The following is a 57,236-nucleotide window of genomic DNA, read 5'->3' on the forward strand; positions in this document are numbered from 1 at the left end:
TCCAACGCGACGCCACTCGACCCTGGGTTATCTCAGCCCCATGGACTTCGAGCGGCAGGCGCAGGTAGCTTAACCTCGTGTCTACCAGACCGGCAGCAGCTCACATCGTCGTAATACAGGATGTTGCCGTTCAGCCGGGTTTCACAAAAACTTCCGCGACAGAACGCATGACGTGGTAAAACCACCGTGATGTCCTCGCCCGCCATCTTGGCGATAATCCGATCAACGACCGGTCCCGATGGTGATCGGTAGGAACGCGTTCGGCACAGGTTCCGCTGGTTCCCAGTTTTGCCTCCCGCGCAAAACATCGCGGGAGTGCCAGGTCAAACATCCGAGTCGTCCCGATAGGCACGATCTGCTTATGCGGAACCTTACTGCGAATATAATCAAGGACGGAGCGTAAGGCATTCGCGAGGAGGCGCTCGGTCTCGACGTCGCTATGATGCACGACCGTTTCGTACATTGCCGGAAGTGCTGTGGCCTAACTCGGACTGACAACTATCGCATCGAGATCGCGTTGTGTTGCCGCCTCTTCAATCCCAGCTTCGTAAATCCTTGCGCCGTCCCCAGACATTGCGGTGTAATCGATGTACTTCGGAAGTGGGCTACATTTAGATATCGTAGGTTGCCGTACTATCAAGTTGGAATGAAAGGCTGCGTCTTCGATTTCGGGCATCAGATGATCGGTGTGGGAGTCTCGCCCATACCGGCATGTCGTAGCCGGGATTAGCATCTGCCTTACCACTCAAACAAGGAGTGAAATCACCCAAATTACCACCTGCGCGCGACTGCTTGGCACGGCAAAACGACGTCGTGGATTGAAGTCGTCGTTAACGCGCATACCCCGTTTATACGACACTCCTTTTACGAAAACACCGCGCGGTCATTCAGGAGTTGGATGGTACGACGAAAGACATTGCGCTGGGATCTTGTCGAAACGGGTGGCATCGGGCTGCGCCGAAGGTCCCTTACGAGACGTTAGCGCAGCCGAAGCGGTCGTATCGATCCGAGAATGTTGGGGTGCCGACGTCGCCGGCACCCGGCAAGGATTCGTCCACGTTACGAGGGGAGATAAGCGCAAGGTGGTTCGCCTGCCCGCCGGACAGGCGGGAAAGGTCAGAACACGTAGCTGATGTTCAGTAAATAATTGCGCCCGGTCTCGACATAGCCCCCCTTGCGGTCGTTTGAGAGATACGCCTTGCGCTGGCTGGTCGTCGCCCACAGAATGTGTTCGTTGAACAGGTTCTCCACCGACGCACCGATCGTCAGCCCCGTTGCCATGGCATAGTTGAGGATCAGGTTTGCCTTCGTAACCGGCTGAATATAGGTGTCGGGCCGGCTGGAACGCAGGTCGTACAGCCGATCGCCGGTGTAGTTGTAGTTCACCTCGCCGTAAAAGCCGCCATGCTGATAGAAGAGCGCACCGTTGTACATCACGCGCGGGGCGTGCGGCATGCGCTGTTCACGGTCCTGCCCGTTGACGAACACTTGCGCCTGCGCACGCTGTACGGTCACATTGCCCTGCATGCCCAGCCCCGACAACCAGTTCGGCAGTCCGTGCAGACTGTAGCGGCCGAACAGTTCGATACCATAGACCTTGCCCGTCGCATCGGTCGACAGCCGCTCTACCTCGATCCCGCCCTGATCCTCAGGCTGCGCGGTACCCCAGATGTTCAGATCACCGCCGGCGTTGGTCGATCCGGTGGAGAAGAGCACATGGTTCAGCCGTTTATAGAACGGGCTGATCGAGTAAAAGTCGGTCCCCTCGCCGCGCACCTCCAGCGAGGCATCGGCGTTCCATGATTCCTGCGCGTCCAGATCGGGGTTGGGAACGAACACCCCGGTGACTTCGCCCGCGTCGTTGCGGCTGACCCGCGTCGGCCCGAGCAGCAGGTCGAACGCTGGCCGCGAATAGCTTTTGCGGACCGAGGCGCGCACAACCATCCGATCGTTCGGGCGATAGTTGGCTACGACGCCCGGCAGCCATTGGTCATAGCTGCGGTTGGTGGTGACGAACGCCGCGCTCTCCGCATCGCCACGTTCCTGTGTCTGGAAATAGGTGCCCTTGAAGCTGTTGAATTCATAACGGACCCCCGGCACGATCTCCAACTCGCCGAAACGCAGCGTCGCCATCACATAGCCGCCGATACGGTTTTCGGTGCCGTCGAGGCGGTTTTCCTGCAATTTCGTGGGATCGATCCCAGCCAGCTTGGGCGACGACAGGCGCTTGACCTGATCCTCGACGAAATCGGTGTCGACGAGACGGATCGGCACCTGCGCACCGCCGCGCATGAACCCGCCCAGCATTGTACCGGGAACGGCGGACAATGCCGGTCCGGTCGCGGCGTAGCGTGGTGAATTGCTGCCGTCGGCCGCCGGAAAGGTATACTCCAGTGCTCCGTCATCACCCAGCGCGTTCGAATAGCGCTTGGCGTCCTCGACCTTGGTTCCGGCCATGATCGCCACTAGGCCGTGATCGCCATGCTGCCACGTCGCGTCGAACGCGCCTTCAAGGCGGCGTTCCCAAGCATTCTCGAACTGCTGAGTCACATACCACTGCCGGAGCGCCGACAAATCGGTCAGATATGCACGTGCAGCATCATTGACGACGACCTGCGGCCGCGTCCGCTCGCCGATCGACGTAACCATGCGGTAGTTGGCAGTGCCGCTGTTGGTCGCGGTGCCGATATAGGGACGGGCGGCGAAGCCCGACTGGATGCGCAGCGGATAATCCTGCTCACCGCGCGAATAGGCCCCGTGATAGTCGAACGTCAGCGCGCCGCTACGCGACTGGCCGCCGACCTTGGTCGAAAACAGTTTCTGGTTGGAATGTTCGGTACGGAAATAATGCGTCGCGCTCAAGCCATAGTCGGCCCGGAAACCCGACGCGTCGTAGTTGCCGCGATTGGGATTCGGGTTGATCTGGTCAGGCGCGAGTTCGGTCTGGCGCAGCGCAGTCTGGTCCATCCAGCTCTTCAGGCGATACTCGCCATAGGTCGTGCGCGAATACAGGTCGAGATCGTCGCCCTTCCAGTCGAGGTTCAGCGTCGCGCCGCGCCGTTCGATGCGATTGCGGAACGCCTGCCACTGCACGCCGCGCGGCGTAACGTTGTCGAGGTTGTCGCGGATCATGCCGGAAATGTTGACGTTATATTTCTCCCAGTCGTGCTGCATCGCCGTGGATTCGCCCAGCGTATGCTTCAGCCCGTAATAGGCAGAGAGATAGAAGCCGACATCACCGAAGCGCTGCGCGGTTTCGGCCTGCACGGTGCCACCCCACGGATTCTGGTCACGCGCCACCGCGCGACCCGCGATGATCCCCTGCGCGCGGATCTGGACATGATTGTCGGGCAGCGTGAAGGCGGAGGCGGTGCGCAGGTCGATGATGCCGGCGATCGCGTCCCCGTCGTAGCGCGCGGTCGGTGCCTTGTCGACGCGCACCGCCGCCAGTGCGAACGGCGACAGCAGGTTCATCGAGATCGCACGGGTCCGCGCGTCGGTTTGCGCCAGACGCACGCCGTCGAGCATATAGGCGTTGTAGGCGGTATCGAGCCCGCGGATCGACAGATACTGCGCCTCGCCGGTGCCCGCCGCGTTGCGTGACTGGTCGACCGACGAACTGACGCCGGGCAGGCGGGTCAGCAGGTCGGCCAGGTTCTGCTGCGGCTGTGCGCGCAGTTCCTCGCCTGACACCACGGTCGCGAGCGACTGGCTGCGTAGTTGTTCGTCCTGCGCCTTTTCGACGGCAGCCCGGCGTCCGGTGACGACCACGTCGGGTCCGCTCTGCGGATCGTCGATTGCCGGTACCTCGGTCGCCGGCACCGGCGTCTCGATCGGTGCGGCAACCGCGGGCGAGTGCAGCAAGATGGTGGCGGCAGTACCGCACAACAGGCGCAACGATAGCGCCCGCTTCGACGAAGCAGTCATGAATTTCCCCCGGGGATGTACGTTGACGGGATGCCCTCCCGACATCTCCGATGGCGGCAGCTATGTTGGCGACGTGACAGGTTGATGACCAATTGTGGTCATTCCGAGGAAAACGATCAAAACTATGATGATATTATGATATGTCTTTTACGTATTGCTATTTTGAGAACTTTTTGATGATTTGACGTCTTTTCTACTGCCGTGGAAATAATTGGGCATTCCCGTGGCAAACAGGTGTTTGATCCCATGGTTTGATGATGCGATCCTTTCGTTGCAATGGAAGGAAGCCGCATCGGACGAGTTCGTCATGGGTGTGCCACGATCACGCATGCCGTCCGCGCCAGATGCGCTTCGACATGATCTGTGAGGCAAACGACATCGAGCGCCGGCTCACCAAACCCAACCATCCGTGGACCAACGGGCAGGTCGAGCGGATGAACCGGACCATCAAGGCGGCGACCGTCAAACGCTTCCACTACGAGAGCCACCACCCGCTAAGAACGCACCTCGCCGACTTCATTTCTACATACAATTCTGCCCGCCGGCTCATGACGCTCAGCGGCTTACCCTTACAAATACATCGAAGGTCTGGACGACAGAGTCGGACCGGTTCATCGTCAACCCGATCGACCAAACACCGGGACTAAACACCTAGGGTCGAACTCGACCGAGCTGAATCGAGGGGGACCCACACGGGCTTGATTTGGTGATTCAAGATGCCGGTCGGGTTGGAGGCCAACGGCCATCGGCAACCGAACTACACCGGCCGCGACGACGCCTGGCGCGCTGCTCGTTCGGGGGATTGCCGTCCCATCCGCCTTTCGAAGAGGCCGCCGCCCTCGGTGACCGATGTCGACAGCGACGCTGGACAGTCTCTCGCACCGCGCGCTCCATTTGTCGGTTGGGAGGCAATACCCGTTCTTTCCCGTCGCCCTTGCGCTTCGGCTGCGCTAGGGGCTTCGGCGTGGCGACGCAGGTGATTCAACAACGGTTCTCCGCGCAAAGCCCGCCGCCGCTGTCGCGACGTTTGACGACGCTGGTGCTCGTCGTCGCGATCCATGTGCTGATCCTGTGGCTGTTGCTGCGTATCGCCCCAACGATGATGTCGCCGCCGCCGGGTGAAAAATCGCCGCTGGTCGTCGACATGCTGCCCGCCGACCAGGTCGCGCCCGCCGCCGCCCCGGCCAAACAGGTCCAGCGCAAGGCCGCTGCCGGCAGCGCCGCGACCGCCCCGCCCACCGCGACGGTGACGCCGCCGCCCGAGATTCCGCCGCCCCCGCCGGTCCCCGCAGACCGTTCGTCCGACGTCTGGTCGAAAGTCATTCCGATGACCGGCCGCGAATTCGCACGGGCCGCCATCACCCCCGGCACCCGCAGCGCCGAGGGGGTCGGCACCGGCAGTGCGACCGGTGACAGTGGCGACGGCGATGCGGAGGCCGATAGCGGCGGCGGCAGCGGTGGCGGCGAACGCCTTTACGCCGCTGACTGGTATCGCCGCCCGACCCATACCGAGCTGGCAACCTATCTGCCCCGCCGCGCGCAACCGGGCTGGGGCGAGGTCGCGTGCCGGACCATTCCCAACAATCAGGTCACCGATTGCCGCGAAATCGGCCAGTCGGCGCGGGGATCGGGCCTCGCCGGCGCGGTGCGACAGGCGGCGTGGCAGTTCCGCATCCTGCCGCCGCGCGTCGGCGGCCGGCCGCTGATCGGCAGCTGGGTCCGCATCCGGATCACCTATACCGACGCTGGCGCGGCGGTGGAGTAAGGCCGCCATCGTCGTTCCGGCGCAGGCCGGAAGGACGGTGTGGACGAGTGGCGGCGTGCGATCCTTGCCCTCCCCGCCCCCAGCGGCTAGTCGGCAGGCGTTTACCTCCCTTCGTAGTCAGGTCGCTTCGCATGTCCGCAATGTTCCGCATCACCCTCCCCGACGGTGCCGTCCGTGAGGTGACGCCGGGCACTACGCCGGCCGACATCGCCGCCGCGATCTCGCCGGGTCTGCGCAAGGCGGCGATCGCCGCGCGGGTCGACGGGCAGGTGCGCGACCTGAACCGGCCGTTCGACGGCGATGCGTCGCTGGCGCTGGTGACGACGAAAGACGAGGCCGATGCGCTCGAACTGCATCGCCACGACTTCGCGCACGTCCTCGCCGAAGCGGTGCAGACGCTCTACCCGGGCACGCAGATCACCTTCGGTCCGGCGACCGACGACGGCTTCTATTACGACTTCGCGCCCGCGCCGGGCCGTGGGCCTTTCACCGACGAGGACCTGCCGTTTATCGAGGCGGAGATGCGCAAGATCATCGCGAAGGGCGAGAAGTTCGAGCGCGAGGTCGTGACCCGCCAGCAGCTGATCGACCGCTGGACGCAGCAGGGCGAGACCTTCAAGGCCGAATGGGCCGCCGAACTGCCCGAGGGCGAGGAACTGACCATCTATCGGCAGGGCCAGTGGCTCGACATGTGCCGCGGGCCGCACCTCGAATCGACGGCGAAGCTCGATCCGCAAGCGTTCAAACTGACCCGCGTGTCGGGTGCCTATTGGCGCGGCGACCAGAAGAACGCGATGCTCAGCCGCATCTACGGCACCGGCTGGCTGTCGAAGAAGCAGCTCGACGCGCATCTGACCCGGCTGGAAGAGGCCGCCAAGCGCGACCATCGCAAGCTGGGCGCGGAAATGGACCTGTTCCACCTCCAGTCCGAAGCGCAGGGTTCGGTCTTCTGGCACCCCAAGGGGTATATGATGTGGCGCCAACTGGAGGCGTATATGCGCCGCCGGCTCGACGCGACCGATTATCAGGAAGTGAAGACGCCGCAGCTAATGGACGCGCGGCAGTGGGAACAGTCGGGCCATTGGGGCAAGTATCGCGAGAATATGTTCGTGGTGCCCGACGAAATCCCGAACACCGAGGATGAGGGCGCGATCGTCAGCGCCGATGCCGACCTGATGGCGTTGAAGCCGATGAATTGCCCGGCACACGTCCTGATCTTTCGTCAGGGGATCAAGTCGTACCGCGACCTGCCGATCCGCATGGCCGAATTCGGCTGCTGCCACCGCAACGAACCGCATGGCGCGCTGCACGGCATCATGCGCGTCCGCCAGTTCACGCAGGACGACGCGCATATCTTCTGCCGCGAGGATCAGCTGGTGCAGGAGGTTCGCGACTTCTGCGAACTGCTCGACTCGGTCTATCGCGATCTGGGCTTCACCGACTATGCGGTGAAGCTGGCGCTGCGCCCCGACAAGCGCTTTGGCAGCGACGAAATGTGGGACACGGCCGAGGCGGAGCTGCGCGAGGCGGTGCTGTCGTCGAACCTGTCCGAAGACATCAAGGCGAAGTTCGAGGAACTGCCGGGCGAAGGGGCCTTCTATGCGCCCAAGCTCGAATTCCATCTGACCGACGCGATCGGGCGGACATGGCAGGTCGGCACGATCCAGTCGGACCGGGTGCTGCCCGAGCGACTCGACGCGACCTATGTCGGCGAGGACGGCAATCGCCACCGCCCGGTGATGCTGCACCGCGCGATCCTCGGCACGTTCGAACGCTTTCTCGGCATCCTGATCGAGCATCATGCGGGCCGCATGCCGATGTGGCTGTCGCCGGTGCAGGCGGTGGTCGCGACGATCGTGTCCGATGCCGACGATTATGCCAACGAGGTCGCCGCCGCGCTGAAGGCCGCCGGCATCCGCCTCGAAACCGACCTGCGCAACGAGAAGATCAACTACAAGGTGCGCGAACACTCGCTCGCCAAAGTCCCGGCGCTGGTCGTGGTCGGCAAGCGCGAGGCGGAGGAACGCACCGTCGCGTTGCGCCGTCTGGGCAGTCAGGGACAGGCGGTCATCGCGCTCGACGAACTGGTCGCAATGCTGTCGGCAGAATCGCTGGCACCCGATCTTGCGCGGAACCTTTCGTAATCGTGCAGAATTGACTATATAGAAGTTTCGAACACTGAAGGAGCAGCACCTATCCGTCCGCCCATGATGCGTCGCCCGAATGCGCCGCCGCCGATGAACGGCCCCCGATTCAACGAGTTCATCCAGTCGCCGAAGGTCCGCGTAATCGACCATGAGGGCGAGAATCTGGGTGTGATGTTCACGCGCGAAGCGATGGCGCAGGCGCAGGAGGTCGGACTCGATCTGGTCGAGGTGTCGCCGAACGCCGACCCGCCCGTCGCGAAGTTCCTCGACGTGGGCAAGTTCAAGTACGAGGCGCAGAAAAAGGCGAACCTCGCGCGCAAGACCCAGAAGACGCAGGAGATCAAGGAGATCAAAATGCGTCCCAACATCGACGATCATGACTATGATACGAAGATGAAGAAGGTCGAGCAGTTCATCACCGAGGGCGACAAGGTGAAGGTCACGATGCGGTTCCGCGGGCGCGAATTGAGCCACGGCCAGCTTGGCATGGCGGTGTTGCAGCGCGTCGCCGAGGCGACTCAGGAAATCGCCAAGGTCGAAGCCTATCCGCGCATGGAAGGCCGGCAGATGCTGATGGTGTTGTCGCCGAAATAAGCACCGGTTCGTCCGACGTGCGAAGCTGAAAAGCCGCCATGTCCTTGATTGGACGTGGCGGCTTTTCCGTAACAAGTGCGATCCGTCCGGGTGATCCTCACCACAGGACAGCCCCAGATGCCGACGGCGCATGGCGAAATAGCTCCCGCCCGATCTGATCAGAACCGTAGCGTCGTGGTGTCGGGTTCGATCGTGCCCCGGCGCACAGGCGAACTTGCGGTTCGGTCGGCGTGCCCGACAGTCTTCAGGCTTTGGTCCAAGCAGCTCAATCGCCGCCGCCACCGCCACCGTCGCAGCCACCTCCGTCGCTGCCACAGTCACCCGACGAGTCGCTGCCGTCGAAACATCCGACGATAACGTTTCCCCCGTCATCCACTCCGGCATGGCGGAGCTTGCGGCGGTGCGATGCGATCGCGACGAGGGCGATCAGCAGAACGGCGATGACCAGTACGGCCAGCAGGATCAGGTCCACAACCCGATCCTGCTGCAATCCCGATCGATTCGCAAGGAATTACGCGAAGGCGCTGAAATCCTTGCCCGCTGCGGCGTCGAGCATCCGTCGTTCGAGCGACTTTAGCCGTAACTGGCCGGTGATGCGGTCACCGGTCAGGTCGGTGACGTAAAAGGTGTCGACCGCGCGTTCGCCATAGGTGGCGACATGGGCGGAGTGCAGCGTCACCTTCGACTGGAACAGCGCCTGCGCCAGATGGTGGAGCAGCGCGGGGCGGTCGCGGGCATTAACCTCGATCACGGTGAAGCGATTCGAGGCGGCATTGTCGATCAGGACGTTCGGCTCGATCGGGAAGGCTTCCGCACGGACACGCGAGAGCGGCTTGGCAGCGAGGCGGTCGGTCAGTTTCATGCGATTGGCCAGTGCGTCGGCGATCGCCGTCTTCAGCCGCTGCAACTGCCCCGCTTCGTCGAACGGACCGCCCAGCGGATTCTGGACGAGGAAATTGTCGAGCGCCATGCCGGTACGCGTCGTATGAATGCGCGCATCGATGATGTTGCCGCCCGCCGCGTGGATCGCCCCGGCGATGCGATAGAACAGCCCCGGATGATCGGCGGCATGGACGGTGACGACGGTTGCGCCGCGATCCTCGTCGACGCTGGTTTCGATCGTCAGGCGCACGTCGCCCGACTGATCAACCATCCGCGCATTGGCGGCGATCACGTCGTCGGGCTCGGCGATCCAATAGGCCGGCGGCAGGTGCCGGACATAGGCTGCCAGCGTATCCTTGTCCCAACCCAGCGTCTCCCGCAGCCGTTCCTGCTTTTCGGCAATGCGTTCGTCGCGGCCGCGCTGCTTGTGGCCAAGACGCAGCACTTCCTCGGCGGTTTCGAACAAGGTGGTCAGCAACTGCCGTTTCCACCCGTTCCATGTGCCGGGACCGACCGCGCGGATATCGACGACGGTTAGCACCAGCAACATGCGCAGCCGCTGCGGCGATTGCACGACGCTGGTGAAGTCGAGGATCGTCTTAAAGTCACTAAGGTCACGCTTGAACGCCGTTGCCGACATCAACAGGTGATAGCGGACCAGCCATGCGACCGTCTCGGTCTCGGCCGGGGTCAGGCCCAGCCGGGGGCACAGCCGTTCGGCGACTTCGGCCCCCAGGATCGAATGATCGCCGCCCCGGCCCTTGGCAATGTCGTGGCACAGGACCGCGACGAAGAGCGCGCGCCGCTGGACGATGCCGCCGAACAGGGCGGTCGACAGCGGATGCTCCTCGCGACAGATGCCGCGTTCGACCTGCGACAACAGGCCGATCATGCGGATCGTGTGCTCGTCGACGGTATAATGATGGTACATGTCGAACTGCATCTGCGCGACGATGCGGCCGAAATCGGGAATGAAGCGGCCGAACACGCCGCACTCGTTCATCCAGCGCAGCACCAGCTCGGGGTCGCGCGGCGACGTCAGCACGTCGAGAAACAGCTGGTTGGCGCGGGGATGCGAACGGACATGCGCCGCCATGCGCGCGTCACGCGACGCCGCGCGCATCGCCAGCGGATGGATTTCCAGCCCGTGCAAATCGGCAAGCGCGAAGATTTCGATCAACCGCACCGGGTCCTGCGCGAAGAAATCGTCCTTGGGCAGCGCGAGGCGGCCGCGGTCGAGCACGAAGCCGTTCAACCGCCGCGGCCGCCGTCGCAGCCGCGGGAGACCGAACCGGCTGCCCCGCGCGGCATAGGTTTCGTCGAGATGGCTGAGGAACATGCCGGTCAGGTCGCCGACCCGCTTCGCCTGCAGAAAATAATATTGCATGAAGCGTTCGACGCGCGATTTGCCGACCCGGTCGCTGTAGCGCATCCGCGTCGCGATCTCGGTCTGCACATCGAAGGTCAGCCGTTCTTCGGCACGGCCGGTGATGAGGTGGAGGTGACAGCGCACCGCCCACAGGAAATCCTCGGCCCGGTTGAACTTGCGCAATTCAGGCGCGCTGAGCAGCCCGACCCGCACCAGATCGGCCGCACGGCGGACGTTATAGGCGTATTTGCCGATCCAGAAGAGGGCGTGCAGGTCGCGCAGCCCCCCCTTTCCTTCCTTCACATTGGGTTCGACGACATAGCGAGTGTCGCCCATCCGCTTGTGCCGGGCATCGCGCTCGGCCAGTTTTTCGGCGATGAAGGTCCGCGCGGTCCCGTCCTGCACCTCGTTCTTGAAGCGCTGCGCCGCTTCGCCATACAGCGCGGTGTCGCCCCATACATAGCGCGCCTCGACCAGCGCGGTGCGGATGGTGACGTCGCCCTTCGCCTGCCGGACCATCTCGTCGAGCGAACGCGACGAATGACCGACCTTCAGCCCGAGATCCCATAGCGCGTAGAGGATCGATTCGATGACCTGTTCGGACCAGGGCGTCTGCTTCCACGGCGTCAGCACGCCGATATCGACGTCCGAATGGGGGGCCATTTCCCCCCGCCCATAGCCACCGACCGCGATCAGCGTCATCCGTTCGGCCGCGGTCGGATTATGGTTCGGGTGGACGTGTTCGACGATGAAGCCGGCGAGCGCGACGAGGATCGCGTCGGTCAGATAGGCATAGGCGGCGGACGTCTCCAGCCCGTGGCTGGGGTTGGCATTCAGCCGCCGTTCGATCTCCCCCCGACCGCGCACCATCGCGTCGCGCAGCACGGCGGTCGCGGCACGGCGCAGGGCCGTGCCGTCCTGACCGCCGGTGCAGAGTGCCGCGAGCGACGCCGCCAGCACCGCCGGCTCGACGATCGCCTCTGGATGGACGATCCGTTCGAACCGGGGCGGCGTGGCCAGGTCGGGCCGAACCGTGTCGCTCAGGCCCCGCCCTCCGGCGTCTTGGCCACGCCGACCAGCGCCGGCCGCAGCAACCGGTCGCGGATCATGTAACCGGTCTGGATTTCCTGCACGACCGTGCCCGGTGCGACGTCGTTCGACGGCACCTCGAACATCGCCTGATGCTTGTTGGGGTCGAGCGTCTCGCCAATCGCCACCATCTTGGTGATGCCATGGCGGCCGAAGATGCTTTCCAACTCGCGCCCGGTCGCTTCGAGGCCGACGATCAGGCCCTTCAGCCGGTCGTCGCCGCGCAGGTCGTCGGGGATCGCCGACAGCGCGCGCGACAGATTGTCGGCCACCGACAGGATGTCGCGCGAGAACGCGGTCGCGGCATAGGCGCGGGCGTCGGCCACTTCCTTTTCGGCGCGGCGGCGCACATTCTGCAGATCGGCCCGGGCATACAGGGTTTCGGCCTGCGAATCGGCCAGCTTCGCTTCGAGGTCGGCGAGGCGATCCGCTTCGGCGACTTCGGGCGCGGCCTCGGCGGTGGCTTCGCGCAGGTCGTTCGTATCGTCGTTGGCGGGAGTGTCGTTCATTCCGGTCTCTTCTTGTCCTGTCAGCCGAGCAGCCGCGTCAGGGTCGCGGCGGTGAAATCCACCATGGGCACGACGCGGGCATAGTTCAACCGGACAGGCCCGATCACGCCGACGACGCCGACCACGCGCCCGTCCAGCGCGCGGACCGGCTTGGCGATGACCGACGATCCGGTCAATGCGAACAATTTGTTTTCCGATCCGATGAAGATGCGCGCGGCATCGCCGTCCTGTGCCGATTCGAGCAGGCGGGCGATCTCTTCCTTGCCCTCCAGTTCGTCGAGCAATTGGCGCACGCGGTCGAGGTCGTGGGCGGCAGCGGGATCGATCAGCCGGGCCTGTCCGCGCACGATCAGCACCGGACGCTGTCCCCCATCCTCGCTCCACATCGCCAAACCGGCCTCGACCAGCACGCGGGCAGTCGCATCGAGTTCGGCGCGTTCCTGCCCGATCTCGCGCAGGATGCGGGCGCGGGCCTCGCTCAAGGTCAGGCCGGACAGCCGCGCCGTCAGGTAATTGCCCGCCTCGACCAGTGCCGCAACGCCGGTGCCGGGTGCGACGTCGAGCACGCGGTTCTCGACCGATCCGTCGGCCCCGACCAGCACCGCCAGCGCGCGGGTGCCCGACAGCAGCACGAACGACACCTGTTTGAGCACCGGTTCGCGCTTGGGGACCAGCACCACGCCGGCACTGGCGGACAGGCCGGACAAGGCAGCGGCGGTGCCGGCCAATGCCTCCTCGACCGGGCCAGCGGTATCGGCCTGTGCCTCGATCGTCGCGCGTTCCTGAGCGGAGGGCTCCATCGCGTGCATCATGCCGTCGACGAACAGGCGGAGACCCGTTTCGGTCGGCATCCGCCCCGCGCTGACATGCGGCGCGGCAAGCAGGCCGGCCTCCTCCAGATCCTGCATCACCCCCCGGATCGATGCGGGCGAAAGGTTCAAGCCGGAGAGTTGCGCGATGGTGCGCGACCCGACCGGCGCACCCGTCGACAAATAGCTGTCGACCACGATCCGAAACACGTCGCGGGCGCGGTCGGTCAATTCATGGATCGGTTGGGGCATGGGGGGAATGTAGGGCGGGAGCGGCTCGCGGAAAAGCCAATCCTCCCCACTCCGTCGGGAGGGGGACCGCCGCGAAGCGGTGGTGGAGGGGGTTGGCCTTACGACGCGACCGGGCCGTGTGCCGCGCTCCCCCTCCACCAGCTTCGCTGGTCCCCCTCCCCGTGCCGGGGAGGAGTTAGTTGGCGGCGATGAACTGCCCGATCGGCAATTCCTTCACCGCCCCCCGCAACGCCGCACCGGTCCGGCCGTCATCCGCCGCACCGCAGCCGAAATAATAGGACAGCCGCTGCGACGCGCCGCTGATTTCGTTCCAACGGATATCGACCGAGGGCATGTCGGTCGGCGCATTCTCGCATCCCGGCTGGCCCGGTTGCAGCAGCCGGTCGCCCTGCGCCGGACGATAAGGGCGTATCTTCGCGGCGAACGCCCGATATTGCGCCGGCGTCGCCCGGAACACACGCGTGCCGGTGACTGCGGTGAAGCGACGCCCCTCGAACACGCCCGAACCGTCGGGCTGAATGGTCACCGAATAGACCGGACAGGTGCCGAAGCACGGCGATGTCTCATAGGTGATCGTCTCGCGCTCGATCGCGACCGGCGCACCTTCGGTGGTCGTATTGCCGACCGCCATCACGCAGCCGCCGAGTATCGGCAGCAATCCCAAGGCAATGATCTTCATGAAGCCGCTCCCTGTTACGGGCCCGTCGTTTCGGACCCGTCACAGCGGCGTACCGCGCGGCGACTGGCGCGGCGATGAACGGACGGCTAGGACTTCTAAAAATTTCAGGAGATTCCCATGCGCCCATCCGGCCGCGCCCCCGACGAAATGCGCAGCATCACGATCCAGACGAACTTCACCCGCCATGCCGAAGGATCATGCCTGATCGGGTTCGGCGATACCAAGGTGCTGGTGACCGCCTCGCTCGAGGAACGCCTGCCGCCATGGCTGCGCGGCAAGGGCGAAGGCTGGGTGACGGCCGAATATGGCATGCTCCCCCGCGCCACCCATACCCGCAGCAGCCGTGAGGCGGCCAAGGGCAAGCAGTCGGGCCGGACGCAGGAGATCCAGCGGCTGATCGGGCGCTCCCTTCGGGCAGTGGTCGATCTGAAGGCGCTGGGCGAGCGGCAGATCACGCTGGATTGCGACGTGATCCAGGCCGATGGCGGCACCCGCACCGCGTCGATCTCCGGCGCATGGGTCGCGCTGCGGCTCGCGGTCGACGGTTTGATGCGTGAGGGCAAGCTGGAGGTCGATCCGATCAGCCGGCAGGTCGCGGCGGTGAGCTGCGGCATCCATCAGGGTACGCCGGTGCTCGACCTCGACTATATCGAGGATTCGGCCGCCGATGCCGACGCAAATTTCGTACTGACCAGCGACAACAACATCGCCGAGGTACAGGCCACCGCCGAGGGCGCATGCTATGACGAGGAGGCGCTGTTGCGGCTGCTGCGCCTCGCCCGCATCGGCTGCGGCCGCATCTTCGCCGAGCAGCTGCGGGCGACCGGCCGATGAGCGGCGAGGGCAAGGAGCCACAGGCGATCCGCAAGCTGCAGCCGGGCAAGCTGGTGATCGCCAGCCACAATCCCGGCAAGATCCGCGAGATCGCGGCGCTGCTCGGGCCGTACGGCGTCACCCCGATCTCGGCGGGCGAACTCGACCTGCCCGAGCCGGAAGAGACCGGCACGACCTTCGTCGCCAATGCCGAGCTGAAGGCGTTGCAGGCCGCCGACCTGTCGGGCCTGCCGGCGCTGGCCGATGACAGCGGCCTGTGCGTCGAGGCGCTGAACGGCGAGCCGGGCATCTTTTCGGCGCGCTGGGCCGGGGCGTCGAAGGACTTCACCGCGGCGATGCGGCTGGTCGAGGACCGGATGCAGGCGACTGGCCCGGATCACAGCCGCGCGGCGCACTTCGTCTGCGCGCTGGCACTCGCATGGCCCGATGGTCATGTCGAATGGTTCGAAGGGCGCGTCGACGGCAAGCTGGTCTGGCCGCCGCGTGGGGAACATGGCTTCGGCTATGACCCGATGTTCGTTCAGGACGGCATGGACCAGAGCTATGGCGAGATCGATCCCGACCACAAGCATTCGATCAGCCACCGTGCCGATGCCTTTGCGCAGTTGGTGAAGGCGGTGTTCTGAGAGGTTGTTTGAAAATGCGCCATGGCGCATTTTTGCGGTACCGGCCCGCTCCCCCTCCCGGCCACCCACACGGTATGCTGATGGGTGGTCGGGAGGGGGAGCGGGCCGGTACCGCCTTGAAACTCGCCCTTTCGCGAGTTTCCAGACGGACCCCAAGGCCGGATCGGGCGTACCGCAGGGAACGCCCGCCCGTGTCCGGGCATTGGACGCCGCGAAAGGAATTCCAATGCCCGACGCGATCACCGAAACCCGCCACCGCGAGATCGCGGTCGAGCATCTGCTGTTCTGGACGATGCGCTATGTCGAGGAACAGCATCCCGGCCTGCTCGATTCGCTGGAGGCCAGCCTCGACAAGCTGGGCGACCCGAGTCCGGGTGGCGACAAGAATGACGGGGCCGTGCGGCATATCGCTGCAAAGATGATCGCCGGCGCGCGGGGCTGAACCGCCCGCTCGTCACCCCTGCGATCAGGGGTGACGTTGGGGCTTCGCCCGATGAACAGGTGCTACCGGGACCCGGTGCGGAGGTCCCTCCCCTACGCCGCCACCGGCGTGTCATCCGTTGTCAGGCCGGCATCGACCAGATTGCCGACGAACTGGTCGGTGCAGTGCGACCAGCAATAGCCGGTGCCGACACGGACACAGGCGTCGCGGTCGGCGGTCAGCGCCTGTTCGACCGCCGCCGCCAGATCGGTGTCGAGCGCGCCGATACGTTCGCCGCCGCCGCCCGTCCCGTCCAGTCCGATCACGTCGAGCGGCCCCGGCACCGGATAGGCGGCGACCGGGGTGCCGCAGGCCAGCGCCTCGATCATGACGAGGCCGAACGTGTCGGTGCGGCTGGGAAAGACCAGCACATCGGCAGCGCGATAGGCAGCGGCGAGCGCCGCGCCCTGCTTCACCCCGACGAATTGCGCCAGCGGATAGCGCCGCTCCAGATCGGCGCGCGCCGGGCCGTCCCCCACCAGCAGCTTGGTGCCCGGCGTATCGAGCGCGAGGAACGCCTCGATATTCTTTTCGATGGCGATGCGCCCGACATGGAGCAGGATCGGGCGCGGCAGCGTCGCCACGTCGAGCTGCGCGCCATCGGGCTTGAACAGCGACAGGTCGACGCCGCGCGACCAGCGCCGGGTATGGGCGATGCCATGGTCGTGAAGCGCGCCGGCGACGCGCGCGGTCGCGGTCATGACCCCGCTGGCCGCCGCATGGAAGCGGCGCAGGAACGGCCAGAACAGCCCGGCCGGCAAATGCGTGCGCATCGCCAGATAGTCGGCGAAATTGGTGTGGAACGAGGTGGTGAAGCGCGCCCCCCGCCCCCGGCACCACCGCCGCGCCGCCCAGCCGAGCGGTCCTTCGGTGGCGATATGGATCGCGTCGGGGTGGAAGGCGGCCATCCGACGGCCGAGTTCGGAACCGCAGCCGAACGCCAGCCGTATTTCGGGATAGCCGGGACATGGCCGGGTGGCGAAACCGTCGGGGGTAAAGGTTTCGACCACATGGCCGCGGTGTTGCAGGCGAGAGATCGTCGTTTGCAGCGTGCGGACGACGCCGTTGACCTGCGGGCTCCACGCATCGCTGACGATGGCGATCCTCACGCGGTGGCGACCGCCCGGCCGGCATCGACGGCCTGGCCGTTCGACTTGGCCAGTTCGCGTTCCCACGTCTCGGCACGCCAGTCGATCAGTGACAGCGCCCCTTGATGATCCTCGACCAGCGCGGTGCAGCTCTCCACCCAGTCGCCGTCGTTATAATACATGATGTCGCCGATCTGGCGGATTTCGGCGGTGTGGATATGGCCGCACACCACGCCGTCGACGCCATGTTCGGCGGCGGCATGGGCGACGGTCTCCTCGAACCGACCGATGAAATTGACCGCGTTCTTTACCCGGTGCTTGGCATAGGCCGACAGCGACCAATAAGGCAGGCCGAGCTTGCGCCGCGCGAAGTTCCAGACGCTGTTGGCCTTCAGCAGCGCGGTGTAGGCATGGTCACCGAGAAAGGCGAGCCACTTGGCATAGAGCACGACGCCGTCGAACTTGTCGCCGTGCAGCACCAGCAGGCGGCGGCCATCGGCCGTTTCGTGGATATCCTCCTCGACCATTTCGACGCCGCCGAATTCGAGACCGGTATAGTCGCGAAACGCCTCGTCATGGTTGCCGGGGATGTAGATGACGCGGGTGCCGCGCCGCGCGAACTTCAGGATCGATCGGATGACGTCGTTATGGCTCGACGGCCAGTACCAGCCGCGCCGGATCTGCCAGCCATCGACGATGTCGCCGACCAGATACAGCGTCTCGCATTCGAACGAATGGAGAAAGTCGACCAGTTGGGTCGCGCTGCATCCCGGCGTGCCGAGATGGACGTCGGAGATGAAGACGGTGCGATAGGACTGTTTTGGACCCTCGGCACGATAGCTTTGCGGGTCGTTGATCCAGTCGGGAATCTTGCGCGCCAGGGACTTCACGGTCGCCGCCGATGAATTCTGTCGATTGGTCCGGGATACAAATGCCGTCGTCATCGTACTTCTCCACGCCAGTGGACGGGACTTGCGCCCCTGCGATGACGTCGCTGTAGCCAGTACACGCGACAATAGTATTTCGCGCGTGTGACGGCGACTTCCATCAAACTGAAACCTTGCTGACACGTCCGCGACATTGGCGTGTCATCGACGCACGTCATCTTATCGGGCCAGACAAGCCCGGTGCGGCGCTGGACAAGGAAACTCTCGGATTGGCTCAGGAACTGAACCGCCTCGGCGTGGCGACCGCCTATGATCGCTGGGCTCCGATCTACGATCTGGTCTTCGGTCCGGTGTTCAAGCGCGGGCGTCGTGCCGCGATCGATGCCGCCGAAACGGTCGGCGGCCGCATTCTGGAGGTCGGCGTCGGCACCGGCATCTCGCTGCCGCATTACCGCCACGACAGCCGGATCACCGGCATCGATATCGCCGACCAGATGCTCGACAAGGCGCGCGACCGGGTTCGCCGGCTGAAGTTGAACCATGTCGAGCGCATCGCGATCGGCGATGCCGAGGCGCTCGATTTCGCCGATGCCTCGTTCGATGTGGTCGTCGCGCAATATGTCGTGTCGGCGGTGCCGCATCCCGACCGTGCGCTCAGCGAGTTCCTGCGCGTGGTGCGGCCCGGCGGCATGATCGTGATCGCGACCCGGCTTGGCGCGGAAGCGGGGATGCGCGCGAAGATCGAGCGCGTGCTGATGCCGATCACCAGCCGGCTGGGCTGGCGCACCGATTTCCCGTGGTCGATCTATGGCGACTGGGCGGCGCGTAACCCGCAGGCGGAACTGATCGAGCGCCGCCCGCTCCCCCCGCTGGGCCATTTCTCGCTGGTCTGCTTCCGGCGCGCAGCGGGCGTGCAGGACAACCACCCGACGCCCGCGCACGCCGCGACCGCCTGAAACTCCCTTTTCATCAAAGGTTTATTCGATGTCCGGATTCAAGGAAGCGCTGAAGGAACAGCGGTGGGACGATCATCGCTACTACCATCACAGCATCATCAATCAGGCGCTGCACTTCGTCAGCGCGACGACGTTCCTGATCGCCTATGTCGTGGTGTGGATCGACCCCGCGGTCGCCAGCCTGCTCGGCTGGCTGGTGGCGATGACCGCGCGGCAATCGGGGCATTTCTTCTTCGAACCCAAGACCTACGACCATCAGAATCAGGCGACGCACGAACATAAGGAAGAGATCAAGGTCGGGTACAACCTGTTTCGCAAGGTCGTGTTTATGGGGCTGTGGGCGGCGACGCCGATCCCGCTGCTGATCGATCCGACCTTCTTCGGCATCTTCGAACCGCATGTCGGGTTCGTCGGGTTCCTGCGGCATCTGGCACTGTTGTGGCTGGCGTTCGCGGTCGGCGGGTTGCTGTTCCGGGTGGTGCAGTTGTTCGTGCAGCGCGACGTAATGACCGGGCTGGTATGGGCGACGAAGATCGTGACCGATCCGTTCAACGACTTCATTCTGTATCGCAAAGCGCCGGTGCAGTTGTTGAAGGGCGCGCGGATCGACACGGATCTGCAAGAGGCGGCGCGGCACTAAGCGCCGGGCAAGGGGATAGCGGAGCTGTCCCCGGGCCGAACAAGGCGCGCCCGGCCGGCGGTGCGAAAAGCGCCGTCCGACGAGCGTCGAGGTGCGGACTGCCCCGCAGTCCGCAGATCGTGCCGAGCACGATCGACCTCGACGCTGGCTTTGCCCGTGGTAGGGCCTGAAAACGCGCCGCTTTTCCGCCAAAGGTCACAAAAGTCACACTCGCGGCCGGTTTGCACATTTGCGAACCGGTCGCATCGTTTTGCGTAAGCGCGATCGACGAAGAGAAAGAGCGGAGGCGAGCGTGACGGAGCATTGCGGTGTAGGAAAGGGCTATCTCCCCATCCCTGCGATACGCTAAAGTGCACCAATAATAGGACTGCCATGGAGGTTGGAATGGCTACCGTCCGCAAGACCATCACCTTGACCGAACAGCAGAATGCCTGGATCGTAGCGCAGATCACCGCCGGCCATTACACCAATGACAGCGAGGCGATCCGCGATCTGATTCGCCGCGAACAGGAACGCGGGCAGGTGATTGAACAGGTACGGCAGGCACTGATCGAGGGCGAGGCAAGCGGAGCGCCGGAACGGTTCGATTTCGCTGCCTTCAAGGAACGCAAAGCCGCGCAATATGGCTGACTATCGCTTTGCGCCCGCCGCACAGCGTGATCTGGAAGACGTTTTCGACTATACGGTGGAACGGTGGGGACTGGTGCAGGCAATGCGCTATGCCGAACGCATCGCGGCTGCCTGCGCCGATCTGGCCGAAGCGCCCGAACGGGCGCAACGTTGCGATCATGTCCGCGCCGGTTACCGGCGACGTTCGGTCGAGCAACATGTGATCTATTTTCAAGCAACGGTGTATGGGATCGCGGTCATCCGCATTCTGCATCAGCGGATGGACGTCAGCAGGCTGTTGTGAGTCCGACGGGGATTTGCTCGTCGATCCGACCTTTTTCGGCATCCTCGAACCGCGTGCACGCTTCGCCGGCTTCCCTTGGCATTCGGCGGCCCGAAAGCCGTAGCACAGCACAAAGCCCCAAGCCCGCTCTGGTTTGCTGCCACCGGCACCCCATATACGATCTGGCCCACCCGGTATCGACCGAACGGCCCTGCTACCGGCGCCGGCTGGCTACTTCTTCCCGCGTGGCCCGGCTGGTCCGCATGCTCGAAATATGAATGGATCTGCATGCAGGACGATTGGCGCCGGGGCGTTCCGACTCCGACTACGACATCGCGCGCGATGAATGTCAGCATCGCCCAGGCCGATGTGGTGGCGCTGTGCCGCAAGCACGACGCATCGATCAGCGCCATCGAAACGCTGCATTCGGGGGGCACGCATGTCGTCCTGCGCAACGGCGAGGGCGCCGACAAGATGCGCAAGGCGTTCGGCAAGAAAGTCATCACCGGTGCCGTCGTGCGAACGCCGTGGGTGCGGAACGGCTGAGCAGACGGGCGACAGCGCGTGGCTCGCGAAACGCCGGCATTGACGCGGGCAATCGAACTGGCCGCTACCGGCCACTATATTTCGGTGAATCATATCCGACAGGCGCTGCGCCGCGAGGGCTTTACCACGCTGGCGCAGGACCTGTCGGGACCGGTCGCCAACCGCGCGATCATCGACGCGTTGCAGGCGGCGATGGCGGAGCGCCGCGAATAGCGAACGACTATCCCCGGCCGAGCCGCCGCGACAGGGTTTCCTTCAGCACCTGCCGTCGCAACATCTTGTTGGTGGTGCCCGGCGCGCTCCACCACCAGCCGTCGGCGGCACAAGCCTGCGCCGCCTTCACGAACCTTGCGACGACTTCGGCGAACGCCGCATCGTCGTAATTCAGGCTGAAGATCAGGCGGCCGGTGCCGACCCAGCTGAGCGCCAGCCCCTCGGCACGGCAGTAATATTGCAGCATCCAGTTGTAGCGCGACGGCACGGTGTAGCCGATCGTCCAGACGGTCTGCATGCCCGTGGCGCGGACCGGCAGGTCGGTCTGCGCCATCGCGGCGTTGAACTGGTCGATGCGCGCGTCCCAGCGGGCGTCGACGTTCGCGTACATCGCGCGCACCTCGGGCGAATCGAGGCGTTCGAGGAATACGTCCATCGCCCCCATCACATAGGGGTGCGCGTTGAAGGTGCCGCGCGCGAAGCAGATGTCGGCTGGCTGGTCGGGGCGGAAACGCTTCATCAGCTCGGCGCGGCCGCATACGACGCCGACCGGCAGGCCACCGCCCAGCGTCTTGCCATAGGTGACCATGTCGGGCTGCACGCCGAACGCCTCGGCCATGCCGCCCTTTGCCAGCCGGAAGCCCATGAAGACTTCGTCGAAGATCAGGACGATGCCGGCCTTCGTGCACACGTCGCGCAAGCGCACCAGCCAGTCGCGATAGGCGGCGCGGTCGAGATGGGCGGAGCGGCTGCTGTCGATCAGCGTCCCGTCGGACGGCGCGCCCTTGTTCGGGTGCATCGCCTGCAGCGGGTTGACCAGCACGCACGCGATATCCTTGCGCGTGGCCAGCACGTGCAGCGTGCGATCGGACATTTCCGACAGGGTCAGCGTGTTGTCGGCCGGGGTCGGGTTGCCGATGCCCGGCTGCACATCACCCCACCAGCCATGATAGGCCCCGGCAAAGCGGACCAGGCGGCGACGGCCGGTGTGATAGCGCGCGAGGCGTACCGCCTGCATGACGGCTTCGGTGCCCGACATGTGGAACGACACCTCGTCCATGCAGCTGATCGTGCGCAGCCGGGCGACATTGGCGGCGATGACCGGGTGATAGGTGCCGAGCACCGGCCCCAGATCGGCGACGCGCGCGGTCCCTTCGGCAATACAGTCCTTGTAGAAATCATGGCCGAACAGGTTGACGCCGTAGGAGCCGGCAAGGTCGTAGAAGACATTGCCGTCGAGGTCGGTGGCGGTGACGCCCGACGACGATCGGTAGAAGGCACCGGTGGCAAGGCGGTCGCGGACCAGCCGGCTGAACTGGAACGGTACGCGGTAGCGGCCGGTGAATTGCAGGTCGGACAGCCCTTCGCGCAATTCCTTCGTCGCGACGACCGTCTTCGCGAATCGGGTTTCGTAGAGCGCGGACAGGCGGTCGAAGCCGGCGCGGCGGCGGGCGGCGATTTCGGCCGGGGCATCGTCGGCGGCGAAGAAGCGGGCGTCGTCATAGTCGTAAAAAGCGATCTGGCGGGCGATTCGCTGTCCCCAGCGGACATGGCCGGTCAGCGAGCCGTGTTTGGCGCGGCTGAGCGCGAGGCGGGCGCGGCCCTTGGTGGCGATCAGGCCGGCAGCACCGGCGGCGAATGCAAGGGCGAGTGGCGTCATGACTGACGCGAATATGACGCGATCGGGAAATATTGATGACGGCCATGGACGATATCCGCCCCGCCCCGCCCACGCCCGCCCCATCCGCCCCATCCGCCCTGTCGCGCACCATCGCGAAACTGACCGACATCGAATCGGTCAATTACGCGCTGACCAACTGGCTGCCGCGGCGGAGCGCCACGCGGGCGATGGGGTGGTTGAGCAAGGTCGAACAGCCGTTGGTCGCGCGGGGCTTGATCGCGGTGTGGCGGACGTTCTGCGATGTCGACCTGTCCGATGCGGCGGAGGCGAAATGGCCGTCGCTGCACGCCGCGTTCATCCGGCGGCTGCGGCCCGGTGCGCGGACGTTCCGGGCGCAGGCGCATCAATTGTCGGCGCCGTCGGACGGGATCATCGTCGCCAGCGGCCGGATCGACGGCGACAGCATCATCCAGGCCAAGGGGCGGCGCTATTCGATTGCCGAGCTGACCGGCGGCGAGGGCACGGCCTATATCGGCGGAAGTTTCGTAACGCTGCGGCTGACGGCGGGCATGTATCACCGGTTCCATGCCCCACAGGACGCGGTCGTCGAGCGGGTGCGCTATTTCCCCGGCGACTGTTTCAACGTCAATCCGCCGGCACTGAAGCGGGTCGACCGGCTGTATTGCCGCAACGAACGCGCGACGGTGCGGATGCGAATGGGCGACGGGACACCGGTGCTGCTGGTGCCGGTCGCGGCGATCCTCGTCGCGGCGATCCGGCTGACGTTCCTCGATACCGTCAAGCTGCTGCGCGAGCGCGCCGATCCGATCGTCACGTTGGCGACGCCGGTCGCGCAAGGGCAGGAAATGGGCTGGTTCGAGCATGGCTCGACGATCGTGATGCTGGTGCCGGCACCATTTGCGGTCGGGATCGGGGTGGCGACGGGCGACCGGGTGCGGGCGGGGGATGTGTTGTTCGATCGGGCGGTGATCGAGGATATTTGAGGCGTCTCCCCTCCCTGAAAGGGAGGGGCGCCATTTCGCCGACCTTGCCGCTGAATGTCGACCCGGCCTAGAAGACACCCCATCGTTTCCCGGGGGAGCCTTCATGGTCCGTTCGCTGTTCGCCGTCCTGCTTGCTTCCACGATCGCACTGCCCGCGCTGGCACAGACCGCGCCGGTGCATCCGGCCCCTGCCCCCGGCCAGCGCGATCCCGGCACGGCGGCGAAGGTGCGCTACGACGTTTCGTTCCCGCAGGTCGAGCATCACCGCGCGCGGATCACCGCGACCTGGACCGGGGTGCCCGCCGGACCGTTGCGCGTCCAGATGTCGCGGTCGTCGCCGGGGCGCTATGCGATCCATGAATTCGCCAAGAACGTCTATGACGTGAGCGCGACCGACGGCGCGGGGCGGCCGCTGAAACTGACGCGCAGCGATCCCTATGGCTGGAGCGTCGCCGGCCATGACGGGACGGTCGTCGTCACCTACACGCTGTTCGCCGATCATGGCGACGGCACCTATGCCCAGATCGATCCTTCGCACGCACATCTGAACATGCCGGCGACGTTCCTGTGGGCGAGCGGTTACGACGCGCAGCCGATCCGCGTGCGCTTCCAGCGCCCCGACCCCAAATGGAAGGTCGCGACCCAGTTGCCGGAGAGCGACGCGGCGGACACCTATTGGGCACCGAACCTGCAATATTTCATGGACAGCCCGACCGAGTTGTCGGACCATATGGTCCGCGAATGGCAGGCGGGCGGCAAGACCTATCGCCTCGCGCTGCACCACGATGGCACCGCCGCCGACATGGACCGCTTCACCGAAAAGGCGAAGCGGGTGGTGCGCGAACAGATCCATATCTTCGGCGCGCCGGCACCCTATGATTTCGGCCGCTATACCTTCATCGCCGATTACCGCCCGTCGATCGTAGGCGACGGGATGGAGCACCGCAATTCGACGATCATCACGAACGCGCAGTCGCTGGCGGAGGCGAAGGACGACCAGTTGGGTACGCTGGCGCATGAATTCTTCCATAGCTGGAATGTCGAGCGCATCCGTCCCGCCGAACTGGAACCGTTCGACTTCACCCGTGCCAATCCGACGCCGTCGCTGTGGCTGGCCGAGGGGTTCACCAGCTATTACGGGCCGCTGTCGATCCGGCGCGCGGGACTGGCCACGGTCGACGAGTATCTGGGCGAGATGGGGCCGATGCTGAACGGCATCATCAACAATCCGGCGCGGATCGCGGCACGGATCAACGCATCGCCGCAGGAGATGAGCCTGCGCGGGCCGTTCGTCGATGCGGCGAAATCGATCGATCCGGTCGATCCTAATATCTTCGTGTCCTATTATCCCTATGGCGCGATCATCGGCATGGCGCTCGACCTCGAACTGCGGCAGCGTTTCGCGGGCAAGAGCCTCGACGATTTCATGCGGACATTGTGGGCGCGGCATGGAAAGGGCGAAAAGGCGTACACGCCCGCCGATCTGCGCGTCGCGCTGGCCGAGACGACCGGCGATCCGGGCTTTGCCGAAGCATTCTTCGCACGATCGATCGACGGCAGCGGCCTGCCCGACTTCGCGCCGCTGCTGGCACAGGCCGGGCTGGTGCTACGGCCCGCCGCGCCGACGCGCGGATGGATCGGGCGGAGTGCGGCGAGCGAGACGGCCGACGGCGTGACGCTGACCCTGCCGCCCGCCCAAGATACGCCGCTGTTCGCCGCCGGGCTGGACCGGGGTGATACCATCGTCGCGGTCGGTGGGCAGGCGATCGGGGATCTCGCCGGCTGGAATGCGGCGGTGGCGGCGATGAAACCCGGGTCGCCGGTCGCGCTGCGCTATCGGCAGATGGGCGTCGATCGCACCGCGATGCTGACGCCGGTGGCAGATCCGACGCTGGAAATCGTGCGCGGCGAGACCGCCGGGCAGGCGCTGACGGCAAAGCAGCGGGCGTTCCGCAAGAGCTGGTTGGGTGCCGAATAACCATGCGACTCTGCGCCGATGTCGGCGGGTCGTTCGTCGACATCGCCGCGTTCGACGATGCGGGGGCGATCGGTTGGCGCCGGAAAGTGCCGACGCCGGTCGACGATTGGGCGGCGTTCGTCGCGGTGTTTGCCGATGTGCTGGCGGTGGTGGCTTGCGAGCGGGTGTCGATCGCGACCGCCGGACTGGTCGATCCGGTATCCGGCATCGTCACCAGCGCGAATATCCGCTGTATCGACGGGCGGCGACTGGCCGACGAACTGGCGCGCGTGCTGGCGGTGCCGGTGCGGGTGGTGAACGATGCCGATGCGTTCGTGCTGGCCGAAGCGGCGCGGGGGGTCGCGATGGGGCATGAGCGGGTGTTCGGCATCATCCTCGGCACCGGGGTCGGCGGCGGGCTGGTCGAACGCGGCCGGATCGTCGGCGGTGCCGGCGGGATCGGCGGCGAATGGGGTCATGGACAGGTGGTGCACGACAGCCCGATCGCGCCGGGAACCAATCCGGTGTTCGCATGTGGGTGCGGGTTGAAGGGGTGCCTCGATACGATCGGCAGCGCGCGCGGGCTGGAGCGGTTGCATCGCTTCCTGCATGGGATCGCGGCGGACAGTTTTGCCATTGCCGGGGATGCGGCGGCGGGCAAGCGCCGGGCGGTGGCGACGGTCGACTATTGGTGCGATCTGGTCGGCGGGCCGCTGGCGATGCTGCTGCACGCCGTTTCGGCGACGATCGTGCCGGTCGGCGGCGGGCTGGCCAACGCCCCCGCGCTGATCGCAGCACTGGACGCGCGCGTGCGGGCGAACCTGCTGATCCCGGCGGCCATACCGGTCGTCGTGCCGGGGCGGCTGGGTGACGATGCGGGGTTGATCGGGGCGCTCGTCGCGGGGGGATGACGTCCCGCCCCTCCCTGACAAGGAGGGGTCGGGGGTGGATCGGCCCGCGAGGGAGGGTAAGCACGCTACAATCGGCCTACCCACCCCCAGCCCAGTTTCGGGTAAACAGTGCCCCGCACGGTTTAGGTCATGCCGGGGGCATGACCGACCCGAAACTCTTGTCAGGGAGGGGAGTTGTCAGCGCCGATGGCCCGGACGGCCGTTGCGATCGTGCTTGTCGACACGGACCTTGTACGCCAGCGCGTCGAAACGACGGTCGAGGTCGCGGCGTTCCTGCATCGAAAGGCCGTTCGAGCGGCGATAGCGCTGTTCGAGCGACGCGATCTGGCGGAATTCGCCGCGCACGTTTACCGCCTCGCGCCGGCTCAGCGAACCGCTGCGGATACCCTGATCGATCCGGCGCTCGATCTGTGCCTGGCGCTGGTTGATCGACTGCCACGGCTGGGCGGCAGCGGGCAGCGCGGTCATGGCGACGCCGAGGCCGGCGAGCATCAATGCGAACTTCTTCATGCGCTTTCTCCTGTATCGAACCACTTGGTCGACAACGAAAATGGGGGCGGAGTGTCGCAGGCGTTTGTCGCGAAGGTACGAAAATTGTGTCGGATTGTCGCGGCGGCGGCCGGTTCGTTCAGCTTGTCAGCGCCGGTTTGGAAACGCGCCGAAGCGCGTTTTGCGGTACCAGCCCGCCTTGAAACTCGCCTTTTCGCGCGTTTCCAAACGGACACTCAGACTGGCAGGCTCTTCGCCCGAAGGATCGGGGTCAGCACGCCTTCCATCGCGGCATAGCCGGTAGCGGTCGGATGAACGCCGTCCTCGGCAAAGCCGGGCTTCATCGCCCCACCGGGCGTTGCCAGTGCCGGCGTATAGTTGACGAAGGTCGCGCCGGCCTGTCCCGCATAGCCCTTCGCCCACGCGTTCAGCGCGCGGATCGGTGTGACCGTGGCGAGGCCGGGTCGCCACGGAAAGCCGTCGGCGGGCGGCACGCTGGCCAGCAACACGCCGATCTTCGCTGCCCGCGCGAGCATGACCATCATCGCCAGATTGTCCTGCGTCCGCTGCGGCGTCATCGGTCCGGTATTGCCGGCGATGTCGTTGGTGCCGGCCATGATGTGGACGAATTTCGGTTTCAGCGCGACCACGTCGGCCATCATCCGCAGCACCATTTGCGGCGTCGTCTGCCCGCTGATCCCGCGACCCACTCGCCCGGCACGGAAGAATTCGGGGCGTTTGCCGACCCAGCCTTCGGTGATCGAATCGCCCATGAACACGATGTCGGTCGGCTTGCCCGATGCGGCGAGCGCGGCATTGTCGGCGGCGTAGCGGCCAAGCCATGGCCAGTCGGTTGCCAACTGGCGCTGACGCTTGACCTCATAGCTGTCCTCCTGCGCGCAGGCGGCAGCGGCGGGAAGGAGTGCCGCGCCGGCGGCGAGGCCCAGAAAATGACGGCGATCGGGGGTCATAGCGATCCTTGCAAACGGCAAATTTCGGGGCGGATATCACCGTCGCGGGGCGCCGCACCGCGCGCGTCGAAAAGGATATTAGCGGGCTTGCCCCTGGTCGTGCGCGGCCATGCCGGGCGGCCGTCGCCATTGGGATCGCCGGTGACGGCGAAGGCGAGCCAATAGTCCTGCATCGACACCGGTCCGACGCGTTTGTCGGCAAAGATATGGCCGATCTCTGCGGCATGCGAGGTGCGGCCGGGACCGCCATCGCCGGCCATGTCGAATTCATAGCGCCACACCGGCCAGTTGCGCGCGGCGAGCAGACTGGCAAGGTTGCCGGCCGGACAGCGGAAGGTGGCGTCGGTCGCGATCTGCTGATCGCGGGTGCCCATGCGCGGATGGGCGACGGGATCGGGTTCGTCGAGCCGGTAGAAGGTGCGGGCGGTATCGGCATTGTTGCCGAACGACAGGTCGACGAACCCGTCGCGCGCCGGACGCCCGCCGGGCAGGTCGAGTTCGAGGACGTTGCTGCCAAGGATCACCAGGCGCTTGGGCGCGGTGACGAACAGCCGGTCGGGGGTGTCGGGCAGGACCGCGCCGTCGATGGTGGTGCGCAGGTACAGATAGTCGTCGGCGGCCAGCTTCGCATCGTGCAGCTTCAGATCGGCGGCGAGGAGCGCGGCGGGCGAGGCGCTGCGCAACGCCGCCGTTCCGCGCGTGCCCAACAGAACGTCGAGCTGATCGCCGATGCGGAACGCTTCCTTCAACGGCCGCCATGGCAGGCCGAAGCCCGGCGTGCCCGATTCCATCGCCGCCTTCGCGAACAGACCGCGGGCGAGCGGCGAGGCGAGCAGCAGCGACACGTCCTGCGACCCGGCGCTTTCACCGGCGATGGTGACGTTGTCGGGATCGCCGCCGAACTTGGCGATATTGTCGCGGACCCAGCGCAGCGCCGCGATCTGGTCCATCAGCCCGTAATTGCCGCTGGTCCCGTTCGCCTCGGCCGCCAGCGCGCGGTGCGGCAGAAAGCCGAAGATGCCGAGGCGGTACTGGACCGCGACGACGACCACGTCGCGCTTGCCGATCGCCGACTGCGCCATGCCACCCGCCGATCCGGCGCGGTTGCTGCCACCGTGAATCCACACGATAACCGGGCGCTTGCCGGTCAGTGTGGGGGTGCCGATGTCGAGCGTCAGGCAATCTTCGCCCGCAAAGACATGGTCGGCGCGGTTCCAGCCATAATCGTTCTGGAGACAGGCGGGCGACGGCGCGGTGGTGGTCCGGATGCCGGTCCATTCGACCACCGGCTGCGGTTCGCGCCAGCGGTTCGCGCCCAGCGGCGGGGCGGCGAAGGGAATGCCGCGAAAGAGGACACGGTCGGCTTCGGCCTTGCCCTCGACGATGCCGCCCGAGACCGAGACGCGCGGAGGGATCGGGGCGGCGGGAGGCGTTGCTTCCTGGGCGATGGCGGGGGTTGCCATAGCGAGGAGTAGAGGTGCCCAGATTGCCTTCATCGCCATGCCCCTGTGTGTTGTCGTTGGGTTCCTAGGGGCACCGGCTGCGGCAGGCAATTCCTCCCCGGCACGGGGAGGGGGACCAGCGAAGCTGGTGGAGGGGGGTGTCCGTATCCGCAACCGTTGCGTTGCGCGGCGAACCCCCTCCACCACCCTTCGGGCGGTCCCCCTCCCCGCAGAGCGGGGAGGATTTAGCGGGGGCAGCTTACCGTCACGTCTGCCGTCGTGCCCAGCGCCACGCGTGCCACGCTGACCGTCAGCTTGCCGTCGGTCGACAGGGCGAAGGGCGTATCGACCTTCGCCATGTTCACATTGCCGCCGAAGCATTTGAGCGGGACGCCCAGCGTCTTCCACTGGCCGACCGGCAGCCGCTCCATCCGCCCGAGTGCGACCTGTCCGCCGCCGGGACCGCTGCGCAGCGACAGCGTGACCGGCATGGTCGGGGCGGCGTCGACGCGCATCGTCGATACCAGCATCACGTCGCCATTGGTCTGCCGCGTCAGGTCGACCGGCGACTGGGTGCTCAGCACGATCTGTGCCGGGCCGCTGCCGTCGATGTCGAAACGGCGCGCGCCTTCCTGAACGCCGTGGTCGGTCGCGGTGACCTTGACCCGGCCCGCGCCCGATTGCGCGGGCACGGTGGTGATGCGGGTGTTGCCGCCGGTGCCGGCACCGCCGACCTCCAGCGACCATGCGGTCGCGGGCAGCCCCTTGTCCATGAACACGTCACCGGCATCGGCTTCGGCGACCTTGGGGTCTTCGGAGAAGGCCGGCACCACCGTCTTGCTGGCGGCGGTCAGGCCGTACCCGATCGGGAACTGGGTCGGCCCGGTCGCATCGCCGGTCGCGGGCCATGGGAAGGACAGCGTGCCCGAGAAATCGCGCTTCGCCTTGCCGTCCTGTCCGCGCAGCAGCACGTCGGCGACGCCCGCGCCCTCCGATCCCGGCAGCCAGCCGACGACGAAGGCGTCGGCGGCGTTGATCGCGGCGTTCACGAACAGCGGCCGGCCGGTCAGCATCAGCGCGACGACGGGAATCCCCTGCGCCTTCAGCTTCTTCATCGTCTCGATAGGGCCACGCAGCTCGGGGCGCAGCTGGAGCGTCTTGATATCGCCCTGGAACTCGGCATAGGGCGTTTCGCCGAACACGACGATCGCCGCATCGGGCTTCTTGCCCGAGAAGCTGCCATCGGGCGACAGCGTCGCCGAGCCACCGGCTGCCTTCACGCCCATGTCGATCCCCTGCCAGATCGAGGTCGCGCCGGGGAAATATTTCGGATCGATCCCCGTCCCCTGCCATGTCAGCGTCCAGCCGCCCGACTGACGCGCGACGTCGTTCGCCCCGTCACCGGCGACCAGCACCCGCGCGCCCGCCTTGATCGGCAGCAGCGAACCATTGTTCTTGAGCAGAACCAGCGACTTCGCCACCGCCTCGCGCGCGACCGCGCGGTGTTCGGGACTGCCGAGCAGTTCGAACTTGCCCGACAACGGCCGCGACGACGGCTTGCCCGCATCGAACAGGCCGGCGCGCAGCTTCACGCGCAGGATGTTCGATACCGCGTCGTCGAGGCGCGCCATCGGCACTTCGCCCGACTTGACCTGCTTGACGAGGTTTTCCCAGATCGGCTTCCAGCTGTCGGGGGCCATATACATGTCGAGCCCGGCATTGATCGCGCGCGGGCACGACGCGTTGGTGCAGCCCGCGACCTGACCGTGTGCGTTCCAGTCGCTGACGATGAAGCCGCCAAAGCCCATGCGCTTCTTGAGGACATCGGTCATCAGGCCCTTGTGCCCGGTGATCTTCTCGCCGTTCCAGCTACTGAAGCTGGCCATGACCGTCTGCACGCCCGCGTTGATCGCGGAGACATAGGGCGTGCCATGAATGTCGCGCAGCGTGGTTTCGGGGATCTTGGCATCGCCCTGATCCTGCCCGCCAAAGGTACCGCCATCGGCAAGGAAATGCTTGGTCGAGGCGAGGACGTACGGCCCCTTGAGCTGATTGATCGAACCGGGCGCGCCCTGCAGCCCCTCGATGAACTGGGTGACGTAGCTGGCGACCAGCTTCGGATCGGACGAATAGCCTTCGTAGGCGCGGCCCCAGCGCAGGTCCTGCGGCACGGTGATCGTCGGTGCGAAGGTCCATTCGATGCCGGTCGCGCGGATTTCGGCCGCCGTCGCCTGCGCGATCTTCCGCATCAGCGCCGGGTCGTGCATCGCGCCCAGACCGACATTGTGCGGGAACAGCGTCGCGCCGACGATATTGCTGTGGCCATGCACCGCATCGGTGCCCCAGATGACGGGAATGCCGACGCCGCCGTCGCTCTTATCGACTGAGGCTTCGTAAAAACGGTCGGCGAGCTTCAGCCATTCGGAGGCAGGCGCGAATTCGTCGTTGTTCGGCGCGGAGTTGCCGCCGTTCAGCACCGAGCCGAGATGATACCGCTTCACGTCGGCGGGCGTCAGGCTGGCGATATCGCCCTGCACGACCTGTCCGACCTTTTCCTCGACCGTCATCTTCTTCAACAGGTCGGCGATGCGCTTCTCCAGCGCGGGATCGACCTTGTACGGCCAGTTGGCGCGCGGCCAGAGGTCGGGATGCACCGTCGCGGCAGGGGCCGGTGCCGGCACGGTCTGCGCGGCGGCAGGCAGCATCCCGCCGAACCCGGCGAGCATCGTGCACAACAGAAATTGAGGAACCGGTTTCATCGCATCGCTCTCCCTTTGCCCGCGATCTGGCCGCGCGCGCCGCTTTGTCGACCCGTTCGCCAATTCCGACAACGTTGTCAATCGCGATACCGCCGTTTCGACAAGACGGTTTACAATTGAACTGGCCTGTCCACTGGTCCACGCTGTCCCAAAATAACGAACGGCAAAGCCGTGACCGGGAGACGAAGTTTGCCATTCCCCGAATCCGCCCGGAACGTCCGGACGTGAGCGATCGTACGCCGATTCGGCTGTCGGGCACCAACCTCGAACGTGCCGCCGATCATAATCAGCGGGTTACGCTGCATGCGATCCGGGTGTCGGGGTCGCTGACCCGGATCGACCTGGCCAACATCACCGGGCTGACCCCGCCCGCGATCGCCAACATCACCCGCCGGCTGCTGAGCGAGGGACTGATCCTCGAAGCCGGGCAGCGGCGCGGCGGGCGCGGGCAGCCGCCGACCAAGCTGGTGGTCAATCCCGCCGCCTGTCATGCGATCGGCATCAATGTCGACCGCGACCATGTGACGATCGTGCTGGTCGATTTCGCCGGACAGACGCTGGCCCGCGCCACCCGCGACGTCGATTTCGCGCTGCCCGACGAGGTTGCCGGTTTCTATCGATCGGCGGTCGAGGGGCTGATCGCAGAAGCCGGGGTCGACGCCAAGCGGATCGTCGGCATCGGCGTGGCGCGGCCCGACGATCTCGGCACCGTCGACCTGCCCGGCCGCCCGGCCAGCTATGCCGAATGGGAAAGCGTCGACATGGCCGCGCTGTTCGCCGCGCCGATCGACCTGCCGGTATTCGTCGAGAACGACGCGGCGGCGGCGGCGATGGGCGAATTGCAACTGGGCCATGGCCAGCATCAGGCGAGCTTCTTCTATGTCCTGATCTCGGCGGCGCTGGGCGGCGGGCTGGTGATCGACGGCAGCTATTTCCGCGGGGCCAAGGGGCGATCGGGCGAACTCGGCTTTCTGATGGGCAGCGACGGCAAGGGCGGGCGCACGCAGATCCAGCATACCGTGTCGCTGTCGGGCCTGTTGCATCCGTTGCGGCGGGCGGGGTTCACCCTGGGCGACATTCGGGGCGAGCGCGGCGACGATGCGACGTTGCTGGCGGTGGTCGACGACTGGATCAATGCGTCGGTCGACCGGCTGATCGAGCCGCTGATCGCGATCAACTGCCTGATCAATCCGGCGGCGATCTTCGTCGGCGGGCGGCTGCCGGGGCAGCATGTCGAAACGCTGGCCGAGCGGCTGAACGAGCGATTGCGGGTCGATGCGACGAACGTCCCCGCGCTGGCCCCGGTGCGCCGGGCGATGCTGGCCGAGGATGCGCCGGCGGTGGGGGCGGCGATCCTGCCGTTCAGCCACTTCCTGTTGCCGAGCGCGACCGCGCTGTGGAAGGCAGACGAGGTCGGATAGTCGCTGCCCTTACGGCTTCGCGAATTCGAGGAGCCGGCGCAGCGAGCGGTACGAGGTCGAGGATTTCGGTTCGAACACCGCGTCGAGATTCGCTAGCCGCTGGCGGGCCTGCACGGCGAAATCCATCTTGGTATCGGCGGCGGGCGTACCGTCGGTCGCGATCAGTTCGCGCCGGAACCGGTGGAGCGTGTGGATGTCGATCACGCCGTCGCCGAACAGGCGGAAGCCGTACTCGGCCATTTCGCGCGGCGTCAGATTGCGGATATCGGGCGACGGCACGACCGGCACCGGTTGCGTGGCATTACCCTTGAACTGTGCCGCAAAGGCCAGTTCGAACCGTCCGCCGGCACCGGCATCGACCGTACCGCCCATCTTCGCCTGTCCCGCTTCGATCCGCATCGCCGACTCCGTTCTCGACCGGGTTCTGGCATGGCGGACCTTGACGCCCGGTTAGCGGGTGGCGGAATTTATACGAAATCCGGCGTGCCACGATGTAACGGTACGGCCTGTCCCATTAGCTTAAACAAACCGATTTTCTCATTTGCGCTTTCGTGCCAATCCCTGCAACGCTACGACAGGGTTTACCTGTGACAGGGTTTTCGGGGATGAACATGGTTATCGATTCACTGGCGGTGCTCGATCGGGGCGAGTTGCCCTTCGCCGGGATCGAACTGGGCGGCACGAAATGCGTCTGCACGCTGGCCTATGGGCCGGACCGGATTTTGGCGCAGGAAACGGTCCCGACCGAACATCCCGATACCACCCTGCCCGCCATCGCCGCCGTGTTGCAGCGTTGGTGGGACACGACCGGCTTCGCCGCGCTGGGCATCGCCAGCTTCGGCCCGGTCGATCTCGACCCCGCCTCGGCCACCTGGGGCCATATCCTTGCCACGACCAAGCCCGACTGGCCGATGACCGACGTCGCCGGCACGCTGTCGGCGATGTTCGACGTGCCCAGCGCGTTCGATACCGACGTCAACGGGGCGGCCTTTGCCGAAACGCGGTGGGGCTGTGCGCAGGGGCTGGACGACTTCGCCTATGTAACGATCGGCACCGGCGTCGGCGTCGGGTTGCTGGTCAATGGCCAGCCGACGCGCGGCATCGGCCATGCCGAGATCGGCCATCTGCGCACGCCGCGCCTGCCCGACGACACCCTCCCCAGCGGCTGCCCGTTTCACGACGATTGCGTCGAGGGGCTGGCGTCGGGAACGGGGATCAAGGCCGCGCTGGGTGACGTCCATGTGTCGACGCTGTCGGCCGACCATCCGGTGTGGGACCGCGCCGCCGCGTCGATCGTGGCGATGTGCCATGCGATGGTGTGCACCACCGGCCCCAGGCGGATCGCGATCGGCGGCGGCGTGATGAACAAGCAGCCGCACCTGCTGGCGCGGATCGAACCGGCGCTGCGGGCCAGCATCAACGGGTATCTGCCACTGCCGGAGCGCGACTATATCGTCGCACCGGCCTTGGGCGATCAGGCGGGGCCGCTGGGATCGATCGCGCTGGCGCAGAACGCGTTGCAGGCGGGCGTCGCGGCGTAGGCGTACGCTCCGAGAACGCGCGTACCGGCGCGTTTCGAAGCGTGCCGGCGGGCAAAGCGCGCGTCTGGAACAGCCTTTGCGCGCTGCTTATTTCGCGACCGACACCCGGTTGCCGGCCCCGGCGACGTTGATCCGCGCCTTGCTGCCATCGGCGGTGCGGTAGGTTACCGTGTTGCTCGCGCCGGATATGCGGATGCTGCCCCTGGGTGCCAAATCGGCCTGCACGCGGTTGCTCGCGCCCTCGATCACCAGCGCCGAGCAGCGGCCGGTCACGCGGATGGTGTTGCCGGCCCCCTGAATGGTCGCGGTGCCGCCGTCGCAGTCGAGTTCCTGCGTCGCGCCGGCCCCTTCGTAGCGCGCCTGCGCCGACAGCGATGCCGGCAGCGCGAGGGCGGACAGGATCAGCGTGGCTTGGACGACGGTCATCTGGTCTCTCCGGTTCGGTTCTGTCCGGCGAACCTAGTCGAAGCGGCGACCCGAAACCAAGCCGCCGCTGCGCCGATCAGTGCAGACTCTTCGCCGAAGCGACGTTGCGCGTCGCGGTGCGGCCGGCGGCGATGGCGAAGCCGCACAGCGCGGCATAGCACAGCGCCGGTACGAGGAACGCCGGACCATGGCCAACCGCCCCCGACACCAGCCCCACGACCGGCGGGATGACCGCCCCGCCGAAGATCGCGGTGCACAACAGCCCCGACGTCGCCGCCTCGCTGGCGGTCGAGCGTTCGAGCGTCAGGGTGAAGATGACCGGGAACATGATCGAGTTGAACAGGCCCATCGACAGCGCGACGAACCCGGCGGTCACCCCGCCGACCGCCGCGACATAGCAGCACATACCGACGGCAATGGCGGTGAACAGCGCCATCAGCTTCCACGCCTTCACCTTCGACAGCAGCACCGATCCGATCGCGCGACCGACCATCGCGCCGCCCCAGTAGAAGGCGACAGCCTTGCCCGCTTCCTGCAACGACACGCCGGGCACCCCGTCGCTACCCATCGCAAAGCCGAGCAGCGGCACGCCGAACGGCGCGTTCGACGCGCCCCACACGCTGTCGGCGTTCAGGAACAGCGCCATCTGCGTCCCGATCGCGACTTCGGCGCCGACATACAGGAAGATCGCGCTCGCCCCCAGCAGCGCCCAGCGCGAGGAGAAGGCATCGCGCAGCAGCGCGGCGGGCGACGGCGTATCGGCCGGAGCTTCTGGCACGGCGGCCGATACGACCTTACGGCTGAGGAAGAAGAACACCGCCAGCGCCGCGATCAGTCCGGCGATCCAGAAATAGGCGCGGTCGATCCCCGCCAGCGCACCGGCGCGCACCGCTTGGGTCAACACCGTACCGTCCTTCACCTCGACCCCGTCGAGGAACAGGCTGGCCCCGAGCAGCGGCCCGAGGAACGTGCCGAACGAGTTGAACGTCTGGCTGAGCGTCAGGCGGAAATGGCTGAGCTTCGGATCGCCGAGCGCCGCGGCCAGCGGATTGGCCGCGACCTGCAACACGGTGATGCCGGCGGCCAGGATGAACAGGCCGAGCAGGACCAGCGGGAACATGGCGAGGTTCGCCGCGACCAGCATCGTCAGGCAGCCGACGACCATCGTCACCAGCGCGAACAGGATCGAGGGAACCGCCTTCAACCGGCCGAGCAGGATCGCGGCGGGCATCGAGATCAGGCCATAGGCGAGGAAAAAGGCCGATGCCGCCAGCTGCGCCTCGAAATCGGTCAGCGTGAAGATGCCCTTCACCGCCGCGACCAGCGGGTCGATCAGCGAGGTGATGAAGCCCCAGGCGAAAAACAGGGTGGTGACGGCGGCGAATGCCAGCCCGGTGGTGGCGGATCCCGCCTGTTTGTCAGCCAATGCGGCGCTCCCCTTAGTCGGACTAATTCGACTATTTGCTTATGATATTCACAGCGCTCGCCGAGGGCGGGGGGAATGTCAAGCAGGGGGGCGGTCGCGATGTGCCAGTCCCGGACCATGTTTCCCTCGGCACGCCGGACTGAATCGAGAACGCCGGGAAAGTACCGATTCTGGCACCCTGCCGTACCCCCGCGCAGGCGGGGGCCCAGGGTCCCGGGCACAAGCCGTTGTTCTGCCTGGCTCTGGACCCCCGCCTGCGCGGGGGTACGGCGCGTTTTTGACGAAGCTTGCGGCTTTCGCAGCGGTCCTCAGTACATCCGGGGTGACGGTGAAGTGTTACCCGAGCATCGCCAGCATCTGCGCCGCCAGTTCGGACAGCGTGTCGTCGCGCGCGCCCATGACCACGATCCGGTCGCCTTCGCGCGCCTGCGCCACCAGATGCGCCGCCGCGGCGGCACGATCGGGGATGTGGCGGGCGGGCGCGCCCTGCACGGTCAGGTCGGTGACGATGTCGGCGCTGGTGACCTCACGCGTGACCGTGCCGCCGCGATAGACCGGGTCGGGCAGCACCAGCAGGTCACCGTCGGTCAGCGCGCCGGCGAACATCGTCACCAGCTCGCGGCGCATCACCTTGAGCGGACCATAGCCATGCGGCTGGAACAACAGCAGCAACCGTCCCGGCTGCGTCCGCAGCGTCGCGATGGTCGCGGCGATCTTGTCGGGATTGTGCCCGAAATCGTCGATCACGCCGACCCCGCGCGCCGTTCCGACCAGTTCGAAGCGGCGCTTGAGCCCCGAGAAACCGGCAATCGCCGCGACCGCATCGGCGATCGGCACCCCGGCGGCGGCGACCGCGCCGATCGCGGCCAGCGCGTTGGCGATATTGTGCCGCCCCGGCACCGCGAGGCGGACAGCATGGACCACCCCGTCCGCCACCAGGTCGAACCCGCTGGCAAAGGGTTCGAGCACCAGCGCGCGCGCGACCAGATCGGCATCGCCCTCGACCGCAAAGGTCGTGCGTTTCGCCGCCGGCACCGCCGCCGCCAGCGCCGCCGCCTCGCCATCGCCGACATTGACGACGACATGGCCCGCGCGGTCGGCGAAGGTGCCGAACAATGCGCGCAATTCCTCCAGCGTCTTGTGGTCGAGGCTGACATTGTTCAGCACCGCGACCTGCGGACGGTAGAAGGCGATCGATCCGTCGCTCTCGTCGACCTCGCTGACGAACGCATCGCCTTGGCCCACCAGCGCACTGGCGAAGGGGCGGTCGGGGCCTGCGAAATCCTTCATCACCGCGCCGTTCATGACCGTCGGATCGCGGCTGAGCGTGTGGAGCAGATAGCCGATCATGCCGGTGACGGTCGATTTGCCGCTGGTCCCCGCGACCCCGATCGACAGCGGTGCTGCATTGAACAGGTCGGCGAGCAGTTCGGCGCGGCCCATTCGCTGCGCGCCGACCGCGTCCGCCGCGATGATATCGGCGACGCTCGGCTCGATCGCGGCCGACGCGACGACGATCTGATCGGCCGACACGACACCGCTACCGTCCTGTGGGAACAGCGCAATGCCCGCGGCGCGCAGCGCGTCGAACTTGGCGGGCAGGCTCGCCTGATCGAGCGAGCGGTCCGATCCGGCCACGGTCGCGCCGCGCCCGGCAAGGATCATGGCGAGCGGCAACATGCCCGAACCGCCGATCCCGACGAGGAAGAAGGATTTGCCGTACAGCATCGCGCGGGGCTATCGACCTTGACCTTCAGTGGCAAGCGGGGTTGCGGGATGCGGATCGGTGTAGTGGCCCCGGCGCGACGGGTGGACGAGGAACAGATGGCCCGGACACAGGGCTATGCCGCGCTCACCTACCCTTCGCTCGATCTGGTCGTGCATCCGCAATGCTTCCTCGACGCCGGCCATTTCGCCGGCACCGACGAACAGCGCGCCGCCGCCTTCCTCGAATTCGCCAACGATCCCGCGTTCGATGCGATCTGGTTCGCGCGCGGCGGCTATGGTTCGAACCGCATCCTCGACAGGGTAATGCCGCAGTTGAACCGCGCGGCGGCGGCAAAAAGCTATGTCGGCTTTTCCGACATGGGGTTTTTGCTGGGTGCGCTCTATGCCCGGCGGATCGGGCGGCCGGTGCATGGACCGATGGCGGCGCAGGTCGGCAAGGCCGGCGGGACGAACAGCGCGGCGCGATCGCTGGCATGGCTGATCGACGGCGACCGGGCGATGCTGGCCCCCGAACTGGACGGACGGCCGACCGTCGCCTTCAACCTCGTCATCCTGTGCGCGCTGATCGGTACGCCGTGGCTGCCCGACCTGACCGACCATGTCGTGATCGTCGAGGAAGTGGGCGAGGATCTGTACCGGATCGACCGCCTGTTATGGCAGCTGAGCGAGGCGACGCAGCTGAAGGGGATCGCCGGCATCCGGCTGGGCGCGGTGACCGATCGTCATCCCGACGACACCGGCTTCGGCGAAACCGAGGAACAGATCGTCGCCCGCTGGGCCGGCGCGATGGGCGTGCCGTATCTGGGGCGGGCGCATGTCGGGCATTATGCCGACAATATGGTGGTGCCGTTCGGGGTGGCGTGAGTCTTCGTGCCGGTCCCCCGTCAACCTTCGATACGTTCGGCGGTCGTCGCCACGCGCACTGTATCAAACTCGAAACCGATCGAGCCGTAGGACCATTCGAGCTGCAATCGGCAGCGCGGCGGAACGCCTTCCAAGCTTACCGGCAGCGTTGCGATCGACAGCGCATGCACGTCGCCGAGATCCGGTAGTTCGTCGCGCGGATAATCCATCGGGACGAAATTCGCCGACTTTAATGGCATGTCGAGCTTCTCGATGCCCAGAAATGACATGATGAAATAGCCGAATGCCTCCCCTCCCGGCCGGGCAAGGGCACCCGACAGGTCCGCCATCATCACCAGATCGATACCTGCCGATGTCAGCCGGATTTCGATCAGAAGGGCATCTTCCCACGCAATCTTTTCGAGCGCATCGGCGGGAAGCTCGACCACCCCCTACTCCCCGAACGTCTTCGGCGCGGGGCTGACCGTCACCGCGCCGCCCGTCCGCACTTCCTGCACCTCCAGCGCGCGTTCGGCGATGCCGTCGCGGCCGAAGCGGAAGGCACCGTCGAGGCCGGCGAACCCGTCGCCGCCGCGCAGGCGGCTTTCGGGGAAGTCGCGGCCGATGGGCCAATCGCGGGCGATGCGGACCGTCAGCAGCACCGAATCATAGCCGAGACTCGACAGGCGATAGGGCGCGGCGCTGAACCGGGCGCGATATTTGGTCGCGAACTGGCGATAGAGCGCGTTCGACACGCTGGCATACCATGCGCCGTTCAGCGCCGGCATCGACCCCAGCCCGGTCTCGGTATTCCACAATTCGGTGCCGAGCACCTTCGCGCTGCGGCTGGACGATTTGCGGATCGCGGGCACCGCCAGCGCCGCCGTACCCGCCTGATCGGCGATCAGCACCGCTTCATAAGGCGAGGTGCGCGACAGGCGGGTGACGGCGGCGGCGACCTGTCCGCTGCCGCGATCATAGGTCTGGATCGACACGACCTGTCCCCCGGCCTGTTCGACCGCGCGCAGGAAGCTGGTCGAGGCGCGCTGGCCATAAACGCCGGCCGGGACCAGCCCGGCAAAGCGGCTGATCCCGCTGGTCCGGGCGAAGCCGACCACGCGCTCGATCGATTGCGCCGGGGTATAGCCGAGCAGATAGGCCCCGTTGCCCGCGACCGACACGTCGTTCGAATAGCTGATGACCGGCACCTTCGCGCCGCGGGCGATCGGCGCGACCGCACGGACATCCTCGGCCAGCAGCGGACCGAGGATCAGGCGATTGCCCTCCGCGATCGCGCGCTGCGCGGCGGCGGCCGCTCCGGTGGCAGTGTCATAGGTGGTGATTCGCACCCGTTCGCTGCGCGTGTCGAGCAGCGCCAGCTGCGTCGCATTGGCGATCGACCGCCCGACCCCGCCATTGGGGCCGGTCATCGGTACCAGCAGTGCGACGCGGTGACGCTGGGTATCGGTCGGGATGCCGCCGGTCACCGGATCGGGGCGAGTCGGCTGCGGACGGGTCGGTACGGGCGGGGCCTGTTCGACCGGCCCCTTGGGCACCAGCGTGCTGCACCCCGCCAACAATGCCGCCGCCAGCACCGCCGTGGCGCGCGCGAAATGGTGCCGCCATTGCCGGGGCGCTATCGTGTCTGCCATGGACCTATCCCTGATGACCGAAAAACTTTCCCCCGGCCTGTACATCGTCGCGACCCCGATCGGCAATCTCGCAGACCTAAGTCCGCGCGCCGCCGATATTTTATCGCGAGCGCACATTATCGCGGTGGAGGACAGCCGGGTAACCGCCGGGCTGTTGCGCCATATCGGCGTCAAACGGCCGATGATCCCGTATCACGATCATAACGCCGAAGGGATGCGCCCCGGCCTGATCGCGCGGATGGCGTCGGAGGCGGTGGCGCTGGTATCCGACGCGGGCACGCCGCTGATCTCCGATCCCGGATACAAGCTGGTGCGCGATGCGCGGGCGGCGGGCCATGCGGTGGTGACGATCCCCGGCCCGTGTGCGGCGGTGGCGGCGCTGACGCTGGCCGGACTGCCGACCGACCGGTTCCTGTTCGCCGGCTTCCTGCCGCCCAAGGCGCATGCCCGGGCCGAATCGATCGCCGAGATCGCGGGCGTGCGCGCGACGCTGGTCCTGTACGAAAGCGGCCCGCGCCTGTCGGCGACGCTGGCGGCGCTGGCGGACGGGTTGGGCGACCGCGACGCGGGCGTGGCGCGCGAGATCACCAAGAAGTTCGAGGAATGCGTGACCGGCACGCTGTCGACGCTCGCCGCGCGCTATGCCGAGGCACCACCGAGGGGCGAGATCGTGATCGTCGTCGCCCCACCCGGCGCTCCCCCGCCCGCGACCGAGGCGGATGCCGATACGGCGTTGCGCGAGGCGCTGACCCGGCTACCTGCGTCGAAGGCCGCCGGGGAGGTCGCCAAGGCGCTGGGGCTCGACCGGCGCGAGCTATATGCGCGGGCGATGGCGTTGAAGGGGGGGTAGGTCAGGCGGCGATGTTGCCGTAATTCTGCGCCTGGATCGGGCGAACGGCGGCGTTGATCGGCAGGGTGTCGCCGCAACAGGCGCATTCGGCGATGATCCGTCCGACGAACCATTGCGAAGCGCCGCAGGTCGGGCAGCTGTTGCGCCCATGTAGTGCGTATAGCGGTACGCGAGTATGGAATAGGACGGATCGTTCCACGGCATTCTCCCTGTTGAAAAGGGAACGCCACCACCGCAACGCGGTTCCATGCCGGAGGGGTGCAAAAATCGAGGAAGCCACCAAAGGTTCCGGAGAATGTGCCACGGTCGGACAGGCTGACGAACCGGTCCGCCGCAATCCCGGTTACGCCGGGGTGCGTTCGTCCAGCAGCCCGTGCGCGTCAAGCCCCAGCAACGCGATATGCGCGCGGATGCGCGGCCAATGTCCGGTCAGAAACCGTTCGCGCTCGGCGATGCGCAACCGCTCGACCGCGCCCGGCAGCACGAACATGCCGACGCCGCGCCGCACCTCGACATAGTCGTCGTCCTGAAACGTCTGATACGCCTTGGCCACGGTCAGCGGGTTCGCGCCGTGTTCGGCGGCGAACGCCCGGACCGAGGGCAGTTGGTCCCCCGCCCGATACTCGCCACGCAGGATCGCCGCCGCGATCAGTGCCCGCAGACGAAGATAGACGGGCGTGTCCTCATGGTCGATCGCTGTCATGCTGACTTAATACAGCAACGGCCGGGAAAGTCCATCGGTTCAGCCGGCCCAAACCGTACGAACGCGCGCCGGATCGGGACGCGGCCGTTCGTCGAGCGGACGGCCGGGCGAGCCGATATAGACGAAGCCGGCAATGGTTTCGTGCGGGGAGCCGAACGCATCGCGGACCTGCGGGCTGTACGCCGCCCAGCCGGTCAGCCAGCTGGCGACATAGCCCATGGCGTGCGCGGCATGGAGCAGGTTCATCGTCGCCGCTCCGGTCGACATCGTCTGCTCCCACTGCGGAATATGACTGTCGACCGGCGACGACAGGACGACGATCAGCGCCTGCCCCTCCTGCGCGAACCGGTCGCACGCTTCGAGTTGGGGTTCGGTCGCGGTCGGATTCTCGTCGGCATAGGCCTTGCGCAGCAACGCCGCGAACGCCGCGCGGCGATCCTGCGGGATCACCACGAACCGCCACGGGGCCAGCTTGCCATGGTCGGGCGTCCGCACGGCGATGTCGATCATCGCATCGATCTCGGCATCGCTCGGCCCCGGCGCGACCATGTCACGCGGCTTGCCCGAACGACGGGTTTGCAAATGGCTGAGCAGCGTGGATCGGTCGTTGAACGTCATGACCGGCACGTAGGGTCCCGCCCCCGCCCGCACAATGCGCTTGGCATTACCGTTTCTTGCGTTACGAATTGACGACAGGAGACGGCCGCAGCGCGGCCCGGTCAAGATACCCCAGGACAAGGGACAAAAGCGTGCCTGAATTCAAGGCTTTTGCACTATGGAACGAGGCCGACTGGATCGCGGCGATCGCGACCGTCATCCTTGCCGCGTTCCTTGCGGGCGGGCTGGCGGTGGGACTGAGCCGCAAGCCCGAATTCGCCGGCCATCCGCGCGGCCTGTACATGCTGTTCTTCGCAGAGATGTGGGAGCGTTTTTCCTATTACGGGATGCGCGCGATCCTGATCTTCTACCTGACGCAGCACTGGCTGTTCAGCGACGGCAAGGCGAACCTGATCTATGGCGGCTATACCGCGCTGGTCTATATCACCCCGGTGCTCGGCGGCTATCTCGCCGACCGCTATCTGGGTCAGCGCAAGGCGGTGCTGTTCGGCGGCGTGCTGCTCGCCTTCGGCCATCTGTTCATGGCGTTCGAGGGGATGGAGGGCGTCACCGACGCCGCGGTCAAACAGGCCGATCCCGCGATCAACGTCTTCTGGCTGGCACTGGCACTCATCATCGTCGGGTCGGGATTCCTGAAGGCCAATATCTCGGTGATGGTCGGCCAGCTCTACCGCATGACCGATATCCGCCGCGATTCCGCCTACACCGTCTTCTATATCGGCATTAACCTGGGCGGAGCGGCCGGTTCGATCCTCGTCGGGTATCTGGGGCAGACGATCGGCTGGGCGTTCGGCTTCGGCCTTGCCGGCATCGGCATGGTCGCCGGGCTGCTGGTGTTCGTGGTCGGCAAGGGGCTGCTCGGCGGCAAGGGCGAGGCACCCGACCCGGCGGCGCTCAAGCGGCGCGTGGCCGGCATGCCGTTCGAATGGCTGCTCTATGGCACCGGCCTGCTCGCGACCCTCGTGATGTGGGGGCTGATCCAGTATCAGGACGTCATCCAGTCGCTGCTGATCGTCTCCGGCATCGGGCTGCTCGGCTATGTCCTGTTCGAAGCGTTCAAGCTCGAAACCCATGCCCGTCACCGCATGTTCGCCATCCTGTTCCTCATCGCGCTCAACCCGATCTTCTGGGGTCTGTTCGAACAGGCCGGTGGCAGCTTCAACCTGTACACCGATCGCTTCGTCGATCGCGGCGGGGTGCCGGCGGCGTTGTTCCAGTCGATCAATTCGATCTACATCATCCTGTTGGGCGCGATCTTCGCCGGCATCTGGGCGTTCCTTGCCAAGCGGGGGCGGGAGCCATCGGCCCCGGCCAAGTTCGCGCTGGCGCTGATGCAGGTCGGCCTCGCTTTCCTCGCCTTCGTCTGGGGCGCGAACAGCGTCGGTCCGGCGGTGGCGACACCGGTCGCGTTCGTCTTCCTGTTCTATTTCTTCCAGACCACCGGCGAGCTGTGCCTGTCGCCGGTCGGGCTGTCGGCGATGAACCGGCTCGCGCCCAAGCACCTCGCCTCGCTCATCATGGGTGCGTGGTTCTACATGACGGCGGTCGGCAATTTCGTCGCGGGCAAGATCGGCGAGGCGACCGGCGGCCATGATGGCGAAATGACCAAGGAAGGCACGCTGGCCGTCTATTCCACCATCGGCTGGTGGACGATCGGCATCGGCGTCGTCGTGCTGCTGCTGTCGCCGTTCGTGAAGCGGTTGATGCACCTCGACACGCTGAGCGACGAGGTCGATCACAGCCTGGCCGGACAGGCCGCGATCGGCGAGCCGAAGGCGGCGGGCGTCGACGTGTGGAAAGAACAACGCTGACCGGACCGCAACGCAGGACGATCCCGTCGGATCGTTTCGCGTTGCAGCCGGACGCGTGGTAGCCGCGTGACATGATCCGGTATCGCGACGACATTGACGGGCTACGCGCGGTCGCGGCGTTGCTGGTCGTCGCGTTTCATTGCGGCTTTGCGAAGTTCGTGCCCGGCGGGTTCGTCGGTGTCGACATCTTCTTCGTCATTTCGGGCTATCTCATCACCGGCATCGTGCATGGCGACGTGCAGGCCGGACGCTTCTCGCTCTGGCAATTCTACGAACGGCGGGTGCGGCGCATCTTTCCTGCGCTGATCGCGGTCTATGTCGCGGTGCTGCTGGCGTCGTTCGTGCTGCTGTTTCCCGGTGAGACGGCGCAGCAGGCGAAGAACGCCACCGCGTCGATCCTGTTCGTTTCGAACGTCTATTTCTATCTCGGCACCGATTATTTCGATTCGGCATCGCGGTTCAACGCGCTGCTCCACACTTGGTCGATCTCGGTCGAGGAGCAGTTCTACCTGTTCTTCCCGCCGTTGCTGGCGCTGCTCCATCGTCGGTTCCGACCGGCGCTGAAACCGCTGATCGCGACCGTGCTGCTGGCGTCGCTGATCCTGTCGGCATGGCGGGTGCATCACGATGCATCGGCAGCCTTCTATCTGGTCCAGTATCGCGCATGGGAATTGATGATCGGCGCGGCGCTGGCGCTGGGCATGGTGCCGGCGGCGAGGCAGCGGGGGGTGGCGGAGGCCGGTGCGGTCATCGGGGTCGCGCTGATCGTCGGCAGCGTCCTGCTGCTCGACCGCGACAGCCTGTTCCCCGGACTGGCGGCGGCCCCCGCTTGTATCGGGGCCGCGTGCCTGATCTGGTCGGGCATGGCCGGGCGGACGCTGGTCGGTCGCAGCCTCGGCTTGCCGCCCGCGCGGTTCGTCGGCCGGATTTCCTATTCGCTCTACCTTTGGCACTGGCCGCTCTGGGTACTGGGCGGGCAGGTCCATGAGATCAAGTCGATGGCGGGATCGGCGGCGTTCATCCTGTCGGTATTGCTGGTCGCGGCGGTGTCGTGGCGGTGGATCGAACAGCCGTTCCGTGGGCGCAATCCGGCGATACCGCCCCGGCGGGCGGTATGGATCGGGGTCGCGACGATGCTGGCGACGCTGGCGTTCGTGGTCGCGGTGCCGTTTGCGGCGCGAGCCTATTGGCAGGTGCCCGCGCGGATCGAACGCGTCACGGATTTCATCCGCTACCGCGCTGCGCCCAATTCGCGCGCCGGGCTGTGCTTCCTGACCACGCACGACGATGTTGCGACCTTCGATCGCGACCTTTGCCTGCGCCTGTCACCGACCAAGCCCAACGTCCTGTTGCTCGGCGACAGTCACGCCGCACATTTCTATCGCGGACTGGTGGCGCTGGACGGGATCAACGTCCTGCAGGCCAATGCGTCGGGATGCCGCCCGGTCGCCGATCCGGTCGGGGAGGCGCGGTGCACCGCGCTGATGCGCTACGTCACCGACGATTTCCTGCCGAACCACCGCGTCGATACGGTGATCCTGTCGGCACTGTGGCGCGACGACGACTGGCCGGCGTTGCAGCGACAGATTGCGCGGGTCCGGCGCCATGCCGACCATGTCGTCGTGTTCGGTCCCATCGCCGAATATGATCGCGCCCTGCCCCGCATCCTTGCCGACGCCCTGTATCGGCGCGATCCGTCGATCGTCGACCGGCACCGTATCGCCAGCCGGCGCACGCTCGACGCGATGCTCGCGGCAAGGGTGCCCGCGACCGGCGCGACCTATGTCTCGACCTACCGCGCGCTGTGCCCGAACGACCGCTGCACGCTGTGGACCGACGACGGCAATCCGATCCAGTTCGACTATGGGCATCTGACCGCGCGCGGATCGTGGCTGATGATCGACCGCGTCCGCCCACAACTGCCCTTTGCAACGCGCTGATCCGATGGCGGGGCGAAATCCCTGTTGCACTTGGCCGAAACCACGGTATTCCGGCCGCTCCCCGATCGGGGGCGCTTAGCTCAGTTGGTAGAGCATCTCGTTTACACCGAGAGGGTCGGCGGTTCGAGCCCGTCAGCGCCCACCAGCCCATTCGAGGCGGCGGCGAACAGCCCCGGTTCGGCGACCCGGCAGCCGTTAGCGCGATCCCGTACCGAGCGGCCGACGCGGCCCTTTTAGCGACGTACGGCAACCGGATTAAAACATTGCGTTAACGATTGCCGCATATCGCAAAGCCATGTGGAATCAATGCAATCGGTCGCTGCTGGCGCTACAGGGTTTCGCCGTCGCAGCAGCATTCGCGATGTTCGGCCTGTGGCCGCCCGCCAGCGGCGCGATGGTTCTGGTGTCGCTCGACGGTTCCAGTCGCAACGAACTGGCCAAGATCGCATTGGCGGGCGGCGCGGCGCTGCTGCGGGCCGGCAATGTGCCCGGATCGATGGTGGTATCCGGCAACCGGGCGGACATAATGATGCAGCTTCATGGTCGCGCGATCCTGATCATCGCTGCCTCCGGACTGACGTGCGGGAGCGGTAGCCGTGGCAAGTAGAGCGGCCGAACCTGTGCTGCTGGCGCGGCTCAAGGCATTTGCCCTGCGCGAACCGGTCGATGCTCTGAGTTCGCTCGACCGGCTGCGGTACCACGGAATCCGGGTGTGGGCGGTGCTTGGCTGGATATCGCTGATCCTGCTGCTGATCGGCAACGTCCTTCTGGGGGGCGGCGTAGCCACGCCGCTGTTCGTGACGGGCGTGCTGCTGAACCTCTTGCCGACGGCCGCCGCCTTGCAGGGGCGCTATGATGCGCAAGCCCGTGCGCTGATGGGCACGCTGGCCGTGGCCATCCCGGCGATGCTCGTGTTCCTGCTGCACGGTCACCCGTGGCAGATGGATGCGCATATGTATTTCTTCGTCGGGATGGCGGCGCTGGTCGTCCTGGCCGATTGGCGGCCGATCGCGGTGGCGACGGTGCTGGCGGCGCTGCACCACATCCTGCTGGAATGGCTGGCCCCCGAATATGTGTTCACCGGCGACGGCAATATCGGGCGCATCGCGTTTCACGTCGTCGCGGTCGGGCTTCAGTTCGCGACGCTGGCGGTGCTGACGATCCAGCTGAGCCGCCTGTTCGAGACGCAGGATCGTGCGATGCTGCGCGCGCAGGAACTAGCCGATGCCGCGGCGGAAGGACAGCGTCGGACCGAAGACGCGATGCGCCGGACGGAGGAAGCGATGCGGATCGCGCGGGTCGCCGAACGCGATGCCGCGGAGGAACGTCGCCGGCGCGAGGAACAGGCGGCGCGCATCGCCAGCGACCGGCACCGCGAACTCGTCGATCTGGCGCAGCAATTCGAACGATCGGTGACGACGGTCGTCCACAGCATCGGCGACACGACCCTGCGGTTGGAGGGAGCCGCGGAAAAGCTGGAGGACGTGACCGGGCTGGCACGGACCGAAGCGGTCGAGGCGTCCGCCGGGGCGCACCGGGCCACCGACGAGATCGTGTCGGTCGCCGCGTCGATCCGCGACCTGTCGACGTCGATCTGGACGATCGCCGCCGCTGCCGAACAACAAAACGCCCTGACCGGCACCGCCAGCGGCCATGCCGCCCGCAGTGTCCAGACCGTGGCGATGCTGGAGGAACAGGCCGTCCAGATCGAAGGATTCCTGGCCGATATCCGGGCGATCGCGGCGAAGACGAACCTGCTGGCGCTGAACGCCACGATCGAGGCGGCGCGGGCCGGCGAGGCCGGTCGCGGCTTCGTCGTGGTCGCCGGCGAGGTCAAGGCGCTGTCGGCCGATACCCGGCGGGCCAGCGACCGGATCAGCGCGCTGATCGGCGGCATCAGGGGTGGCGTCGCCGATACCGGCGACAAGCTGCGATCGGTACACCAGTCGATCGAGGAGGTCGCCACCGCCGCCAGCGGCATTGCGGCCGCGGTCCGCGATCAGAGCGTCACGTCGCGCGATGTCGACGCCGGTGCCACCCGGGTGGCGACGGCGGCCGCCGATGCGCGGCAGCAGATCGACAGCGTGGCGCAGGCCGCCGGTGCCGCATCGTCGCTATCGGCGGCGGTTCGCATCAGCGTCGGGCAACTGGCCGGCAGCGCAGGCGAGCTGCGCAGTTCGACCGACCAGTTCGTCGCCTTCCTCCGTTCCGATCAGGCCCAGCCCAGCCCGGCACGCGCCACCGCGGCGGCATAGCCCCGCATCCCGGCCACGCCGCGCGCGCTCAGCACGATGAATGCGCGGCGCTTGTCGGCCGGGTCCTCCTGCCGCGCGACCAGCCCGGCATCGGTCAGTGTCGTGATCCAGCGCAACGCCGTGGTCGGCGGCACCGCCGAGGCGATGCACAGGCTGGAGACCGAGACATTGCCGCCCTCCAGCCGTGCGGCGAACAGGTCGAGCAGCATGTCCCATGCCGGATCGGCGAACAGCTCGCCGGCAAAGAATTGATCGCGCAGCCGCCGGGCCCGGATCGCGCCGCGTACCGTTGCCGCCGACACGGTCGGCACCGGCCCGTCACCGGCATCGGGCGCGACGAAATCGTCGGTGCGGTCGCGCACGCCCTCCCCGGTGTCGCCGTCGCGCGCGAGCTTTGCCAGCGCCTCGGCAATCCGCGCCACTTCGGCGTTCAGCCGCCGCAGCCGTTCGGCATCGCGTTCGGGAGCGTTGAGGCCCGCCCCGGCCCCGCCGCCCAGCACGATCGCGGCGATGCGCTCCCCGGGTCGCGCCTCGCACAACAGCGTCGCCGGACCGCCCAGCAGGTGCAGCGACACGACATCGATCGCCTCGACACCGAAACTGACCACCAGCTGTGCCCGGTCGCGCTCGGCCCGTGCTGCCAGGACCGGCAGCGCACCGTCGAGCGTGTCGATTGCGACCCCGGTCGCATCGACCAGCAGCAGATCGGCATGGGTGATGTCATTGAGCGCGGCGGACAGGTCGGCAAAACCGATCGTCGCGGCGACCGCGACACCGGCATGGCGCAGCGCCGCCTGCGCATCGGCCGCCGCCAGTGCGTCGTCGACGACGATCACCGCCCGCCGCGCCGCCGTCGATTGCTGCTCGAACCCTTCGAACCCCGTCACCCGCCTGTCCCCTTCGCTTCGGCAACGCTCGTCGCGCTGCGACCGTTGCGATGGGGCAACGAAGGCGTTCAGTCCATCGCCTTGACGATCTCCTCGACCATCTTCTTGGCATCGGCGAGCAGCATCATGGTGTTGTCGCGGTAGAAGACCTCGTTATCGACCCCGGCATAGCCGACGCCGCCCATCGACCGCTTGATGAACAGCACCGTCTTGGCCTTTTCGACGTCGAGCACCGGCATGCCGTAGATCGGCGAGGTCTTGTCGGTCTTGGCGGCCGGGTTGGTCACGTCGTTGGCGCCGATGACGAAGGCGACGTCGGTCTGTGCGAATTCGGAGTTGATGTCCTCCAGCTCGAACACGTCGTCATAGGGCACGTTCGCTTCGGCGAGCAGGACGTTCATATGCCCCGGCATCCGCCCGGCGACCGGGTGGATCGCATATTTCACGCGGACGCCATGTTCCTTCAGCTTGTCGCCCATTTCGCGCAGCGCATGTTGCGCCTGCGCCACCGCCATGCCGTATCCGGGGACGATGATGACCTGTTCGGCTTGGCTCATCAGGAACGCGGCGTCTTCCGCCGAACCGCGCTTCCACGGGCGGTCGATCGCACCGCCGCCGGCAGCGCCGCCGCTGTCGGTCGCGCCGAAACCGCCCGCGATCACGCTCAGGAAGCTGCGGTTCATCGCCCGGCACATGATGTACGACAGGATCGCCCCCGACGACCCGACCAGCGCGCCGGTGACGATCATCGCGGTGTTGCCGAGCGTGAAGCCCATCGCCGCCGCCGCCCAGCCCGAATAGCTGTTGAGCATCGACACCACGACCGGCATGTCCGCCCCGCCGATCGGGATGATCAGCAGGAACCCGATCGCGAACGACAGGATGACGACCGCCCAGAACGGCCACGCATCCTGCGTATGCGCGAACTGCGCGACGAGCAGCAGGATGGCGGCCAGCACGCCCAGATTGATGACATGGCGGCCGGGCAGCAGGATCGGCTTGCCCGACATGCTGCCGTTCAGCTTCAGGAAGGCGATGACGGAGCCCGAAAAGGTGATCGCACCGATCGCGACGCCGAGGCCCATCTCGACCTTGCTGACCGGATTGATGACCGCGAACGGCTGTCCGATCATCGGCACGACCAGCGACGAAATGCCGAACGCATCCGGATTGAGATAGGCGGCGACCCCGACCAGCACGGCGGCCAGACCGACCAGCGAGTGGAAGGCGGCGACCAGTTGCGGCATCGCGGTCATCGCGATGCGCCTGGCGGTGGTCAGGCCGATCGCTGCGCCGATGGCGATGGCGGCGAGGATTTCGGCAATCGACACCCAGTCCAGAGGAAAAGCAAAAGCTTCCGAGGTCGCCAACGTCGATGGATCGATCGTCAGCATGGAGATCTGATTACGCGGTATATGTGTCAACAGCGTCGTCACGACGGCAATCCCCATGCCGACCATACCGAGGCGATTGCCCCGCCGGCTGGTGGCGGGCGACGACAGCCCGCGCAACGCGAGGATGAAGCACACCCCGGCCACCAGATAGGCGAAGGCGACCCATGGATTGACCGGTGCGGCCTCATGCATTCCGCTCACCCCTTCTTCTTGTACATGGCAAGCATCCGCTCGGTGACGGCAAACCCGCCGAAGATGTTGATGCTGGCCAGCACGACGCCCAGCAGCCCCAGCCACTTGGCTCCCGGCACGCCGGCGGCGGCAGCGGCGATCAGCGCGCCGACGATGATGACCGAAGAGATCGCGTTGGTGACCGCCATCAACGGCGTATGCAGCGCGGGCGTCACCGACCAGACGACGTAATAGCCGACGAAACAGGCGAGGACGAAGATCGACAGGATCGAGAGGAAGTCCATCGGCTACTCCGCTGGGTGAAGGACGTTGAAATCCTCCCCGGGACGGGGAGGGGGACCAGCCGCAGGCTGGTGGAGGGGGGTGGCCACAAGCGTCGCGATCGCTTGAGCCACCGAGCCGACGTTCGCGATTACGCGGCGGGCGTCGATCCGCACAACGCGATAGCCCTGTTCGCGCAGGAACCGCAGCCGGGTCTCATCGCGCTGCGGGCGATCGGCGTAGTCATGACCGTCACCGTCGATCTCGACGATCAGCCGTGATTCCCGGCAGTAGAAATCAACGACATACGGTCCGACCGGATGCTGGCGGCGAAACTTTACGCCAGCTTTCCCTCCACGCAGCTTCTGCCACAGCATTGCCTCTGGCGGCGACAGATCACGGCGCAGGCGGCGGGCGATCGTCACTTCCGGGCGTAGTGTGCGTGGAACTCCCCCTCCACCGGCTGCGCCGGTCCCCCTCCCCGTGCCGGGGAGGATAAGAGGGGCTGCCCCTCCACCACGCTTCGCGTGGTCCCCCTCCCCATGCTGCGCATGGGGAGGATTTGGGGCGGGCGTTTCGTTCACCGCTTGGCCAGCACCAGTTCCGCCAGCAACCGCTGGATTGCGGCCGGGTCGGCATTGCGGCTGACCTTCAGCGACAGGGGCATCGCTTCGCCGGTCACCCACAGCTTCAGGTCGCTGTCGAGGTCGAACGTGCCCGCGCTTTCGACCGAGAAGCTGGTGATCGAGCGATACGGCACGCTGCGGAACGCGATTTTCGAGCCGGTCAGGCCCTGTACGTCGACCAGCACGAACCGGAAATTGGTCAGGAAGGCGGTGTCGCGCAGCGAGCGGAACGCGGCCAGCACCTCTTCGCCACCGATCAGCGCATGGCCGTATTTCTCGCGGATTTCGGCCGGGTCGACTTCGTGGCTGCTGAACAAACCCATATTCGTTTCCTCGTCAGGCGGTCAGGCGTGGGTTCACGACCTGGCCGCTTTGCGTCAGGCGGATCGCCTGCGTCACTTCGTCGTCGGGCGGCAGGACGGGACGGCCGGCGTCCTTGTCCCAATAGGCCGCCAGAAAGTTGTAAAGGTTGCGCGCAAACAATGCCGATGCGTCCGCGGCCAGACGGCTGGGGACGTTGCGATGGCCGACGATGTTGACACCGTGACGCTGCACGACCTCGCCCGCGACCGATCCCTCGACATTGCCGCCCTGTTCGACCGCCAGATCGACGAGGACGCTGCCCGGTCGCATCGAGGCGACCTGTGCATCGCTGACGAGGCGCGGCGCGGGCTTGCCGGGGATCAGCGCGGTGGTGATGACGATGTCCTGCTTGGCGATATGGGCGGACACCAGTTCGGCCTGTGCCGCCTGATATTCGGCACTCATTTCGCCGGCATAGCCGCCGGCACCCTCACCCTCGATCCCCGCCACCTTTTCGACGAAGATCGGCTTGGCACCGAGCGACTGGATCTGCTCCTTGGTCGCCGAGCGGACGTCGGTGGCGCTGACCTGCGCACCCAGCCGCCGCGCGGTGGCGATCGCCTGCAATCCCGCGACACCCACGCCCATCACGAAGACACGCGCCGCGCTGATCGTGCCGGCGGCGGTCATCATCATCGGAAAGGCGCGACCATATTCGGACGCGGCGTCGAGCACCGCCTTATACCCCGCCAGATTCGCCTGCGACGACAATATGTCCATCGATTGGGCGCGGGTGATGCGCGGCATCCATTCCATCGCCAGCGCCTCCAGCCCCAACGCGGCATAGCCATCGATCCGCGCCCGGTCGGCAAACGGATGGAGGGCCGCCACCAGCCATGCGCCACGCTTCGCGCCGCCCAGACTGTCGGGCGACGGCGGCGCCACGCCCAGCAGGATGTCGGCATCGGCAAGTGCCCCCGCCCGGTCTGCAATGGTCGCGCCAGCCGCGGCATAGCCGGCATCGTCGATCGACGCGCCGGTGCCGGCACCCTGTTCGACGACGACGGTCGCGCCGAGTGCGATCAGCTTCTTGACGGTTTCGGGGGTCGCGGCGACCCGGCGCTCGCCGGCAGCCTGTTCGGCGAGGAGCGCGACCTGCACGTCAGCCCGCGATCAGCCAGATGACCAGTGCCGCCAGCATGGCGCAGATTACCGTGCCCCAGGTGAACCAGCGGATGAAGCTGTTGTACGTCCCGGCATGGGCGGGGGTGCGGCCGTTGGTCGCCATCGATGAACCTCTCCATACTGCGTCGTTCAGACAACTCTAACGCAGGTTGGACCAAGAACAAGCCCCGCACCGCCCCTGACGGTTTTCATGACCGTCTTAAGGCGAACTTTACGCCCCTTGGCGCAAACGGATGTCGATCCGGGACGGCAGGGACTTGGGAGCAGCGATGACGCGAGACGGACAGCGAGTGCTGATGGTGATCGACGACGAACCGGCACAGCGCCGGTTGGTAGGGGCGATCGCGGGTCGGCGCGGCTGGCGGACAGTGTTCGCGAGCGATGCCGCAACGGCGCTGATGATGCTGAACACGCCGGACGGGCTTGCGCTCGATGCGGTGCTGCTCGACCATTGGACGCCCGATGCCGATGCACTGGCGTTGATCGCCGATCTGCGCGCGGCACGGCCGTTGCTGCCGATCCTGATGCTGACCGCCAATGAATCGGTCGCCGGCGCGGTCGCGGCGATGCGCGCGGGGGCGACCGACTTTCTGGTCAAGCCGCTGGCCGCCGAGCGTCTGCTTTCCGCACTGGAAGCGGCGGCGGGGGCGGGCGACCATGGCGAACTGCGCCCGCTCACCGAGAAATTGTCGGCCTCGCTGGCGTTCGACGAGATCGTCGGTTCCGCCCCGCAATTCCGCGCGGCACTGGCCATCGCCGCCAAGGCGGCGCGCGCCCGCGTGCCGGTGCTGATCGAGGGTGAGAGCGGCGTCGGCAAGGAAGTCGTCGCCGAGGCGATCCACGCCGCCTCCCCGCGCGCCCGCAAGCCGATGGTCCGCGTCAATTGCGGCGCGATCGCCGCCAATCTGGTCGAAAGCGAGCTGTTCGGCCATGAAAAGGGCGCGTTCACCGGCGCGTTCGAACGCAAGGCCGGCCGGTTCCAGGAAGCCGATGGCGGCACCATTTTCCTCGACGAGATCGGCGAGATGCCGTTCGAGACGCAGGTGAAGCTGCTGCGCGTGCTGCAATCGGGCGAGATCCAGTCGGTCGGCGCGCGCACGACGCGCGAGGTCGATGTCCGCGTGATCGCCGCGACCAACAAGACGTTGATGGCCGAGGTCGAGGCCGGGCGGTTCCGCGAGGACCTGTATTACCGGCTGAACGTCGTGCAGGTGACGATCCCGCCGCTTCGCGACCGGCGCGGCGATGTGCCGGCGCTGGCCCGCCATCTGCTGGCGCGGATCGCGCAACAGCCGGGGCTGCGGCAGTTGGGCATCACCGACGATGCCATCGCGCTGCTCAACACCTATGGCTGGCCGGGCAATGTCCGTCAGTTGCAGAATGCGCTGTTCCGGGCGGCGGTGCTGTGTGACGGCGACGCGCTGACCCGCGGCGACTTCCCGCAGATCGCCCAGATCGCGCAGGGCGACGCACCGCAACCGGTGTCGCTGGTCCCGCGTCAGGACACGGCGGGCGGGGTCACGCTGTTCCGTCCCGACGGCCATCTGCGGATGCTGGAGGAGATCGAGGCCGACGTCATCCGCCTCGCCATCGGTCATTATCGCGGCCGCATGACCGAAGTCGCACGGCGGCTGGGGATCGGGCGGTCGACGCTGTATCGCAAGCTGGGCGAATTGGGGATCGACCAGAGCGCGGCTTGATATTCGATACTGCACCACCTCCAACCCGTCACCCCGGGCTTGACCCGGAGTCCCGCTTCTTCGCGGACAGAAGTAGAAGCGGGGCCCCGGATCAAGTCCGGGGCGACGTGAATGGCAGGCGTTGCGCGTCAAAAATGACGGTGCCGCCCAGCGCAACCGCTACACCACCACCTCGCGCCACGCCCCCGGCACCAGCCCCTCGACGCTCCATTCCCCGACCCGCCACCGGACCAGCCGCAGCGTGGGCAAGCCGACCGCCGCCGTCATCCGGCGCACCTGCCGGTTGCGGCCTTCGCGGATCGTGATCGACAGCCAGTGATCGGGAACCGACTTGCGAAAGCGCACCGGCGGCACCCGCTCCCACAAATCGGGCGGATCGATCGCGGCGACCTCCGCCGGGCGGGTCGGTCCGTCGTTGAGCGTCACCCCGCGCCGCAGCCGGTCGAGCGCCGCGTCGTCGCGCGCGCCCTCGACCTGTACGAGATAGGTCTTGGCCAGCTTGAACCGGGGATCGGCGATGCGCGCCTGCAAACCGCCATCGTCGGTCAGCAGCAGCAGCCCTTCGCTGTCACGATCCAGCCGCCCGGCGGGATAGACGCCGGGCACCGCGACATGGTCCGACAGCGTCGCCCGCGCATCCCCGGTCCCGCGATCGGTGAATTGCGACAGCACGCCATAGGGTTTGTTGAGCAGGATCAGCCGCGCCATGACGCCCTGTCGGCCCGCGCGGGCGCACTGTCCAGCGGGTTCAATCCCACCAGAAGAACCACCAGTCGCTCGCCATCAACGTCGCCGCCAGCGCCTCGATCGTGTCGACGCCCTGATCGACGGTGTCCGGGCAATAGGCATAGCATTCGTGCGCCAGTGCCAGCGCCTCCGCGCGATCCCTCGGCCGGCGCTTCACGCGCAGCTCGATGGTGTCGCGGTCGATCCCGACCAGTTCCGCACCATAGCGTTCCTGCCAGCGGCGCAGCATGGCGCACTGATATTCGGCCGGCGGACAGGCGTTCCAGCCGCCCCATCGCAGATAGGCCGGTACTTCCCACGACGTACGGGTCGGCAGGGTCACGATATGGACCCTGTCATACGGCTTGCCCGTCAACAGGTCAGTGGCGGCGGTCATTTCGCCCTGTTC

Annotated in this window: 55 protein-coding genes, 1 tRNA gene and 1 pseudogene (1 of these 57 running past the window's edge); 26 read left to right on the forward strand and 31 right to left on the reverse strand. The window is 66.4% G+C overall.

All coding sequences use genetic code 11. From position 1 onward, the window contains the following. Positions 1-1,116: 1,116 nt before the first annotated feature. Positions 1,117-3,927 (reverse strand): TonB-dependent receptor, encoded by a 2,811-nt coding sequence (locus tag ASE70_RS03190; RefSeq protein ID WP_056501316.1) that lies wholly within the window; start codon positions 3,925-3,927, stop codon positions 1,117-1,119. Positions 3,928-4,277: 350 nt separating this feature from the next. Here ASE70_RS03190 and ASE70_RS19060 point away from each other — a divergent pair. From ASE70_RS19060 to infC, 4 genes and pseudogenes are all read left to right on the forward strand, one after another. Next, a pseudogene (locus ASE70_RS19060) lies at positions 4,278-4,582 on the forward strand (integrase core domain-containing protein); the annotation flags it as partial. Positions 4,583-4,891: 309 nt separating this feature from the next. Continuing rightward, positions 4,892-5,692, forward strand: a complete 801-nt coding sequence (locus ASE70_RS03195) for a hypothetical protein (protein ID WP_056501317.1) — start codon at positions 4,892-4,894, stop codon at positions 5,690-5,692. A 131-nt stretch (positions 5,693-5,823) separates the two neighbouring features. Further along, positions 5,824-7,836, forward strand: a complete 2,013-nt coding sequence (gene thrS / locus ASE70_RS03200) for a threonine--tRNA ligase (protein WP_056501321.1) — start codon at positions 5,824-5,826, stop codon at positions 7,834-7,836. A 63-nt stretch (positions 7,837-7,899) separates the two neighbouring features. Continuing rightward, positions 7,900-8,433, forward strand: a complete 534-nt coding sequence (gene infC, locus ASE70_RS03205) for a translation initiation factor IF-3 (protein ID WP_055758887.1) — start codon at positions 7,900-7,902, stop codon at positions 8,431-8,433. Between the two features lie 265 nt (positions 8,434-8,698). On the opposite strand, the gene ASE70_RS03210 is transcribed toward infC, so the two are convergent. From ASE70_RS03210 to ASE70_RS03230, 5 genes are all read right to left on the reverse strand, one after another. After that, on the reverse strand, positions 8,699-8,905 hold the full coding sequence (locus ASE70_RS03210; RefSeq protein ID WP_056501323.1) for a hypothetical protein: 207 nt from the start codon (positions 8,903-8,905) through the stop codon (positions 8,699-8,701). 39 nt (positions 8,906-8,944) lie between these two features. Then, positions 8,945-11,644: a [protein-PII] uridylyltransferase gene (locus ASE70_RS03215; protein ID WP_235519539.1), complete on the reverse strand. Its 2,700-nt coding sequence runs from the start codon at positions 11,642-11,644 to the stop codon at positions 8,945-8,947. Between the two features lie 80 nt (positions 11,645-11,724). Next, the gene (locus ASE70_RS03220) at positions 11,725-12,282 is read right to left on the reverse strand and encodes a nucleotide exchange factor GrpE (RefSeq protein WP_056394156.1); all 558 of its coding nucleotides are present in this window, start codon (positions 12,280-12,282) and stop codon (positions 11,725-11,727) included. 20 nt (positions 12,283-12,302) lie between these two features. Continuing rightward, positions 12,303-13,343, reverse strand: coding sequence for a heat-inducible transcriptional repressor HrcA (gene hrcA, locus ASE70_RS03225; protein ID WP_056501328.1), 1,041 nt, complete (start codon positions 13,341-13,343; stop codon positions 12,303-12,305). A gap of 175 nt (positions 13,344-13,518) precedes the next feature. Then, positions 13,519-14,022 (reverse strand): DUF6438 domain-containing protein, encoded by a 504-nt coding sequence (locus ASE70_RS03230; protein ID WP_056394152.1) that lies wholly within the window; start codon positions 14,020-14,022, stop codon positions 13,519-13,521. A 117-nt stretch (positions 14,023-14,139) separates the two neighbouring features. On the opposite strand from ASE70_RS03230, the gene rph reads away from it, so the two are divergent. The 3 genes from rph to ASE70_RS03245 all read left to right on the forward strand — a co-directional run bounded on the left by rph (position 14,140) and on the right by ASE70_RS03245 (position 15,924). Continuing rightward, entirely contained in the window at positions 14,140-14,856 is a 717-nt protein-coding gene (gene rph, locus ASE70_RS03235; RefSeq protein WP_056002477.1) for a ribonuclease PH, read from the forward strand. Beyond that, the gene (gene rdgB / locus ASE70_RS03240) at positions 14,853-15,482 is read left to right on the forward strand and encodes an RdgB/HAM1 family non-canonical purine NTP pyrophosphatase (protein ID WP_056501331.1); all 630 of its coding nucleotides are present in this window, start codon (positions 14,853-14,855) and stop codon (positions 15,480-15,482) included. Before rph ends, rdgB begins: the two co-directional genes overlap by 4 nt. Positions 15,483-15,708: 226 nt before the next feature. Beyond that, entirely contained in the window at positions 15,709-15,924 is a 216-nt protein-coding gene (locus tag ASE70_RS03245) for a hypothetical protein (RefSeq protein WP_056002471.1), read from the forward strand. Between the two features lie 92 nt (positions 15,925-16,016). Here the strand turns inward: ASE70_RS03245 and ASE70_RS03250 are convergent, their stop codons facing one another. Next, on the reverse strand, positions 16,017-17,072 hold the full coding sequence (locus ASE70_RS03250) for a glycosyltransferase family 4 protein (protein WP_056501334.1): 1,056 nt from the start codon (positions 17,070-17,072) through the stop codon (positions 16,017-16,019). After that, on the reverse strand, positions 17,069-17,932 hold the full coding sequence (locus ASE70_RS03255; RefSeq protein ID WP_235519554.1) for a UDP-2,3-diacylglucosamine diphosphatase: 864 nt from the start codon (positions 17,930-17,932) through the stop codon (positions 17,069-17,071). Before ASE70_RS03255 ends, ASE70_RS03250 begins: the two co-directional genes overlap by 4 nt. A gap of 275 nt (positions 17,933-18,207) precedes the next feature. Between ASE70_RS03255 and ASE70_RS03260 the strand changes: the two genes are divergently transcribed. From ASE70_RS03260 to ASE70_RS03285, 6 genes are all read left to right on the forward strand, one after another. Beyond that, positions 18,208-18,894, forward strand: coding sequence for a class I SAM-dependent methyltransferase (locus ASE70_RS03260; protein ID WP_082438746.1), 687 nt, complete (start codon positions 18,208-18,210; stop codon positions 18,892-18,894). A gap of 28 nt (positions 18,895-18,922) precedes the next feature. Further along, complete coding sequence (locus ASE70_RS03265; protein ID WP_056501337.1) at positions 18,923-19,534, forward strand: hypothetical protein; 612 nt, start codon at positions 18,923-18,925, stop codon at positions 19,532-19,534. Positions 19,535-19,918: 384 nt separating this feature from the next. After that, a complete protein-coding gene (locus tag ASE70_RS03270; protein ID WP_056394140.1) occupies positions 19,919-20,164 on the forward strand; it encodes a type II toxin-antitoxin system ParD family antitoxin in 246 nt (81 codons plus the stop codon). After that, on the forward strand, positions 20,157-20,447 hold the full coding sequence (locus ASE70_RS03275; protein WP_056394136.1) for a type II toxin-antitoxin system RelE/ParE family toxin: 291 nt from the start codon (positions 20,157-20,159) through the stop codon (positions 20,445-20,447). The genes ASE70_RS03270 and ASE70_RS03275 overlap by 8 nt, the downstream gene beginning before the upstream one ends. Positions 20,448-20,768: 321 nt before the next feature. Further along, the gene (locus ASE70_RS03280; protein ID WP_235512057.1) at positions 20,769-20,972 is read left to right on the forward strand and encodes a hypothetical protein; all 204 of its coding nucleotides are present in this window, start codon (positions 20,769-20,771) and stop codon (positions 20,970-20,972) included. 18 nt (positions 20,973-20,990) lie between these two features. Further along, positions 20,991-21,185, forward strand: coding sequence for a hypothetical protein (locus ASE70_RS03285; protein ID WP_056501341.1), 195 nt, complete (start codon positions 20,991-20,993; stop codon positions 21,183-21,185). A 7-nt stretch (positions 21,186-21,192) separates the two neighbouring features. Here ASE70_RS03285 and ASE70_RS03290 read toward each other — a convergent pair whose 3' ends face one another. After that, a complete protein-coding gene (locus ASE70_RS03290; protein WP_056501344.1) occupies positions 21,193-22,845 on the reverse strand; it encodes an aminotransferase class III-fold pyridoxal phosphate-dependent enzyme in 1,653 nt (550 codons plus the stop codon). 35 nt (positions 22,846-22,880) lie between these two features. Between ASE70_RS03290 and asd the strand changes: the two genes are divergently transcribed. From asd to ASE70_RS03305, 3 genes are all read left to right on the forward strand, one after another. Beyond that, positions 22,881-23,810, forward strand: a complete 930-nt coding sequence (gene asd / locus ASE70_RS03295) for an archaetidylserine decarboxylase (RefSeq protein ID WP_235519542.1) — start codon at positions 22,881-22,883, stop codon at positions 23,808-23,810. 103 nt (positions 23,811-23,913) lie between these two features. Continuing rightward, a complete protein-coding gene (locus tag ASE70_RS03300; protein WP_056501348.1) occupies positions 23,914-25,788 on the forward strand; it encodes a M61 family metallopeptidase in 1,875 nt (624 codons plus the stop codon). A 2-nt stretch (positions 25,789-25,790) separates the two neighbouring features. Continuing rightward, positions 25,791-26,678 (forward strand): ROK family protein, encoded by an 888-nt coding sequence (locus tag ASE70_RS03305; protein WP_056501349.1) that lies wholly within the window; start codon positions 25,791-25,793, stop codon positions 26,676-26,678. Positions 26,679-26,855: 177 nt separating this feature from the next. On the opposite strand, the gene ASE70_RS03310 is transcribed toward ASE70_RS03305, so the two are convergent. From ASE70_RS03310 to ASE70_RS03325, 4 genes are all read right to left on the reverse strand, one after another. Next, positions 26,856-27,188: a hypothetical protein gene (locus ASE70_RS03310; protein ID WP_056394116.1), complete on the reverse strand. Its 333-nt coding sequence runs from the start codon at positions 27,186-27,188 to the stop codon at positions 26,856-26,858. 215 nt (positions 27,189-27,403) lie between these two features. Continuing rightward, entirely contained in the window at positions 27,404-28,138 is a 735-nt protein-coding gene (locus tag ASE70_RS03315) for a GDSL-type esterase/lipase family protein (RefSeq protein ID WP_056501352.1), read from the reverse strand. Continuing rightward, a complete protein-coding gene (locus ASE70_RS03320) occupies positions 28,135-29,634 on the reverse strand; it encodes a carboxylesterase/lipase family protein (RefSeq protein WP_162235915.1) in 1,500 nt (499 codons plus the stop codon). Before ASE70_RS03320 ends, ASE70_RS03315 begins: the two co-directional genes overlap by 4 nt. A 191-nt stretch (positions 29,635-29,825) precedes the next feature. Next, the gene (locus ASE70_RS03325; RefSeq protein WP_082450604.1) at positions 29,826-32,339 is read right to left on the reverse strand and encodes a glycoside hydrolase family 3 protein; all 2,514 of its coding nucleotides are present in this window, start codon (positions 32,337-32,339) and stop codon (positions 29,826-29,828) included. Positions 32,340-32,563: 224 nt separating this feature from the next. Here ASE70_RS03325 and ASE70_RS03330 point away from each other — a divergent pair, with 224 nt between their 5' ends. Continuing rightward, on the forward strand, positions 32,564-33,760 hold the full coding sequence (locus ASE70_RS03330; RefSeq protein ID WP_056501363.1) for an ROK family transcriptional regulator: 1,197 nt from the start codon (positions 32,564-32,566) through the stop codon (positions 33,758-33,760). 9 nt (positions 33,761-33,769) lie between these two features. Here the strand turns inward: ASE70_RS03330 and ASE70_RS03335 are convergent, their stop codons facing one another. Further along, complete coding sequence (locus ASE70_RS03335; RefSeq protein WP_056501365.1) at positions 33,770-34,159, reverse strand: hypothetical protein; 390 nt, start codon at positions 34,157-34,159, stop codon at positions 33,770-33,772. A 212-nt stretch (positions 34,160-34,371) separates the two neighbouring features. Between ASE70_RS03335 and ASE70_RS03340 the strand changes: the two genes are divergently transcribed. Then, on the forward strand, positions 34,372-35,301 hold the full coding sequence (locus tag ASE70_RS03340) for an ROK family protein (RefSeq protein WP_056501509.1): 930 nt from the start codon (positions 34,372-34,374) through the stop codon (positions 35,299-35,301). 87 nt (positions 35,302-35,388) lie between these two features. Here the strand turns inward: ASE70_RS03340 and ASE70_RS03345 are convergent, their stop codons facing one another. From ASE70_RS03345 to ASE70_RS03355, 3 genes are all read right to left on the reverse strand, one after another. Further along, positions 35,389-35,727 carry a DUF3060 domain-containing protein gene (locus ASE70_RS03345; RefSeq protein WP_056501368.1) on the reverse strand — a complete coding sequence of 113 codons (339 nt, stop codon included), beginning with the start codon at positions 35,725-35,727 and terminating at the stop codon, positions 35,389-35,391. Positions 35,728-35,803: 76 nt separating this feature from the next. Further along, positions 35,804-37,153: an MFS transporter gene (locus tag ASE70_RS03350; protein ID WP_056501371.1), complete on the reverse strand. Its 1,350-nt coding sequence runs from the start codon at positions 37,151-37,153 to the stop codon at positions 35,804-35,806. 336 nt (positions 37,154-37,489) lie between these two features. Further along, complete coding sequence (locus ASE70_RS03355) at positions 37,490-38,881, reverse strand: glutamate ligase domain-containing protein (RefSeq protein ID WP_056501373.1); 1,392 nt, start codon at positions 38,879-38,881, stop codon at positions 37,490-37,492. Positions 38,882-38,929: 48 nt separating this feature from the next. On the opposite strand from ASE70_RS03355, the gene ASE70_RS03360 reads away from it, so the two are divergent. Further along, a complete protein-coding gene (locus tag ASE70_RS03360; protein WP_056501376.1) occupies positions 38,930-39,745 on the forward strand; it encodes an LD-carboxypeptidase in 816 nt (271 codons plus the stop codon). Between the two features lie 20 nt (positions 39,746-39,765). On the opposite strand, the gene ASE70_RS03365 is transcribed toward ASE70_RS03360, so the two are convergent. Next, positions 39,766-40,173: a hypothetical protein gene (locus tag ASE70_RS03365; protein ID WP_056501379.1), complete on the reverse strand. Its 408-nt coding sequence runs from the start codon at positions 40,171-40,173 to the stop codon at positions 39,766-39,768. Positions 40,174-40,176: 3 nt separating this feature from the next. Next, on the reverse strand, positions 40,177-41,376 hold the full coding sequence (locus ASE70_RS03370) for a penicillin-binding protein activator (RefSeq protein ID WP_056501381.1): 1,200 nt from the start codon (positions 41,374-41,376) through the stop codon (positions 40,177-40,179). 13 nt (positions 41,377-41,389) lie between these two features. Between ASE70_RS03370 and rsmI the strand changes: the two genes are divergently transcribed. After that, positions 41,390-42,226, forward strand: coding sequence for a 16S rRNA (cytidine(1402)-2'-O)-methyltransferase (gene rsmI / locus ASE70_RS03375; RefSeq protein WP_056501511.1), 837 nt, complete (start codon positions 41,390-41,392; stop codon positions 42,224-42,226). A gap of 1 nt (position 42,227) precedes the next feature. Here rsmI and ASE70_RS03380 read toward each other — a convergent pair whose 3' ends face one another. From ASE70_RS03380 to ASE70_RS03390, 3 genes are all read right to left on the reverse strand, one after another. Beyond that, a complete protein-coding gene (locus ASE70_RS03380) occupies positions 42,228-42,425 on the reverse strand; it encodes a hypothetical protein (RefSeq protein WP_056501384.1) in 198 nt (65 codons plus the stop codon). Between the two features lie 144 nt (positions 42,426-42,569). Further along, the gene (locus tag ASE70_RS03385) at positions 42,570-42,929 is read right to left on the reverse strand and encodes a GntR family transcriptional regulator (protein ID WP_056394080.1); all 360 of its coding nucleotides are present in this window, start codon (positions 42,927-42,929) and stop codon (positions 42,570-42,572) included. A gap of 39 nt (positions 42,930-42,968) precedes the next feature. Then, entirely contained in the window at positions 42,969-43,547 is a 579-nt protein-coding gene (locus ASE70_RS03390; RefSeq protein ID WP_056501387.1) for a nitroreductase family protein, read from the reverse strand. Positions 43,548-43,678: 131 nt separating this feature from the next. Between ASE70_RS03390 and ASE70_RS03395 the strand changes: the two genes are divergently transcribed. From ASE70_RS03395 to ASE70_RS03415, 5 genes are all read left to right on the forward strand, one after another. Next, the gene (locus ASE70_RS03395) at positions 43,679-45,358 is read left to right on the forward strand and encodes a peptide MFS transporter (protein WP_056501390.1); all 1,680 of its coding nucleotides are present in this window, start codon (positions 43,679-43,681) and stop codon (positions 45,356-45,358) included. Between the two features lie 71 nt (positions 45,359-45,429). Beyond that, the gene (locus tag ASE70_RS03400; RefSeq protein WP_056501392.1) at positions 45,430-47,298 is read left to right on the forward strand and encodes an acyltransferase family protein; all 1,869 of its coding nucleotides are present in this window, start codon (positions 45,430-45,432) and stop codon (positions 47,296-47,298) included. A 69-nt stretch (positions 47,299-47,367) separates the two neighbouring features. After that, positions 47,368-47,443: transfer RNA gene (locus ASE70_RS03405), tRNA-Val, on the forward strand. Between the two features lie 150 nt (positions 47,444-47,593). Further along, positions 47,594-47,905, forward strand: a complete 312-nt coding sequence (locus ASE70_RS03410) for a hypothetical protein (RefSeq protein WP_056501395.1) — start codon at positions 47,594-47,596, stop codon at positions 47,903-47,905. Beyond that, positions 47,895-49,553 carry a methyl-accepting chemotaxis protein gene (locus ASE70_RS03415; protein ID WP_235519545.1) on the forward strand — a complete coding sequence of 553 codons (1,659 nt, stop codon included), beginning with the start codon at positions 47,895-47,897 and terminating at the stop codon, positions 49,551-49,553. The genes ASE70_RS03410 and ASE70_RS03415 overlap by 11 nt, the downstream gene beginning before the upstream one ends. Here the strand turns inward: ASE70_RS03415 and ASE70_RS03420 are convergent. From ASE70_RS03420 to ASE70_RS19070, 7 genes are all read right to left on the reverse strand, one after another. Continuing rightward, positions 49,511-50,440, reverse strand: a complete 930-nt coding sequence (locus ASE70_RS03420) for a winged helix DNA-binding protein (RefSeq protein ID WP_056501401.1) — start codon at positions 50,438-50,440, stop codon at positions 49,511-49,513. The two genes, ASE70_RS03415 and ASE70_RS03420, sit on opposite strands and share 43 nt — an antisense overlap. A gap of 68 nt (positions 50,441-50,508) precedes the next feature. Next, positions 50,509-52,026, reverse strand: a complete 1,518-nt coding sequence (locus ASE70_RS03425; RefSeq protein ID WP_056501404.1) for an NAD(P)(+) transhydrogenase (Re/Si-specific) subunit beta — start codon at positions 52,024-52,026, stop codon at positions 50,509-50,511. Between the two features lie 5 nt (positions 52,027-52,031). Then, complete coding sequence (locus ASE70_RS03430) at positions 52,032-52,310, reverse strand: NAD(P) transhydrogenase subunit alpha (protein ID WP_055757824.1); 279 nt, start codon at positions 52,308-52,310, stop codon at positions 52,032-52,034. A 3-nt stretch (positions 52,311-52,313) separates the two neighbouring features. Further along, entirely contained in the window at positions 52,314-52,712 is a 399-nt protein-coding gene (locus ASE70_RS19065) for an endonuclease domain-containing protein (protein WP_156355943.1), read from the reverse strand. A gap of 155 nt (positions 52,713-52,867) precedes the next feature. Then, complete coding sequence (locus tag ASE70_RS03435; RefSeq protein ID WP_056501407.1) at positions 52,868-53,236, reverse strand: PH domain-containing protein; 369 nt, start codon at positions 53,234-53,236, stop codon at positions 52,868-52,870. A 13-nt stretch (positions 53,237-53,249) separates the two neighbouring features. Beyond that, complete coding sequence (locus ASE70_RS03440; protein WP_056501410.1) at positions 53,250-54,377, reverse strand: Re/Si-specific NAD(P)(+) transhydrogenase subunit alpha; 1,128 nt, start codon at positions 54,375-54,377, stop codon at positions 53,250-53,252. A gap of 1 nt (position 54,378) precedes the next feature. Then, entirely contained in the window at positions 54,379-54,504 is a 126-nt protein-coding gene (locus ASE70_RS19070) for an aa3-type cytochrome c oxidase subunit IV (protein ID WP_082438684.1), read from the reverse strand. A 166-nt stretch (positions 54,505-54,670) separates the two neighbouring features. Between ASE70_RS19070 and ASE70_RS03445 the strand changes: the two genes are divergently transcribed. After that, the gene (locus ASE70_RS03445) at positions 54,671-56,101 is read left to right on the forward strand and encodes a sigma-54-dependent transcriptional regulator (RefSeq protein WP_056501412.1); all 1,431 of its coding nucleotides are present in this window, start codon (positions 54,671-54,673) and stop codon (positions 56,099-56,101) included. 159 nt (positions 56,102-56,260) lie between these two features. Here the strand turns inward: ASE70_RS03445 and ASE70_RS03450 are convergent, their stop codons facing one another. Then, entirely contained in the window at positions 56,261-56,809 is a 549-nt protein-coding gene (locus ASE70_RS03450; RefSeq protein WP_056501414.1) for a pseudouridine synthase, read from the reverse strand. Positions 56,810-56,849: 40 nt separating this feature from the next. Continuing rightward, on the reverse strand, positions 56,850-57,236 hold the 3' portion of the coding sequence (locus ASE70_RS03455) for a DUF4253 domain-containing protein (protein WP_056501417.1). It continues 444 nt past the right edge of the window; 387 of the gene's 831 nt are visible here — the last part of the coding sequence; its start codon lies off the right edge, out of view — the gene reads right to left on this strand; it ends in the stop codon at positions 56,850-56,852.

This window comes from Sphingomonas sp. Leaf22, assembly GCF_001421715.1.
Lineage (GTDB): Bacteria > Pseudomonadota > Alphaproteobacteria > Sphingomonadales > Sphingomonadaceae > Sphingomonas.

Bases quoted from the DNA above. Each gene is read 5' to 3' on its own strand.
- ASE70_RS03190 (WP_056501316.1), bottom strand. From the start codon at position 3,927: ATGACTGCTTCGTCGAAGCGGGCGCTATCGTTGCGCCTGTTGTGCGGT.
- thrS (WP_056501321.1), top strand. From the start codon at position 5,824: ATGTCCGCAATGTTCCGCATCACCCTCCCCGACGGTGCCGTCCGTGAG.
- infC (WP_055758887.1), top strand. From the start codon at position 7,900: ATGATGCGTCGCCCGAATGCGCCGCCGCCGATGAACGGCCCCCGATTC.
- ASE70_RS03220 (WP_056394156.1), bottom strand. From the start codon at position 12,282: ATGAACGACACTCCCGCCAACGACGATACGAACGACCTGCGCGAAGCC.
- hrcA (WP_056501328.1), bottom strand. From the start codon at position 13,343: ATGCCCCAACCGATCCATGAATTGACCGACCGCGCCCGCGACGTGTTT.
- ASE70_RS03230 (WP_056394152.1), bottom strand. From the start codon at position 14,022: ATGAAGATCATTGCCTTGGGATTGCTGCCGATACTCGGCGGCTGCGTG.
- rph (WP_056002477.1), top strand. From the start codon at position 14,140: ATGCGCCCATCCGGCCGCGCCCCCGACGAAATGCGCAGCATCACGATC.
- rdgB (WP_056501331.1), top strand. From the start codon at position 14,853: ATGAGCGGCGAGGGCAAGGAGCCACAGGCGATCCGCAAGCTGCAGCCG.
- ASE70_RS03245 (WP_056002471.1), top strand. From the start codon at position 15,709: ATGCCCGACGCGATCACCGAAACCCGCCACCGCGAGATCGCGGTCGAG.
- ASE70_RS03265 (WP_056501337.1), top strand. From the start codon at position 18,923: ATGTCCGGATTCAAGGAAGCGCTGAAGGAACAGCGGTGGGACGATCAT.
- ASE70_RS03270 (WP_056394140.1), top strand. From the start codon at position 19,919: ATGGCTACCGTCCGCAAGACCATCACCTTGACCGAACAGCAGAATGCC.
- ASE70_RS03275 (WP_056394136.1), top strand. From the start codon at position 20,157: ATGGCTGACTATCGCTTTGCGCCCGCCGCACAGCGTGATCTGGAAGAC.
- ASE70_RS03280 (WP_235512057.1), top strand. From the start codon at position 20,769: ATGAATGTCAGCATCGCCCAGGCCGATGTGGTGGCGCTGTGCCGCAAG.
- ASE70_RS03290 (WP_056501344.1), bottom strand. From the start codon at position 22,845: ATGACGCCACTCGCCCTTGCATTCGCCGCCGGTGCTGCCGGCCTGATC.
- asd (WP_235519542.1), top strand. From the start codon at position 22,881: ATGACGGCCATGGACGATATCCGCCCCGCCCCGCCCACGCCCGCCCCA.
- ASE70_RS03300 (WP_056501348.1), top strand. From the start codon at position 23,914: ATGGTCCGTTCGCTGTTCGCCGTCCTGCTTGCTTCCACGATCGCACTG.
- ASE70_RS03305 (WP_056501349.1), top strand. From the start codon at position 25,791: ATGCGACTCTGCGCCGATGTCGGCGGGTCGTTCGTCGACATCGCCGCG.
- ASE70_RS03310 (WP_056394116.1), bottom strand. From the start codon at position 27,188: ATGAAGAAGTTCGCATTGATGCTCGCCGGCCTCGGCGTCGCCATGACC.
- ASE70_RS03315 (WP_056501352.1), bottom strand. From the start codon at position 28,138: ATGACCCCCGATCGCCGTCATTTTCTGGGCCTCGCCGCCGGCGCGGCA.
- ASE70_RS03320 (WP_162235915.1), bottom strand. From the start codon at position 29,634: ATGAAGGCAATCTGGGCACCTCTACTCCTCGCTATGGCAACCCCCGCC.
- ASE70_RS03325 (WP_082450604.1), bottom strand. From the start codon at position 32,339: ATGAAACCGGTTCCTCAATTTCTGTTGTGCACGATGCTCGCCGGGTTC.
- ASE70_RS03335 (WP_056501365.1), bottom strand. From the start codon at position 34,159: ATGCGGATCGAAGCGGGACAGGCGAAGATGGGCGGTACGGTCGATGCC.
- ASE70_RS03340 (WP_056501509.1), top strand. From the start codon at position 34,372: ATGGTTATCGATTCACTGGCGGTGCTCGATCGGGGCGAGTTGCCCTTC.
- ASE70_RS03345 (WP_056501368.1), bottom strand. From the start codon at position 35,727: ATGACCGTCGTCCAAGCCACGCTGATCCTGTCCGCCCTCGCGCTGCCG.
- ASE70_RS03355 (WP_056501373.1), bottom strand. From the start codon at position 38,881: ATGCTGTACGGCAAATCCTTCTTCCTCGTCGGGATCGGCGGTTCGGGC.
- ASE70_RS03360 (WP_056501376.1), top strand. From the start codon at position 38,930: ATGCGGATCGGTGTAGTGGCCCCGGCGCGACGGGTGGACGAGGAACAG.
- ASE70_RS03370 (WP_056501381.1), bottom strand. From the start codon at position 41,376: ATGGCAGACACGATAGCGCCCCGGCAATGGCGGCACCATTTCGCGCGC.
- rsmI (WP_056501511.1), top strand. From the start codon at position 41,390: ATGACCGAAAAACTTTCCCCCGGCCTGTACATCGTCGCGACCCCGATC.
- ASE70_RS03385 (WP_056394080.1), bottom strand. From the start codon at position 42,929: ATGACAGCGATCGACCATGAGGACACGCCCGTCTATCTTCGTCTGCGG.
- ASE70_RS03390 (WP_056501387.1), bottom strand. From the start codon at position 43,547: ATGACGTTCAACGACCGATCCACGCTGCTCAGCCATTTGCAAACCCGT.
- ASE70_RS03400 (WP_056501392.1), top strand. From the start codon at position 45,430: ATGATCCGGTATCGCGACGACATTGACGGGCTACGCGCGGTCGCGGCG.
- ASE70_RS03410 (WP_056501395.1), top strand. From the start codon at position 47,594: ATGTGGAATCAATGCAATCGGTCGCTGCTGGCGCTACAGGGTTTCGCC.
- ASE70_RS03425 (WP_056501404.1), bottom strand. From the start codon at position 52,026: ATGCATGAGGCCGCACCGGTCAATCCATGGGTCGCCTTCGCCTATCTG.
- ASE70_RS03430 (WP_055757824.1), bottom strand. From the start codon at position 52,310: ATGGACTTCCTCTCGATCCTGTCGATCTTCGTCCTCGCCTGTTTCGTC.
- ASE70_RS03435 (WP_056501407.1), bottom strand. From the start codon at position 53,236: ATGGGTTTGTTCAGCAGCCACGAAGTCGACCCGGCCGAAATCCGCGAG.
- ASE70_RS19070 (WP_082438684.1), bottom strand. From the start codon at position 54,504: ATGGCGACCAACGGCCGCACCCCCGCCCATGCCGGGACGTACAACAGC.
- ASE70_RS03445 (WP_056501412.1), top strand. From the start codon at position 54,671: ATGACGCGAGACGGACAGCGAGTGCTGATGGTGATCGACGACGAACCG.
- ASE70_RS03450 (WP_056501414.1), bottom strand. From the start codon at position 56,809: ATGGCGCGGCTGATCCTGCTCAACAAACCCTATGGCGTGCTGTCGCAA.